The organism is Vibrio sp. IB15 (genome assembly GCF_016406055.1).
Lineage (GTDB): Bacteria > Pseudomonadota > Gammaproteobacteria > Enterobacterales > Vibrionaceae > Vibrio > Vibrio chagasii.
Map to the genome: position 1 here is coordinate 1 of NZ_JAEFCE010000013.1, position 57,671 is coordinate 57,671.

Genomic DNA, 57,671 nt, shown 5'->3' on the forward strand with positions numbered 1-57,671 from the left:
ACCATATCACTTACTACCGTTTTTGTTTTTAGTTCCCGCTAATCCGCGATGAACCTTTTTATTTGGGGGCTTATTCGCTCAGGAGCAATGTAGCGAGGTTAGTATCGCTTTAAGATCTCGATGATCTCTTGCTCTGTTTCTGCAGCGATAATGGCATCAATGTCATCATCATTTTGGAACAGCTCAGATAGCGCCATGATGGTATGGATATGGCTATCTGAATCCATTGCCGCCAGAGTGATGGAAAGGTAAACGTCACCGTTATCTTCCGACTCTAAATCAACACCTTTTTTGAATATTGTCACCTGTAGTGATGCTTCGTTTACGCCGTCTTCAGGGCGAGCATGAGGCATTGCAATCTTTGGAGCTAGAACATAGTACGCGCCAATGTCCTTGTGCTTTTGTTTGATGGCTTCAACGTAGCTTGCTTCAATCTTGTTGCTCGCTAGCAGTGTTGAACATGTCACATCAATCGCAGCATCAACCGTTAGGTTTTCTTCAGAGTTGATGATAACGCCTTGGTTACCGACTAAATCGAATAAACTCATGAAACAATCCACCCTAGAATCAGACCAACCACACCGAAGTCGAAGTCAGCAAATGTTGTTGCTTCTAGGCCAAGTCCGCCAAGAACAGGAAGCAGTAGCATAGGCAAGAAAGAGATACATAGGCCTTGAGTGAATGAACCTAGAATCGCACCACGTAGACCGCCAGTTGCGTTACCGTAAACGCCCGCTGCACCACCTACGAAGAAGTGAGGAACAACGCCCGCTACAATAATTGTCCAGCCAAGTGCGCCTTGTACTGCCATTGCTAGTAGGCCAGCAGCGAAAGAACAAAGGAAGCCAATAAGTACCGCGTTTGGTGCTACAGGGAATACCATAGGGCAGTCTAGAGCCGGTTTTGCACCCGGTACTAGCTTGTCTGAGATACCTTTAAATGCAGGAACGATTTCAGCAATCAACATCTTCACACCTTGCAGTACGATGTAAACACCGCCGGCAAACACAAGAGACTGCATGAATGTGAACACAACCCAGTTTTGACCATTTGAAACGGTTTCTACGAACTCACCGCCAGCGACAATCGAAGCAAACATGAAGAAGATTGCCATGGTTGTTGCTACTGCGACAGGCGTGTCACGTAGGAACATTAGGCTCTTAGGCACATTGATGTCTTCAGTTGTTTTCGACGTGTCACCAAACTTGCTACCAATGAAACCAGATACCAGGTATGAGAATGTTGAGAAGTGACCCATCGCTAGTTGATCGGTACCCATTACTTTCTCTGTGTATTTCTGAGCAAGTGCAGGCATGATGACCATCAGTGAACCCACAATGATCGAACCAATTGCGACTAAAGCCGTGCCCTGAATGTTCGCTGTAGACAGGATAACTGCAACCAGCATAGACATGAACATTGTGTGGTGACCCGTTAAGAAAATATATTTTAGAGGTGTTAAACGAGCCAATAAAATATTCACAACGAATGCGAAGAACATAATTAGAGCCATTTCATAACCGAATGCTTCTTGTGCTAACGCCACAATTGCTTCGTTATTTGGAATAACACCACTTACGCCGAATGCTTCAGTAAATACTACTGAGAAGTTATTTAGAGCACCAACTAAGGCACCAGCACCAAAGCCTAAAATTAGGAAACCCATTACGGTTTTAATTGTGCCTTTAAGAATGGTAGAAATATCTGCTTTCTGTGCAACCAAGCCAATGAAAGCAATTAAACCCACCATGATTGCTGGCTCTTTTAATAAGCCAAGCATAAACTCGAAAAAGTTTTGCATAATTTTGACCTTACATGAAAGTTTTTAGTTGTTCTTCGATTGATGCTTTGTCAAAAATATTTTGTAGACTGATGATGTTTTCTTTACCAGCTTCTTTTAGTTGATTCGCAACGTCAGTTGCAGCAACCCAGATATCCGCAGTGCTTGATGCTGCAGAAGATAGATCTTCGTGATCAACTTCAGCTTCAAAACCAATTTTCTTAGCCACATCTTTCACTGCCATTTCCATCATTAGAGAAGTACCAAGGCCGTTACCGCAAACTACAAGAATCTTTTTCATAATATTTGTCTCGATTGGATTTTAAGGTTTGAGAAACTTCGTTCTCTTATTGTGTGGGAGCATATTAATGGAAATACCGAGATTTCAGTAATACTTGCGTCACAAAGTCAAAATGAGATTGTGACGCAGATCTCATTAAATTGCGCGAGAAATTCAGAGTGGGATCTTGATCAAATTAAGTTCTCACTTGAATATGCAACGTCTTTTATTTAGAGAGGGAGGAGGATCTTTATTTGGATATTAGAATATGAATCTTGAAAGGTTTAGCAAAGATCAAATATTGAATTAATCGTATCTGCCGTAATCAGTAAGCATTTTCTTAAGCATGCTATTAACGTCTTTAGTCTTTTTACTTCTTTTAGTTAACTGGCTTAGAGAAGTTGGTTTTGATGCTTCAAGTTTATCTTCATCAATATCTTCAACTTTGTCTTTCATTTTTTGTACTGCTGGCAATAGCATTCTAATTTCTTCATTGTCAGCATTTTTTAACACAACAATATTTTCAGACTCAACTTGAGTAATGGTTAATATTCCGTGTTTAACCGATTCAACCTGTTCGCCAATCATAATTGAATCAGGAGCAACCGAACGATCAGTTAGTTGACCTGTACGTAATTTAGCCGCACTGATAGCTCGAATATTTCCGGTGTTTTCAAACGCAACGATAACAGTATGAGTATTATAATATTCAACTACTGTCACATAACCGTGTCTATTTGTTTTGAATTTAGCTCCAATGTTCATATCGTGCGGAGCTTCCATTTTCTTCACGTGTTTCCTCTCTTAGTCTCAAAGGCTGTTATATCTGATCAGCTCTATTAGTATTTTATAGATATTATTTGGTGAGATACCTATAAAGTATATACGCATCTAAACTTAAGATGAATCTTGAAGTCACGGTAAATGAGGTAGAGCACAGAAAACTGCTAATAATCACACAGAATTAACTAAGCGCTTACTTGGTGAGCTACATGGGTTGAACATATTTTGTTCACTTCATAACTCTCATTTACAAGGGCTTGTTAGTTAGCGTTTTATTGATTGATGAATCAATAAATTCGACCTGATGTGTGAGCTAATTTATAGAAATAAAGACTGTATAAATTATTGATTTTATGAATGTTTACGGGGCGAGGCAATGTTTGTTAGAACAGCCTATTCAAAACAATAAAATAGGTAAATCTAATGAAAAAACTCGTCAGTTTGCTGCTCGCTGCAGTATCCCTAGGGCTTTCTGGCTGTGCAACAGTATTAACCGCAGAGCAGAGTGCGCCTCAACTCAACGAAGTCCCGCAAGAAAAAGCACTGACTATCGCTGTGATCGACAAGCGCCCTTATGTTCTTGATCACGACAAAGAGCCAAAGTTCGAAGGCATTATTCGTAGCTCATTAGGTATCCCTTATACCTACAACACGGCGACACAGCAGCCCATGTCTCAGTTTTTAACCGACAGATTGGTAGCAGGTTTGAAACAACAGCAAGTAGCTGTTGAGTCGGTAGAAACGACACCGGAAGAGGATATCACCAAGGTCGCTGAGCAGATGAAAGCGTTCAACAATAAATCAATGATGTTCGTCTTGAATGAATGGAAGTATGACTTCCACGCGTTCACGGACAATTCTTGGTACAACGTTAATGTGATTATTTACGATGAAGCGGGCGAAAAGCTACTCAGCAAAAACTTCCAAGGCGAGAATGATGTGCCTGATGGCGGTGCAATCATCAATGAGATGCAACTTATCTATAAACAGCGCTTCGAAGAAATCTTCCAAGACACTGAAGTGAAAAGTGCATTGCTAAACTAATCACTTTTGTTTTCTATCATATTTTGAAAAAGCCACACTCTGTGGCTTTTTGTTTTAGTGTGACTTGTACTTATCCTATTTATTACTAACAAAGTGAATTATCGCGGTAATTAGTTCGTTTTGTATGTTTTATGACCGCGCGATCGTTTGCGTTAAAAAATGTGATGAAAGTCTCAATCATCTGTTTATACTTCTCTTCCGGTTTTAAGCCGGTGCTTAGCCAATACAAGCCGTCACATGGATATGTGAATGACCCCACGGACCGGACCAGCTACGTTCCACTGCTTGTATAAGGTGATTTTTTACATGAACAACTCGTTGTTACAGCCGCTAACTTTGTTAGCCCCTTCATCGCGTAGCGTTTTGCTTGCGGTTCTTTGTCCTGTTCCTTTGATGTCATTCGCTTGGCTCATGTTCACTCTATAAGGATTACTAGGACACATTATGAATATTCTATTTGGTTTTGTCGGTGTTATTGCACTGATTGCTTGCGCGTACCTGCTATCTGAAAGTCGTTCTTCGATTAACTGGAAAACGGTGACTCGTGCACTACTACTTCAAATCGGCTTCGCAGCTTTAGTTTTGTATTTCCCATGGGGACAGTTAGCGTTAACAAGTCTAAGTAATGGTGTTTCTGGCCTACTTGGTTTTGCTGACGCGGGTATTGCTTTCCTTTTCGGTGATCTTGCTACTGAAGGTTTCATTTTCGCGGTTCGCGTACTTCCAATCATTATCTTCTTCAGTGCTTTGATCTCTGCGCTTTATTACTTAGGCATCATGCAGAAAGTGATTCAAATCTTAGGTGGAGCGGTGCAAAAACTGCTTGGCACAAGTAAAGCTGAATCTCTGGTAGCGACTGGTAATATCTTCCTTTCTCAGGGTGAGTCTCCTCTTCTTATTCGTCCTTTTTTAAAGTCTATGACTCGTTCTGAACTGTTTGCTGTAATGGCAGGTGGTATGGCATCGGTAGCTGGTAGTGTGCTTGGTGGTTATGCAGGCTTGGGTGTTGAACTTAAATACCTCATTGCTGCTAGCTTCATGGCGGCTCCGGGTAGCTTGTTAATGGCGAAGATCATCGTTCCTGAACGTAGCACACCGAGTGACTATGACCACATTGAGCTAGATAAAGCTGACCAAAGCAACGTAATTGATGCATTGGCTAGCGGCGCGATGAACGGTATGAAGGTTGCGGTAGCCGTTGGTACGATGTTGATTGCATTTGTGAGTGTGATTGCCATGGTAAACACTGGCTTAGAAAGCCTAGGTGATACGTTCGGCTTTGCGGGTATCACGCTGCAAGCTATCTTCGGTTACCTATTCTCACCACTAGCATGGCTAATCGGTATTCCGAGTGATGAAGTATTAATGGCGGGTTCTTACATTGGTCAGAAGATCGTAATGAACGAGTTTGTTGCTTTCATCGACTTCGTTGAAAACAAAGCGCTACTGTCTGAACACAGCCAAGTGATTGTGACATTTGCATTGTGTGGCTTTGCTAACATCGGCTCTATTGCGATTCAACTGGGTTCTATCGGTGTAATGGCGCCAGAGCGTCGCGCAGAAGTAGCGAACCTAGGTTTGAAAGCAGTCGCTGCTGGTACGCTAGCAAACCTAATGAGTGCATGTTTAGCGGGTATCTTCATCCTGCTTTAATCTAGATTGAGCAAAAGCCTCTAGATTCAGTCAAAGCGGAGACCTTGTTTACGGAGTTTACGTAAGGAAGGTCTCCGCTTTTTTGTGGCTGTTACAAAGTCGAATGATATGAGGACTAGGTTTTTCGTGCTGTTATAGTGAGTGAAGCTTCACTCTGAAGAGTAATAGAGCAAGCCTCTTTTATCCTATATACTTGAATATTATTAGGTTGCGATTAGTGGTATGCGGTTTCGAGTAGCGATATTTGGTACCGATGAACAATAGTGGCAACCAAATTCAATAAATCAAAGGTCTTCCCATGAACATGCGCGTTCTCATTGGTCTTATCACCACCTTCATTGGCTTATTTGCAATGGTTTATCTTATTGCTGGTGGTGAACAATTTCCTATCTCTCAGTGGCCAAAAGAAGCTTATCTCGGTTTGGTATTTAGTGTTGTCTGGGGCGCGGGTGTAGCAGCATCGGCAGCGTACTTCTTTTCTGCACTGGGGTTCGTGACCGTTGCCGCGGTTTGCTATGCAATTGGCTACAAGATCGGTGGCTTACTTACTAACGACTCTGAAGCCTAGCTAGTCTGACTATGTGGTTGAGTTGCATGTAATGCATTGGCGCGATCGTTTTAAGGTGTATTGGTATCACCGAAAGCAAACCCATCGTTGGAAAGGGGACAAAGCAAAGTCTCTAGGTTGGACCAACGAAGAGAGCCAGTTGTGTCGCTTCGAAGTGATCGCGCGCGCTACAGACTTCGAGAAAAAAAGTGTTTTGGATTTAGGGTGTGGTTACGGAGATCTGTTTGAACTACTCGACAGCATTTATCGTCTCCAATCATACACAGGTGTTGACCAGCACTCTGGCTTCCTTAAAACGGCCAAGCAAAAATACACAGAAGATCGATGCCAATTTATTGCAGGTGACATGAGCAAGATGCCTCTTGAAACCCATGACGTGGTTATCGCTAGCGGTTCATTGAATTACATTTTTCGAGATTCTGATTACCTGACGAATATGATTACTCGGATGTTTGACCTAGCAAATCAAACCGTCATATTTAACCTTCTTAACTCTAGCCAGTACCCTTCGAGCAATACCTTGATGAGTTATCACCCCCAGGGCGTTTATCGCTTCTGTAAAACGCAGTGTGACGATGTCTCTTTGATTGAGGGTTACACCGAAGGTGATTTCACTATAGTGATGAACAAGGCTGTCTGAGCGTTTTAGCGTTATGCTTTGTCCGCGCTATTGATATGTGTCAGGTATTAAAAAGCCGCATGCCTTAAAGGTGTGCGGCTTTTTGGTTTTTTGTCGTCTGGCTTAAGTGTTCTATTTATTCTCAACGAGCCCGTAAGGAATCGTTTTAAATACCTTTGGGTTCCCTTTAAAGGTTGGTGCTTCATTCACTTGTTGCCAGTCAAGCAACATGATTGCCAATACGTTGCGGTGCTCTCCATATTCAAGATCAAAATCACCGGTGATTGAAGGGATCATACCGCGCTTCTTATCAATCGAGGATTGGATAGCAAGTCGAGTCTTCTCTACCACTGGATCATCTTCAAGGCCTGCCAATAGGAAGGTTAAGCCAACCTCGGCAATAACATCTTCTTTGGCACGCAGCAGGATAGTATCGATGTTCTCTCTAAAGTAATCGTAGATCCATTGGTGTTCTTGTTCGCTGACCTGATGTTGATAGTACTCAGAGTCACCGAAGATGACGTGTGTCATGCCGTAAATCTTATTGCCAAACTGTTGGCTAGAGAGCTTTTTATCCTTGTCGTCAGGGTAGGCTTTTTTAAAGGTCTCGACGAACTCATCAACCACATCTTGCTCACCCAGTTGGCGCAGCCAATAAACCTGATTAGCGAGCTGAGCTGCCCACGCTTTCACCATGTCTTCATTGGTTACATAACGAGAAAAGTCATAGCGACGAATGATTTCGCGTAGCTTGGCATCGTTCTTGTGTTCCAAACCGTATTCATTGGCACGTGCCATAGAGCCAAGAAGATCAACGCCTAGATATAGATATTCGGGCATATGCTTGGTGATATTGTAACGTCGTACACTGCGCTCATCGTCATCACCGACGTAAGAAGCAACACGTTTCTCTGAATAAATGACGATTTGCTCCATGGTGTGAACATCATTCGACAGGCTGCTGAGCTTACTCGCCACGCGAGCCATATCGCTCCATACCGCTGCTGCGTATTTATCATCTAATGTTTGACGATACATGCGCAGTCCGTAATGCCCCTCTTTAAAGGCCGGAAGCGTGTAAAGCTGGCTTTCATAGGTCTGACGAATCAAGTCGGCTGATTGTTTGAAATATTGTTCTTGAGAGTAGAGCGATTCAGTTTGCGATTGAACAGTTGGTACGCTTGTTGCGGTATAGTTCTCTTGTACTTCAACCGCCCCGTTTGTTTCAGAGGAAGCTTGTGCGTGGAACGCAATGGCAACAGAAGTTGATAATAAGGTGCACAGAGTGAGAGTTTTTAACTTCATATGAGTAAAGTACCAAGCTGATTAATCGTGAGTATAAAATAACACTGATGAATCCTTTAATGTAAGGTTTGGGTCAATACAATGTAAGCTTTATAAGGCTCATTTAGGTTTTTTGATTGAGTAATCAGTGTAGTTAACTGGCTATGAGTGATGAATGACTCAATAATGAGTGTAGACCAGACTTAAAGTGTGGATTTTTAATCGCTTGTCGGCATACTGAAAAAACAAGCCAGAAATGAGCCGATTAAAGGCAGTAAACAGAACAATAGTGTTAGAGGTTCTCGAATGCCAAGTCGTTTTAGCAAGCAGTGGCCTGCCAAAGTATTATCGTTGTTATTCTTCTTTGTAGTCGTGAGTGCAATTGAGCATTTTCACGCCAAGCAATTGACCTTTCTTAAAAATGAATCGTATTCGGTCGCCAAAAAGCAACTATCTATTATCCGATCTCGTATAGAAGCGACGATCGTGTCTGACATGTATATTCTCAATAACTTCTCAACACTTGTGACGATCAATCCTAATGGAGACCAAAAGGTTGGGACCAGATTGCTCAGAACATCATTCGAGATGGCTTCCACATTCGCTTAATCGGTCTCGCTGAGAACGATGTACTTAATTTTGTTTATCCACTGGAAGGCAACGAACAAATCCTAGGTATTGACTATCGAGACCATCCAATTCAATGGGAGTCGGTTGAGATTGCTCGCAACATAGGTAACACCTTTATTGCGGGTCCTTTTGATTTGTTCCAGGGTGGGCAAGCCTTAATAACAAGAACCCCTATCTTTAGAGATCCTCCTTTTAACCAAAACTATTGGGGCGTATCGAGCGCGGTTATCGACCTAGATGCACTGTTAGAAGATGTAGGTGTTGGCAAAATTGAAAACAAATATAACTTAGCCATTCGCGGTACAAACAGTGCTGGTAAAGATGGTGAGGTGTTCTATGGGACGCAAGAGGTGTTTAGTAATGCCTTTACTACCGAACAGGTAAACTTTCCTTACGGAGGTTGGTATTTGGCGTTATCGGGTAACGACCACGTACTGATGGATGTGCCTTGGTATCGAATCCATAGTGTTAGGCTGATTGGGTATGGGGTGATGCTGATTCTTATGGGCGCTTACTTCATGATCTATCGCCTTTATCGTATTGCTGATAGCCGTTCAATGCATGATGAACTGACCATGTTGCCAAATCGACGCTACTTTATGTATAGCCTCAAGCAAGCATTCAAAACGGTTCAGAAGCATCGAACGAAGACTTTCGCCGTGGTGAATATCGACCTTGATGGTTTTAAGGCGATTAACGATACTTATGGTCACGCGGCAGGTGACAAGGTATTGATTGAGTGCGCCAAACGAATCAAGAGTATGCTACGCACCTCAGATATTGTTGCGCGTATTGGTGGTGATGAGTTTTTGGTACTGCTGCCACGCATTATTGATGAGGAACACGTGGCAACCATTACGCAAAAGCTACAGGCGCGATATGCGAAACGCCAGTGGTTTATGAAGCACACTCGTTTTATCTCAGAATCAGTGTGGGGTGGGTCGTTTATGACGACAGCTTTAATGATGTCGATGGCCTGTTGAAAGCCGCTGATGAAAAAATGTACGAGCAGAAGCGTCAGATAACCTAGAAAGAATCTCAGTTGCGATTAGAATTTAGTTGCTGAATGTGGGGAAAAGCCTCAGAATACCGCGCTTTGCTACGTATCAATGATTTGATCAGCAAAAGCTGCAGCGGCACGTTCTTGTACTTTGTCGCTCATACTAAATGTTATTCAACTGAGAAAATAATCTATGAGTTTTACCTCCCTTGGCCTTTCAGAACCGATCCTTAAAGCTATTGAAGCACAAGGTTACGATAAGCCATCACCAATCCAAGAGAAAGCCGTGCCAGCTGTCCTAACAGGCAAAGATGTGATGGCCGCTGCTCAAACAGGGACAGGTAAAACTGCAGGTTTCACACTACCTATTCTTGAGTTGCTATCAAAAGGCCCTCGTGTACGTCAGAACCAAGTTCGTGCACTTGTGTTAACACCGACTCGTGAGCTTGCTGCGCAAGTGAATGGCAGTGTTGTTAAGTACAGTATCAATCTACCTTTGACTTCGAGTGTGGTATTCGGTGGCGTAAAAATTAACCCTCAGATGCAAAAACTGCGTAAAGGCAGTGATGTGCTGGTGGCAACACCGGGTCGCTTGCTTGATCTATACAACCAAAATGCTGTGCGCTTCGATCAACTTGAGATTCTAGTCCTAGATGAAGCGGACCGTATGCTAGACATGGGTTTCATCCGCGATATTCGCAAGATCTTGGCTTTCTTACCTAAGAAACGTCAGAACCTACTGTTCTCTGCAACCTTCTCTGATGACATCCGTAGCCTAGCGAAAGGCTTGGTTAATAACCCGGTTGAAATCTCAGTAAGCCCTGCAAACTCGACGGCGAAAACGGTTGAACAGAGTATCTACCCAGTAGATAAGAAGAAAAAGAGCCCAATGCTTGCGAAGCTTATCAAAGACAATGATTGGCGTCAGGTGCTGGTATTTAGTAAAACTAAGCACGGTGCTAATAAGCTGGCTCGTTTCCTTGATGAGCAAGGCATTACCGCTGCACCTATTCATGGCAACAAGAGCCAAGGTGCTCGTACTAAAGCGCTAGAGAACTTCAAAACGGGTAAGGTACGCGTGTTAGTCGCAACTGATATCGCGGCTCGTGGTATTGATATCCCACAACTGCCTCAAGTGGTTAACTTCGACCTTCCACACGTTTCAGAAGACTATGTACACCGTATTGGTCGTACAGGTCGTGCGGGTGAAGTAGGTAAAGCAATCTCATTGGTTTGTGCGGATGAAGTTGGTGAGCTGTTCGGTATTGAACGTCTAATTCAACAAGTGCTAGAGCGCCGTGAACTTGAAGGTTTCTCGCCAGTAAACAAGCTTCCGGAGTCGCGTTTGGATACACGTCCAATCAAACCTAAGAAGCCGAAGAAAGCAAAACAACCACGTGAACACTCGGATGGTCAACGTTCGGGCGATAATGCTCGCGGTCACAAGCCTGCAGGTAAGAACAAGCGCCATGTACCAGGCACAGGGTCTGCACCAAAACGCAAACCGACACAGGGTAGAAAGCCTGCTGAAAACAACCCAGCCGCTATGGGGGAAGAGAAGTCAGTAAGAAACAATGGCAGCAACTTCAAGCGCGGGAATACAGGTAAGAAGCCAGCTTCGAACCACTCTAATTCACAAAGCCACTCTGGTTCGCAACGCAAGCCTGGCTCGCAAAACAGTCAGGGTAAAGTGGGCGACACGGGTAATGCTAAGAAATCTGGATACGGTGGCAGCTACGGCCCAGGTAAGTCATCGAATAAGCCTTCAGGAAACAGACCTTCGGCGAACAAACCGTCTCGATCTCGTTCGAAGCCTGCGCCTCAGAAGTAAGAATTTCTGCTGCTAGCGCCATAAGCAGAGTGTTGCTTTCTTGAAAGCCTAAATCGCTCTGCAACAGCACTGAGATAAACGCGAATATTGATGATCAATGTTCGCGTTTTTTTATGCGTGTGGTATTGAAAAGTGGTAGGCTGAAAGGGATGTTAAACTTATTGAATCTATTGAAAAAGAGTAATTTAACTCAAGGTTAATCTGTCTTTAATAAGTTTTTAATAACAACATAATCACTAGCGTTTTTGTTGATATTTGCAATTTGCAATTCCAGTTTGCAAAACAAACAAGAATTTACGGCTAATACGTGTCCAGATGCGTAATAAATAGGGGGTTTTAAAGTTGGCACGCATGCTGCATTAGTAACGGTGACCCTTCTTAAGCCGAGGGTCACCTAGCCAACTGACGTTGTTAGTGAATCTTTATTGTTCACACAAAATATATGACCAATCACCTTTTTGTGATTGGTTTTTTTTTGCCTGAATTTGAGGTTCTATTTTTGATTTGCTTTTTACTCTCTTCCAAAACTAAGCAAACCGAATTATCCATTAACCCTAATTAGCTCAGCTTTGCTAAGCAAAACAAGCAGAGCATGAATGCTAAGACACATGCCCACTGGTTTCGCTATTAACTCTCACCGCACTTTGAATAACAGCTTGGTTGGCGTGGGCACTCTCCGCCTCTTGAGCAGATAAGCCTCGCCTCTGTTTCTATCCCACGTTCAATCCAATTTATATTTAGAATCTTGGCTATGGTCGTGAGATCTTTCTTGATGTTACGTGGGATCGCTACAGAGCCGCCATTGTCAACGCATGAAGCTTTTAGCTGCTCTGCTATTTCTCTTGAATTACCGCCTTGGGCATCAATCGCAGGGTTGAGGTCTATGCCGGCACACAATACGCGATTGTTACCCGCCGGATCCGTCATGTTGATGGATTCGCAACAGTAGATTCTTGGCTCGTCACCCACGTTTAAAATGGAGATTTGAGCTGAGCTACCCGCACGAGGCTCTGATAATCGACGGAACACAGCCCAATGCTGACATGGGTCGGCCACCGTTCTCATATTCCCCCAAGGCAGTGGAATCCCGTTCCCGCGGTATACCGCCTTGAGTTTCCCCGGTCCATAAGCATCAAAGTAGTGCCAATGAGGGTAGGGGGAGACTACCGTCATTCGTCGCATCGCAACAGAGGGGGAAACCCCTGCTCTTTGGTGGACATCGATTTCATAACCGGTACGGTCAAGCAATTGTCTGAAAGGAACCTTCGGGCACAGCAGAGCACCAGCAAAGAAGCTGGATTCAAAATCTCGCCACGCTTGCAAAATATCTTGAGAGTTGAGTTGAGAAGACCCTGATACTTGGTTGTCGTCCCATGTGTTGTTATTTCCCACCGACAACACACTCTTTAACCCTTCTTTGCTATGCAAAATGCAATGGCCGATGTAAACCGACAAGTCGTATTTTAAACGCGTTGGATATTCTTTGAGGATTTCATTTAAGAAGATGGTACCAGGCGGTTCAAAAAAGGACGTTACCAACTGTTTGGCGTTGATACCGAGCTCATCGACTACGTCTTGCGGTGTGCGTGTTACCCAGCGGATGTTGATTCCGAGGCTTCTAGCGATGTCTATTAGGTCTTCTATGCTGAGGTTGAGTCGTTTTAGGCCCACCTCTTCAGCAGCCCGCTCAAGGTCAGGGAAGTGGTTCTGGTGGCTCTCTTGGTGGGCTCTAATTAATAGATGTGCGAATTGGCGCCCAGAGATACCTGTTTGCGACAACATCTCAGGTATCGCAATTTGCAGGATGTCGTTAGAGAAAAGGAAGCTGGGCTCCAGAGCCATACCGCTAATCCCGCCTCGATTACCTTTGTCGGGAGCAATGGCCTGCTGTTCTGATTCATCGTCAAGAAACCATGTTGGGCTCTTTTGGAAGACCTGAGCAATCACTTCGAGCATATCGATGCTTGGGACTCGCTTTCCACGTTCAATCATAGAGAGGTAAGAAACGGAAGGTGCATACTCTGGGTTGATTCTAATACAACGCGCAGACAGATCTTCCATCGTTAAATGGTTACGCTTCCTAAGGTTACGTATCTTCGTACCTAGGAAATGTGACTGACGAACTAAACTTTTTGACAAGGCCATATTTGTAAAATTCACATTGTAAAATTTTTGTTGTGAAATTGTATGTAAAAAAGCGCTAATCTACAAACTAAGCAATTCACAAAACGATAAATAAATTAAACGTTCGTTTGGAATAATTGCTCTAGGACACATTTTTGCGTTAAAAATCGGTGGTTTTCACCGGACTAGTCAAGAGGGAAAGACTATGAATATGCTTACATTCGATAAAACAGAAATCCAAAAACAATCAAAGCCATTTATCGCTGAAGCTGTCTTTGCCGTGGAGACAATCAGTGCAAACCAGCAAAATGAGAAGCAAGTGAAAGCAAAGCAACTGCTTGACCGTCTATTTCCTCTTGAGCATGGCTCTCACCAAGACGTAACGAGCTACGTAGTCGATTACCGTCATATCATGGCTTACTTCAAAGACGGACAGCATAGCGGCCTAAAACACCCTAAGCACTTTGTAGCCTACATGGGGGAGAAGAGCGACCCTGATTCAATCTTGTTCCGTGATGGTAGCGGAAGCCACTTAGAAGTGATGTTTGGTTGTCACAAAGGTACTGGCTGCATTGAACTGGTAGAGATTGATGATATCCAACTGGAATCGTGCACGACATTCGGTCAAGCTCCAACTGAATCAACGAATACCACTTTACACCAAGAAACTATTGCTGCGATGCGACACTGGATCAGCCTAGTTAAAGGTGATGAAAAGGGTAAACCAAAGGCGTGTAGTGAAAATAAAGAATTTAGAGCAAAAAGTGGTGAGGACTACTGCCTAAATTACTGTTTCCAAATTTAAAGCCGAGCCTTCAGCGCTCTGAATCAAGGGCATAATAAACTAAAAGCCCCAAAGGTAATGCCTTTGGGGCTTTCTAATTTCAATAAAGGCGAACCACGCGTAATTCGGTTAAATAGCCTGGACCAATGATGGTCCTTATAGAGGCATAACTCGATTACGGCCAAGTGTTTTGGCTTCGTAAAGCAGCCTATCGGCGCGTTCGATCAGCGATTGAGGGGATTCCCCTGGTTCAAGCTCGGCCACACCAAAAGAGGCGGTAATATTACCGACTTGTTCACCACTGCGACGATCTTTAATCGACAGCTTTTCTAACGAACGACGGTTAGTATCAGCAAGTTGACGTGCGATACGCATGGATTTATTTGGCACAATAAGTGCGAACTCTTCACCGCCAAATCGATATGCTGAAATACCCTCACGACAACTTAGCTTAAGTTTGCGAGCAATACCTTTTAGAACCATATCACCAAACAAGTGACCGTAGGTGTCGTTGAAATTCTTAAAGTGGTCGATGTCGAGCAAGATCAAACATAGAGATTGGTTGGCTTCACAGAGTGTCTCTAAATCTCGGTCGAAAGAGCGACGGTTATACAGTGTGGTGGTGCTGTCAAAAAGCGCGTCTTTTTGAACTTCAACAAGCTGGCTCTTCAGCTTAGAGATTTCAGAAGTGGCCGAGTTCAGTTGAGAATTTAAGAATTGGGTCGAGTGGCGAATGTTTCGAGACTCAGAAACAAGCTGACGTACCAGTGACATCACTTCGTCGATAGATAGGCTTTCATTTTCAACGCGAGACAGGTCTTCAAAACTTTTGTCGATCATATCCGAGAAAGCCGAAGTATCCGTTAGCGTATCATTCATAGAGTTTGATACTTCAGATACCAACAGCTCTAAGTTAGCGCGCAGATCATTGATATTGGTTTCAGATTTGCTGGCAACGTAGTTGTTGTAAAGTTGATCACCGACTGCTGGGGGGCAGATACCATAATGTTCCAGTACCCCATCCATATCTTTAGTCAGTTGCGGGATCGCATTATCGACATAGGTGTACCAAAGTGCGTAATTTGCAGGTGTGGTCGACACCCTATTCTTCATCATAAGAGGCACCGCTTTCTTTAGATTAGCGGTGGATTTCTGAAATTCGTCTTTGTTCATTATTTTTACTGCAGATATCAAACCAACTAAAGCCACTTGTGGACAAGGTTAGCGGATTTCGAGGAGCTTTGCTTTAAAAATTATATAATTAATGGATGAGGGTTGGATAAATTACTCATTTTTATTATGAATATCGATTGCGTACTTATAACGGCGATCTAATGGATTGTTCTTTAACCAAATTTTGAGTTATTCACTTTGCAACAGCGATGTAGATGTCAGTACTGAAGCTAGGCAAGGATTTGGAGAAATTACGCTTTAAGTGGGTGAGCCAAAGTTAGTGCGTTTGTTAGAGCAGCGAGTGATTTAAGCGTGGTGTAGAGGAAGTGCTCAGTAGTAGGAGGGGGCAGAAATTTTTCGACAGATAGAAAAAAGCGCCGATAAAAATCAGCGCTTTAAAATTCTTTTTAGCTAAATGCTAATTATTGAGCAACAACGTTTGCTGCTTGTAGGCCTTTTTGACCGTTTTCAACTTCGAAAGAAACCTTTTGGCCTTCTTTCAGAGTTTTGAAGCCTTCAGAAACGATAGCACGGAAGTGTACGAATACGTCAGCGCCGCCGTTGTCTTGAGAAATGAAGCCGAAACCTTTCTCTTCGTTAAACCATTTTACAGTGCCAGTATTTGTGTTAGACATAATTTGTCCCTTATTCATAAATTTTCTAAATTGTTGATTGCATTCAATGCAATGCGCTGATAATTGAATTATTTAATATTGCTAAGAAATAAGGAAAAACTACTTACAAAAACGGGTAACGATTTTACATGTCAATTTTTTACTATTCATCTAACTTAAATAACTCCGGCTAACAGAGCGAGTGCATGTTAACACAGTCTTTCGAGATGTACACACATTGATTGCGAAATCAGTGTTTTTTTTGTCATACCGTGCGAATTAACAAGAAACACACTGAATTAGTGATAGTTTTGTCTCTTCGCCAACATAACAAAAGGAAGCATCTCAGCTTCCTTTTATTCGATAGTAATTATAGACGATATTAGCGTTTAAAGCTTACATCTTCCGTCTTATCTAGATTAATTTTTGTTTTCGCCGGCTGAGTCTCCGCGATCACTTTGCCGTGACGCACTGAGTACTGCACAGGAACTTGGCGGCGCACTGCATCAAAGCCATTCTCTGCAGGAAGAATCAGTAGGCTACCAGGCTTACCTTCTTCGATACCATAGTTGTTTTGAATGTTCAGCGTGCGAGCCGAGTTTTTGCTAATTAAATCAAGCGAGTTGTTGATTTGGTCATAGCCCATCACTTGCGTCACATGTAGCCCCATATGGAGTACTTGAAGCATGTTTGCAGTGCCTAATGGGTACCATGGGTCGAACACATCATCGTGACCAAAACAGACGTTGATGTTCGCTGCTAGCATCTCTTTAACGCGAGTCACGCCACGACGTTTAGGGTAGTCATCGAAGCGGCCTTGTAAGTGAATGTTCACTAACGGGTTTGCAACGAAGTTGATGCCAGACATTTTCAATAGGCGGAATAGGCGAGATGCGTAAGCACCATTGTAAGAGCCCATCGCTGTCGTATGGCTTGCTGTTACCTTTTCGCCCATTTCGAACTTATGAGCTAGGGCTGCCAGTGTCTCAACAAAACGAGATTGTTCGTCGTCGATTTCGTCACAGTGAACGTCGATGAGACAGTCGTATTTACGTGCAAGTTCAAATACATAGTGCAGCGATTCAACACCGTATTCACGAGTGAACTCAAAGTGTGGGATAGCACCGATAACGTCAGCACCGATCTTCACAGCTTCTTCAAGAAGTTCTTTGCCGTTAGGGTATGAAAGAATGCCTTCTTGAGGGAATGCGACGATTTGGATATCGACCCACTCTTTCATCTCTTCACGCACTTCAACCATCGCTTTTAGCGCGACTAACGTTGGATCAGACACGTCTACGTGAGTACGAACGTGTTGAACACCGTTAGCAATTTGCCATTTCAATGTTTGCTTAGCACGAGATTTAACGTCTTCAATCGACAGCAGCTCTTTACGCTCAGCCCAACGCTCAATGCCTTCAAACAAAGTGCCAGAGATGTTCCAGTTTGGCTCACCAGCAGTTTGAGTCGTATCAAGGTGAATGTGCGGTTCACAGAAAGGAGAAACCGCAATACCGCCTTCTGCATCAAGGATATCGCCTTGATGATTGATTTGCGCGTCATTATCGAGAATGCGAGAAAATTGACCATTTTCAATCAGAATCTGTTTCAAGCCTTCTTGGTCTTGAAGTTTCGCGTTCTTGATTAATAAGGTTGTCATAGTGTGTCCTTAAGCGGCCTGAGATTTCAGAGCTTTTTTATTCAATAGAGGGTTTAGCACTAGGTAACTGATTGCACCTCCTAACACGGCGTTCAAAGGAACAACGCCAGGGAGGAAGTGACCTGCTGCTACGCCTGTTGCAATCGCGATAATGCCAGCCCAGTTAACGGTTTGGAACTCCGCATTTGCAAAATCTTTGTAACGTTTACGGTTCGCGAAGAAGTCGGCGATGATAACGCCACCAATTGGTGGAATCGCTAGCGAAAGGAAGGTTAACCAGCCAACAAAGTTGTTGTATAACCACAGCGCGAAAATCGTACCGATAATGCCGTTAATGATAGACATTGTAGTACTTGAGCGGCCTGTGATGTTAGAGAAGCCTAGGCCTGATGCGTAAAGCGCGTTTTCGTTGGTCGTCCAGATATTTAAACCTAGTACGATAATCGCAGGCAGTAGTAGACCTTGAGCGATCATCACATCTGAAATGTCCGCTTGACCTGTTGCTGCTGCACCAGCCGCACCGAAGATGAACATCAGCGAGTTACCGATGAAAAACGCGACCATGGTAATCAGTACTGCGCTCGCTGGTTTCTTACCGAAGCGCACGAAGTCAGCCGTTAATGTACCTGCACTAACAAATGAACCGACAACCATAGCTAAGGCCATTGAGAAGTCCATTGGCGTTTCTGGCTTGATAAGTTGTAGCTGCTCTAAACCACCAACACTGTCTACGGCTGTCAGTACTGAGTAACCACCCAGAATAGCAATAGCGGGAACGGCGACCGCTGACAGCACCATGAGCGCTTTAATACCGAAGTACACAGTACCTGTCATTAGCAAACCAGATACGATGATTAAGGTGTTGGTATCAATGCCTGTCGCTTTTTGTACTGGAATCGCGAACATCGCTACACCTACGCCAAACCAACCGACTTGTGTGCCACCAAGTAGAGCAGAAGGAAGCCATGAGCCTTTAGTACCGAAAGAGAAACGAGCAAGGAGGTGAGTAGAGAGGCCAGTAGATGAGCCGATGTAGCCAAGAAAAGAAGTGTAAATACCGAGAATTAGGTTACCGATGAGAACGGCGAGGAAGAAATCGTTGAATGAAAGGCCTGTCCCGAGTGAACCACCTGTCCACATACTTGCAGAGAAGAAAGTGAGTCCAAGCATTACCATGGTGAGTGAAGCAACTCCTTTCCTAGCCGATGTTGGAACCGGCCCTAGACTGTAGTTATTATCAGCAGCCATTTTTTAACCTCCGCAAATGATCAAAATTAAAATTAACGGTCGCCGTATTGCAGGCAAACGTGCGCATTATGGTGATATAAATCACATAGTCAATGCTAATTTTGTCAATAGAGCCGGCTTAAAATCAGTTTTCTTGTCAATTTCTATATAAAACATACGGTAATTTTTATGATTTGTTTCGTAGAAATTAATAGAAAACGTTTTCTATAGCGTATTGGGTGTCTACTAGTGATGGTTGACTATGAATGTTGATTGTTATGCGATTGAATGGGTGTCTGTATCGAGGGGGGATTGGTTAGCCAAACGACAGGTAAAAAAATAGCCAACCGCAATAATCGCGATTGGCTTATATATTTTGTGAACAAGAATAGGTTCACTAACAACGTCAGTTGGCTAGGTGACCCTCGGCTTAAGAAGGGTCACTAGATTACATTGCAGTTAGTGTGCCAACTCTAATAACCTTGATTATCGGCTGTTTGATAGCAATTTGGTGCGTATTTAAGCGCTTTCTTAGCATTTTGAAATTGAGTTTTTGCGTAATGCGAATGCATTTTGCGAATTGGTATTAGTTTGACGATAAATGGTAGGGGGGCAAGCTGTTGGCTCTTCTTTCTGAGTTAAGCTTATTGGTTTGTATTCAAGAAACGAAAAGCCCGAGTGATCAGTGATCACTCGGGCTTGGTGTTTCTAATCCATGAAGGTGGTTAGATAGAGTAGAAGAAGTATAGCTGAGACTTCATTCTGATGATGATGCCACGGATAACATCCAGGAAGGCCATAAAGCTAATTGGCTTCTCACCACTAACCCAAGCAAGCCCTACTGAGCCGACAGGGATGTCGTAACCTTCTGTTTCATCAATCTTCAAACGAACGAAGTGGTGCTTGTTCTGAAGGTTTCGACCTGTGGTTACTCGAACCTGTTCATCGATACCTAATAAGCTGGCTTGTGCCTCACCCGTTGCTTCCACAATTCCTTCTACTGTCGCAGAGAAGATTTTCCCTGGGTATACCGCTGTTGCGAACTCCGCAGGCTGACCGACTTTGATGTTGCGAATCGCTTGGTGGTTTACTCGCATTAACACGTATTTCTCTTCGGTATACATTTGTATACGAGGCATCATCGAAACACGTTGCCCTTCACGAAGAATAAAGTTGGTAACAAAGCCATCTGATGGCGCCGTTACTTTGGTACTATTTAAGTCCCATTGCGCTTGTGCCAGTGTCGCTTTTGCAGATTCGACTTCCGTTTTTTGCTTACTAACGTTGGTCTCTGCTTTATGGATGTTTAACTTGGCGTTTTCCGCATCTACTTCTTTTTTACTCAACTGAGATTCAAGCGTAGTGACGTTGTGTGTTGCTAAGTCCACCTTTGCGGTTTGTTGGTCGATGTCAGACTCTGTAATGGTGTGTTCAGCCACACTGTTTTGCTTTTGATAACGATCCAGTGTCTTAGACTGCAAAACTAAGTCGGTCTTTGCTGACTCAATTTGTGCTATCGAAGCTTTGATGTCTTCAAGCGCTGATTGGTAGCTGACTTTTGCGATACTGACTTCTTGACGAGCGGTATCTAGAGCGACCTCTGCTGACTCTAACTGAACCTGTGCCTTGTCTCGAGCGATCACATATTTGGTGTCGTCGATCTCGTAGATCAATTGCCCTTCAGCCACGTCTTGGTTCGGGTGAATATGTACCTTCGTGGTTTTCCCAGACACATTGGTTGAATCTGGACGCAATTGAATGTGTGGCGATTGAACCACAGAGCCCCCAGACAAATCCATTGGCGTTAAGTTAATCAGTCCGACCCATACAAACATCAGCCATGATGTACCTCCAAGGTAAGCAAACGCTTTTGTGCCTTTGTTCCAAGGCATACCAATCAGTCTCAATAAATAGATGAACAGCGCCCAAATTGCTAAACCTTCTAACATGTTTGGTTCTCCTCACCTTTAGTTTTAGTCGTGGTTGAATCTTTTGGTGTTGGTGGTGCTTTCCATGTATCTCTCAGGTTGATAATGGCTTTCTCCATATCAACGAATGCTAAGATCACGGCGAGTACCCATACCCAGTGCCATAAAAATCCAATCCATGTGAGTGCTGTGATCAAACCGAGTTGTTGATGCTCTTTACTGTGAGCTTTATTGATTGGTAATTCATGAACACGCCAGAACCCGTAACATGCGGCGGCAATGGTTGCGACCAATACAACCCCCGCAACTACGTGTAGCGCTGTATCAGCGCCAGTTCCGACAAATGGGACACTTACTAAACTCATTGATAAACCCTAAGCTAAATTGAGCGCTGAGTGTGATAGATATCCGATTTATAGGTTGCAAATTTACCAATTACTTCAATAATGGCAGGTAAATGATTTGATCTGTAATTACATTTCAGGGTTTTATCACGAATGAACAATTGTAACTTCTTAAGAGCATTAGGAATTTTAGGTATTTATCAGTATGCGGCGGCTAACCGCGACATAGATATGGATTCTTTAGGCATTCCCAAGTCAGTCTTCGCTAACGCTTTGAACCTGATTCCTGTCAATGAAGTGGATAAATGGTACGGCTTACTCGAGCAGCAAACGAACGATCCCGACATTATTTTGAAGCTTGCCGATAGGGTGGACATTGAGAGGTTAGGGCCACTTGCTAACTGGTTCTTCTCCGGGCACGACTTAGCTTCAACTATTCGTAGAGTCAATATTGGACTGCACTGTTTACAGTCGGGGGCTTTTCTCTATGGAACTCAGGCTGGGAGCTTAATTAAGTGGTGTTACGATAATCCTGAGTATTCTGAAGTTGGTAAGGTTCATGACTCAGTGCGTATCGCAATTTTCATGATGAAGATTATTAGGCGATATTTAGGGCCTGATTTCAAACCAGCGTTCGTTTCTATCGCAGGGTATCGTGAGAACGTTGACCTTTATGAAAAGTACTTCGGTTGCAATATTCAATGGGGCCAACCCCGCACCGAGGTTTGGATTCCAAGTAAGTCGAGACTATCGATTAATCAGTCACCGAGTGTTGGGAAAATGGGTTTGGCGATGAATTTTCATGATCTAGACAATTACCTCAATATGCCAGATGCCGGTGATGAACATAAAGTGACGTATGAGATGATCAACTACAGCCGCCACTTTGGGTTGCCGACCTTGTACAAGGTCTCGAGTTTACTGGGGTTATCTGAGCAACAGTTTCAACGGCGCTTGCATAAATTGGGTGTCAACTTTTCTACCATTATGGGTTATGCATTAAGCAATGTTGCTGTGGAGTTGTTGAGTTATAAATTGTCCATTGAAGAGGTTGCGAAACGCTTAGGCTATACCAATGTCGCGAGTTTTAATAGAATGTTTAAGAAACATCGAGGTTTAACACCGAAGCAATACATAGAAAGGTTCAGGAGCGATTTATAATGGCATTACTATGCGACATTGGTTTTTTGTAATCTGCTAGATAAATAAACCATTAGCCAGGTGCTGAGAACGAAAGGTGCCGTTAACGGGATGAGTTCTAGTCGATGAAAAATAAGGGTGATTAGGCAACTGCAGAGCATAACCGCGATAACCAACTGCCATGTAACTCTTGTTGGATAGAGAACGAGTGCCAATGTCGCTAAAATGGCGTTGTAGCCATACAACCCTTGAGAAATCAGTGTGTCATCAACACCAATCATGTAGCTAAACAGAGTGCTGATGACTGCAGCCAACACGATCCAAACTGCGTATTTGACGCTGTGGAGCGTGATAGCAATTAAAATAATCAGCCCTGTCCATTCGTTGTTGATAAAGCTGACTTGGCTGATCCCTTTAAGTATGGTCAGAATAAAAGTGGGCAGCAGAGTTCCAAAATCGACATCAATATTCATCAGCGGTATCCGATTAGAATCTGATGGAGAAAAGACCGAAAGGTCCAAGCTCGATTGAAGTGCATAAATCAGCCAAGCAATAATGATAAACGCGCTGGTATAACCTCGATATTTATCAAATCTGAATACGATATTAGCGATAGGTACGGTGAGTAGTGCACCGAATATTGTTACTACCACCAATAGTGGCGTCACACCAAAAAAGTTTCCGATGAACAGAGCAATCAGCGCTCCGTTTAGCGCATACATTCCACTGTTTATGTGATGATTTGGTTTGCTGTTGGTATGACTAAAGGTATAGACACCACGAGCCAATGTGTAGCTGCAACTCGCGCCAAGCAAGGTGAGTAAAGCCAGCGGAAGTGACTCCATTGAGATCGCAAACAATAGTAGAACCGACGTCACGAGAGAAGGGGTGAAATAGACTTGCCCAATACCATTGAGCAAGCCCTGATGTTGTTGAAAGTCCTTATTCGTCTTCATCGTCTGGCTACGTTATTTACTAATGTTAAAATTTTGATAAACCAGATTGTATACAACTATCCTCTACTGACCACCCTATCGTGCTAATTCTGATACCAACGTTCACCATAAGCTTGTTGGTAGTCAGGCTTTTCAATGAACCCCTCTTGCTCGGGTACCGTTTCTAGTGGGCCCACAACGGTTCGATAGGGAAGTACCCCAGCCCATACAGGGATATCCATATCAGCCAGATCGTCATTCACACCATGCTTACCAATTTTCACCGATGCTTCAGTTAATGGTATCGCCAATAACTCAGTCGCAGTGAGCTCTTTTTCATTGCTCAGCCTAACCTCATCGGTTCTACCAGGGGCTATCTGCTCAATGAAGATATTCAGCAAGCGATCCTTTTCTTGATTGTCGTCGATGACTGAAAATGAACCCAGTATAACCGCTGAACGGTAGTGTGCGCTGTGATGAAAGGTTGAACGAGCCAACACCCAGCCATCAAATAGCGTGAATGTTAAACAGGTTGGTTCACCCTTTTTAAGCCCTCTAAGCAAGCGACTGTTTTTTGCACCATGAATGTAGACCATGTCACCCACTCGCCATGCCAACATTGGTATCACCATCGGCCCTTGTTCGCCCTGCAAAGCAATATGTGCGATTAAGCTTTCATCAATGATTTGATGCAGTTTCTCTTGTTCAAATACCGCTTTATGAGCCCCTTTCTTAATAGTGGTTCTTTTCGTGTTAGATAACATAATCGCTCCTTAATCATTGCCTTTTGATTAATGTAGCGATTAACTGGTCTATTAAATAGAGCCACTTTTAAACACTATTTGGATCCAGTTATGCAGCCTATCGATGTCGGTGACCTACAACTTAGTGAGCAACATGACACGCGTCAAACCGCTTTATTCCATGCGATCAGAGAGAAGATCGTTCAAGATTTATGGAGTAAAGGCAGCAAGTTACCTTCAACGCGCAAGTTGGCTGTTGAGTTATCGGTGAGCCGAAATACGGTGATCTACGCGTATGAGCAGTTAGTCACGGAGGGCTATATCGAAAGTCGTAAGGGATCTGGCTTTTATGTGTCGGTCGAACAGCCCGAACATTTCTTGAACTCGTCTCAACCTAACCTTGTTCAAAAGACGAGTCAGGTGGCTGCACAGGCTTCGGTAGTACCTAGAGCCATAGCGACAACGCATGATATCAATAGTGGCTTTGCCCCCGGAGTGCCTGATCTCAACGCTTTCCCTTTTGCGAAATGGCAAAGGCTACTGCAGCGACATTCAACGCGTCAAAACATTGCAGGCAACCAAGACGTCCAAGGGAGTGTGGCTTTACGAGATGCGCTCAGTGGCTATCTCGCGAGCAGTCGCTCAGTTCGCTGTCACGTTGATCGAGTTATTATCACGGCGGGGGCGCAACAAGCGATTTCCATTGGTTTGATGGCAACGTTGATGATGGGGGATGAACTATTGATGGAAGAACCTGGGTATCGACAAGTCCATAAAATCGTTGATCTGTTAAAGCTCAAATTAGACGGTGTGGCGGTGCGAGAAAAGGTTGGGCTTGATATCGATAAAGTCCTCTCCAGTAAAGCCAAGGCTTTGTACGTCACTCCAAGTAACCAATACCCGATGGGGACTACGCTTAATACTGAGCAGCGCCTTAAGCTGATTGATTGGGCGAACCAAAACCAATCTTGGATCATAGAGGATGACTATGACAGCGAGTTTCAGTTCGCTCACCGTCCATATACCAGTATGCAAGGGCTAGCGGGCAAGCTTGGCTTGGATGATCGTATTATCTATGTCGGCTCACTAAGTAAGGTGATGTTCAATGGCCTTCGCTTGGGTTATTTGGTGGTTCCAGAACACTTGGTTGCTAAGTGTCTCGAGATTAAAGATGCGCTCAGTGGAGACACCGCAAGCCATACTCAAGAAGCATTGGCTGATTTTGTTCGTGAAGGTGATTTATTACGACATATCAGGAAGATGCGTCGTTCGTACAAACTCAAATACGAAGCGATGATCGATGCCATTGAAAGTGAGTTTAATGGCGACCTTGAGGTGATAAGCCAAGCGGCGGGACTGCATGTAACCGTCAAATGGGATGGTGGTATTTCTGAACATGAATGGAGCCGAAGAGCTGAACTCGACAATATTATTATTCGCCCATTTTCTTTTTACGAATATGGCTCGAGTGTTGAGCGTGTTTGGAATGGGGCGTTATTGGGTTTTGGGAATATTCGTTTGGCAGAAATAAAGCCGAAGATCAAAGCGATCGCTCGGCTTTTTTATCAGTAAAGGTATCTGTAGTTCTTATAACTTATCGATAGAAACGGTGGCTTTACCGAACCATTTTTGCCAAGGGAGTGACAATGTCACAAAAATCGTCACAGCATACAGCATTGACCAACTTAGACAGATAAACACGATAGTGCAGATAACCAATGAAAGCATCGCAGTGTATTTAGAAGTACCTTTCAGAAGTCGGCAAGCGGCTAGCATTGCGAGTAGATAAACCAGCACAAAAATACCGTTAGCGAGCTTTAGAAAGAACTCAAGGTCTAGATTGGACAGATCGCCAATCACACATGAAATCAGTGCGATAACGCCGATTGCTAACGTTGGGTAGAGCGGCACTCCGCGGCTATTGAGCTGTGCCATTTTGCCATCCGGTCGATGCTGACGAGCCTGAGCCCAGACCATTCGTGACAAGCTTTGTGTGTATAGGTTCAGGCTAGCGAAACAGGCAAAGAAACCAAGCACACTGATAACAGCTTTAAACCCATTACCAAATAGTTGTTCAGTTACCCATGGGATTGATGCGGCATCAAACTCCGTTGAGCCATACGCGCCTAGCTTTAGGATTGCCACTGAACAGGCCCAATACACTAAGCCAGCAACGAAACAACCAACAACGATAGCAATAGGGAAATCACGTTGAGGGTTCTTGAATTCTTCCCCCATATGAGCAAAAGCTTCGATCCCGACAAAGCACCAAAACATCACGGCCAGTGCGGCGCCAATAGACCACATAGAGTCAGAGGATAGGCTCGGTATCGCTATATCGGTTACAGTGATCTCAGCCTTCCAAACGAAAGCACTAACTAAGGCAAAGATTGACAAGGCAATCACGGTTTGTAGGCGGCCGGAAGATTTGCTGCCCATAAGATTGACCGCAATCAGTAGCGCTACGGTAAAGAACTGAGCTCCGAGTGGTGTGTCGAGCGGTGCTGGTAATAACTGTTGGGCAAAGCCGCCAGCCAATGCGATAGCCGCTGGAATACCCACGGGTACTACACTCACAAATAACCAAGCAACACTCGTTTCCAATCGTTCACTAAACGCTTGGCGAACAAAATAGGCAGTGCCTCCCGCGTTCGGGTAGCGTTTACCTAGTGCGGCGAAAGTGAGAGCAATAGGGCAAATAGCGATAAACAGGATTAACCAGGCTAACAGTGATAATTGACCTGCAATACCTGCAGCGATAGCGGGAATCATAAATAGCCCAGTACCAAGCAAGGTCGTTGAAAGTTGCCCGATGCCGGACATTAGCGTGATTTCTTGTTTTAGCTGGGTCATTCGCTCTCCTAGCCTGTGACGATTTTGATCTGGAAATGGAAAAGAGTGTGAATGAAAGCATACATTGTCGTCATCAATAATACAGCTAGCGAAACGTCGTAAGCCGCCGCCATTTTAACGGTATTTCGTGGATTAAGTGTCAAAGTGTCGGCTGTCGCAAACAGCGACTGTTATAAGTGCAAGAGTTGTGTCAAATTAGGCGTGATAAATAGAACAATAAATGGGAAGAATCAAAAGCATGGATAAATTTGATCGCCAAATTTTGGATATCCTAAAAACCAATGCTCGTTGCTCAGTGAGCGATATTGCGAGAGAAGTGAGCCTCTCTCGTTCGGCGGTGAATGCGAGAATTAAGAAGTTGGAAAGTGACAAAGTCATCAAAGGTTACTGCGCTTTGGTTGATGAGCCCAACCAAACTAAGAATGTATGCGCTTATATTTCGTTGAAGTTCGACCTGTCGAGCAGTGACCATAGTTGCGAGTCTTACGCGAACCAAATTCATGGTATTGATGGTGTGCAATGGTGCCACTCAATTAGTGGAGAGACCGATATGATGCTGTACGTCGAGGTCGAGAGTATGGAACGTCTAAATCAAGTTCGCGATCAGTTGCAAAGCTATCCAGAGCTTCGCCATTTAATGACTCATACCGTGTTGACCGAGTTTTTTAATAAGCTGAGTCCGACGGTACATTCATGTTAAGCAATATCAACTTAAACCTACTGCGTTCACTGCATGTCCTTCTTGAAGAGTGTCATGTGAGCCGCGCCGCCCAACGTCTGCATATCACGCAATCCGCGGTGAGCCGCCAAATTAGCCAGCTACGAGATTTATGTGGTGATCCTTTGTTAGTGCGTGATGGCAATAAGCTGGTGCCAACCAATCGAGCTATTTTGCTTAAAGAGAAACTCGATGACCTACTCGGTGAATTTGACCACTTGCTAGGTGACAAACCATTTGAACCTCAAGAGTGGCAGGGTGAGTTTGTATTGTCTTCGAGTGACTATGTTGCTCAGTATATTTTGCCAGTGATTGTTGCCGAGGTATCAGCAGACGCGCCGAACATCAATTTGGCCTACCGTTTGTGGCAGCCAAACTACCTTGAATCACTCAATGAATCAGGAATCCACTTGGCTTCCAGCATGTTTCCTAAAAAGCCGGAGCATGTCTCGAGCACCAAGCTTGGAGAGGACAAATCGGTGTGTTTAATGCGCAAATCACACCCATTGGCTCAGCAAGAGGCGTTAAGTTCCGAAGATATTGTCCAGTACTCTCATATCAAGGTGACTGGAGGAGGGGACAAAGACAGCTACGCCGATATTGCATTGAAAAAGCAAGGGCTGAAACGCAGAGTGGCATTTAAGGTTCCTTTCTTTTCATCGGCAAGTAACGTGTTAATGCAAGACGATTATTTGATGATCGTACCGGAACACATCGCCTATAACCTAGGTAGGCACCTCGAGGTTAAGTACTTCCCATTGCCATTCGAAACCGAAATGCACACCTATTGGTTAATGTGGCACCCGAAGTACGACAACGACTCTGCACATAAATGGGCTCGAGAAAAGGCGTTCGAGGCAATGCAAAAGTCGAGTTACAATATCAGTATGACTTAAAATCATAACCATGATGATTATCTTTGATTTCAAATAATACCCAGTGATAATTATGCTAACTATCAATGGTAGAGCGTTCAACTAGAACGCATGGTTTGACTAGGAATGGAATGATGACGGTAACAATTTGGTTTTCTTTATTGGCGATTTGCCTATTGGGAGCAATGTCTCCGGGGCCAAGTTTAGCAATGATCGCTAAACACAGCTTAGCTGGTGGTCGTATCAACGGGCTTATCGCTGCTTGGTCACACGCTGCGGGTATTGGTATTTATGCGTTTGCAACCATCGTAGGCTTAGCAGTGGTATTGGAGCAATCTCCAACGTTATTTAAAGGTATTAGCTTGGCGGGTGCAGCTTATCTGTTGTACTTGGGGGTCAATGCTCTGCGTTCGAAAGGTGGTGTAGCTGCCAAATTAGAAGCTGGTGAACAGATGAGCTACATGCAGTCTGCCCGTGAAGCTTTCTTAATCTCTATCTTGAGCCCAAAGATCGCACTGTTTTTTATCGCTCTGTTTAGCCAGTTTGTTGCACTTGGCAATGAGCTGACCAACCAAGTGATTATTGTCTCGACTCCGCTGATTGTTGATGGCTTATGGTACACCTTTATCACATTGGTGCTATCTAGCCCTCTCATTGTTGAACGAATCCGTTCAAAAGCGCAGTTGATTGATCGTCTTTCAGGTATCGTTTTGATTTTGCTTGCTGTGCGTGTGGTGTGGACCATATAGCGTTAGACAACCGACTCGCAATAAAAAGAGATGTATTAAAAAAGCTCACAGCGAATCGCTAGTGAGCTTTTTAGTTTTTATGAGTTTGTCTGGCTAACCTGCCGAGTTTAGCACTGAATCTAGTTTGGCCATTGAGTCGGAAAAGTAAGGGTTATACGTTAGGCGAGCGTGATTTTTACCTTCTTCACGGTATCCCCATGCTGAATACCACACTTCGCTGTTCGCATTACACTTTTCCTCAAAGCCCTCTTCTTGCCCGTTAGAGCAGATTTTCTCACTACCATTGATACCGTAATACGGATTGTTTGGTGAGAACAACAAGCCCATGTGAGAACCGTTTGAGATACGTTGCTCTGGGATTTTCATGCTGTATTGTACAGCGCGAGGGTCATCGAGCTTAGTTTCCCCTTGCCATACCAATACGTTATTCGGGTTCGGCATAGATTCAGTAAACGCCTGTTGAACGAAATTAGTGTCAATCACACTGTCGCCTTCGCTCATCATAATGAACACTGGCTTGTCGAATTGTTTCTCTTTTAAGTCGTCACGAACGATTTCTGAGGTCTCGTAGTATACCGATGCTCCGTTCATTGGCAGTGAGTTATAACGCAGTATGTTGTCTTCAGGATCTTGGTCCGCCCAAGTCACAAAATAGCTCGCTAGCCCCGCGTATTGCACGGCCGATGAATTCGGTTGAAATGCAGGTGAAAACAACAGTAATCCTGCGATCTTTGAATCCTTCATCGCTTGTGAAGTCACAAGGTTTGCACCGGTAGAGTAACCGCCTAGCCATACTGAATCGTACTCTTGCTCAAGTAACTTAGTATGATGAGCCACCACGCCTTGCCAATCTTCGAGATGCGGTCGCATTAAGTCACCTGCTCGGCTGCCGTGACCTGGAAGCAGCACGGTTCTCACCAAGTAACCTTGGTCGGCTAAATGTTCTGCAATGTCTTTGAACGAATACGGCGAGTCACCTAATCCATGGACCAACAGAACTGCTTTACCATTAGGTGAGGTGGGTTTGTACTCAGTAGGTGAATTAAGTTGAACCTCTAGCTGCTTGTCTTCGGTGATGAATACACGGTTTTTTAATAGCCAGTCTTGAGTTTCGGTCACATAGGCATCGAAGCTGTCTTGCTGATATTCAGGTAGGCTTGGCGAAGCTTCGTAAGCTGGAGTGATGGTCTCGTTAGAGCATCCAACGAGACCTAAAGTCGTAATAGCGAGCAGAGTTAGAATGGTCTTTCTGTGCATTGTTTGGTGTAGTCTCTATCGTTGCTGTCTTGAAGCAAAAGCTTAGACTATTTTCTATTTGAAAGGTCTTCGTATTCGCCTTCAATAACACCAGCATCAGATGTTGATGAGTGATGAGTGTTCATATGAGCTGCGAAGCCTTGTTTCTTCATTTGATTTTGAATGCGCTTGCCTGTGATTAATGCTGCAATAGCCAAAGGAATAGCAAGGAGCAAGCTTGTGAATAGCGCCAAAAGGCCAGTAAACAGCGCAACAATCGTAACTAATATATTTTTCATATTCATTCCTCTTTTTCTATGTTGTTACTTTATCGCTCCTTTTCTGAACGAAACATGAACGCCGTAAAATAATTGTCGAGAGTCACTATGACACGTGTGTGTTTGCTTTGGCTCGTAAAATGTAGTCATAATCACGCACTAAAACTACGGGTTATGATTAACTCCTTAAAAATCAGATGATTAAGAGTTGACACGCTTGATGCTCTATAGGGTTTGGAATAAGTCACTGTAAGCGAAGTACTTACAGCTAATAAAAATTACTGGAGCCCCTATATGTTCTGTATTCAATGTGAACAAACTATTCAAATACCCACTGTAAAAGGCTGTTCTTTCGCACAAGGTATGTGTGGAAAAACATCGGAAGTATCCGACCTTCAAGATGTGTTGGTGTATTCTCTTAAAGGTGTTTCTTTTTGGGCAAACTTAGGTCGCACTTGCGATGTTATTGATACTGAAATCGATGAGTGGGCGCCAAAAGCGTTCTTCGCGACACTCACTAACGTGAACTTCGACCCTGCTCGTATCATTGAATTTGCTCAGCAATCTCAAGAATTTAAACAGCGTCTAGAGCAAAAAGTTCGTGCAGCTGCTACGTTAATCGGTTTCGAAATCCCAGCGCTTTCTCCTGCCGCGCAATTCGATCTTCCAACGGACTCTTCAGAGCTTTTAGCGCTTGCACCACAAGCTGCGGTTAACCGTGGTCATGAATCTCAACATGAAGATGTGATTGGTCTTCGTCTTCTTTGTCTATACGGCTTAAAAGGTGCAGCTGCGTATATGGAGCACGCTCGTGTTCTTGGGCAAACAGACAATGCTATCTTTGCTGAATACCATGAGATTATGGCTTTCCTAGGTACCGATCCAACTGACCTAAAACAGTTACTGGATACATCAATGCAGATCGGCTTGATGAACTACAAAGTAATGGAAATGCTAGACAAGGGTGAGACAGACACCTTTGGTCACCCTCAACCAACAATCGTGAATGTGAAGACTAAGGCAGGCCACTGTATTCTTGTTTCTGGCCATGACCTGCATGATCTCGAGAAGATCCTTCAACAAACGGAAGGCAAGGGCATCAACGTTTACACCAACGGCGAGATGCTACCTGCACACGGTTACCCTGAACTGCACAAATACCCACACCTTGCGGGTAACTACGGTAGCGCTTGGCAGAACCAGCAGAAAGAGTTCGCGAACTTCCCTGGTGCGATTGTGATGACGTCTAACTGTCTGCTTAACCCAGATGTGGGGGCGTATGCTGACCGTCTGTTTACACGTAGCATTGTTGGCTGGCCGGGTGTTGCTCACCTTGAAGGCGACGATTTCAGTGCAGTAATCGATTGTGCACTTGCACAAGAAGGCTTCAAGCATGACGAGATCGAGCAAGTGATCACTGTCGGCTTTGGTCGTAATGCACTGATGGAAGCAGCACCTGCGGTTGTTGAACAAGTGAAAGAAGGCAACATCAAACACTTCTTCCTTGTGGGCGGTTGTGACGGTGACAAATCTGAGCGCAGCTACTTCACAGACTTCACTGCTCAAGCCCCAGAAGACTCAGTTATCCTAACTTTGGCGTGTGGTAAGTTCCGTTTCAACAAAAACCAGTTTGGTGACATCAATGGCATTCCTCGTCTGTTAGATGTGGGTCAATGTAACGATGCGTACTCAGCGATTCAGCTTGCGCTTGCACTGTCTCAAGAGTTTGACTGTGGCATTAACGAACTACCACTAACGCTGGTTCTATCTTGGTTTGAGCAAAAAGCGATTGTTATTCTGCTTACTTTGTTTGCGCTAGGTGTGAAAGGCATTTACACAGGCCCAACAGCGCCAGCATTCCTAAAAGAAAACCTACTTAAGATTATTCAAGATGAGTTCGACATGCGTGCTATCTCAACGCCAGAGCAAGATCTTAAAACAATCCTAGCGGCTTAATGTAAGCCAACTCCTAAGCCCCGTTGTTGTAACGTTTTATAAAAGCGACAACGGCGGGGCTTTTTCGATTTTAATCTTTAGAGCAAGGTAAACCTACGATGTATGCATGGTCGGATAGCGATTCAATCAATTTAGTGTGCTTAAAGAAATGGCACGAAACACCAGATACGGTCAGCTTTGAGTTGGGGAGTATCCCACAAGACTTGCACTTCAATTTCAAGCCGGGGCAATTCATCACTTTGGGCTTAGATATGCCAACAAAAACCGATTATCGAGCTTACTCTGTTGCTTCTTGCCCAGAGGATAATCGCCTAAAGCTGACGGTTAAACGTGTTGAAGGTGGCTTGGTGTCGAACTTTATTGTCGATGAGCTTGATGAAGGCGATGAGGTTGCTGTTTTAAAGCCTGCTGGTGGTTTTAACTGTATTGATTGCACGCCAACGGCGAGTAACAAAGTGACGCTAGTGAGTGCTGGTTGCGGCATCACACCTGTTATGGCGATGGTGAAGTATTGGCTGTCTCAAGATAGCGGCGTTGAAATTGACTTCATCCATATGGCGCGTAATAAGCGAGCGACGATTTATTTTGAAGAGCTACACCAACTTGATGAAACTTACTCTAATTTTAATCTGAAGCTATTACTTAAAGACAACCAAGGCACCACGGCCCCTCAAGGTCGATTGGATAAGAATTGGCTGATCAATCTAAGCCCTGACATTTTAGAGCGCACCGTTTATCTTTGTGGCCCAGTTGGTTTCATGCAAGACATAGAAAGCTATCTAAAAGAACTTGAGTTCAACATGGATAACTTCTATCAGGAAAGCTTTACACCGGCTACTCAGAACGCTCATTCAGAAGAGCCTGAAACTGAAGTTGCTGACAATGTGAACAGTGCAGTCAAAGTATTTATCCCAACGTTTGGCAAAGAAGTGGAAGCAGAAGCGGGTACGCCACTTGCTGATTCACTAGAGCAAGCGGGTGTGCCAATTATTATCGCGTGTCGCAGCGGTATTTGTGGCTCTTGCAAATGCAAAGTGACCAAAGGTTCGGTGGAATCAAGCAGCCAAGAAACTCTGACAACAGAGGAGGTAGAGCTTTAGAAGAGATGGTGTATCAGAACTTCTGATATAAAAAGGCCACTCAGATCCGTTAGAGAGAGCAGATCTAAGTGGCAACCCTTCTGTTTATACGGGGGAGTAAAACAAAAGGGGTTACGAAGCCTGAAACAGGCTTCGCAGATATAGTTATTATGTTGTGGAGCTTGTTTTACTCAGAGATATTAAACCGCTGGGTAAGTTTTGTAGCGAACACCCATCATCTGTTCCATACAGTGAACAACTTGGCAACTGTAGCCAAACTCGTTGTCGTACCAGATGTAAAGAACAGCGCGGTTGTCTTGCGCGATAGTTGCAACACCGTCAACGACGCCAGGATGGCGAGAGCCAACCAAGTCAGTAGATACAATCTCAGTTGAATCGGTGTAATCAATTTGAGCGGATAGGGCAGAAGACAGCGCCATTTCACGTAGGTACGCGTTTAGCTCGTCTTTGTTGGTACCTTTCTCAAGATTTAGGTTTGCTACTGCCATTGAAACATTCGGCGTAGGGACACGAATCGCATTACCTGTTAGCTTACCTTCCATCTCTGGCATTGCTTTTGATACTGCTTTTGCAGCACCAGTTGATGTCAGTACCATGTTCAATGAAGCAGCACGACCACGACGATCACCTGAGTGGAAGTTATCAATCAGGTTTTGGTCATTGGTGAATGAGTGAACTGTTTCGATGTGCCCAGATAGAACACCAAACTTGTCGTGAACTGCTTTCAACACTGGTGTAATCGCGTTCGTTGTACAGCTTGCCGCAGAAATGATGGTGTCTTCAGGTTGAATCACATCTTCATTTACACCAAACACAACGTTTTTGATGTCACCTTTGCCAGGTGCAGTAAGCAGCACTTTGCTTGCACCGTTACACGCTACGTGTTGGCTTAGGCCTTCTGCGTCGCGCCACACACCTGTGTTATCAACAACCAGTGCGTTGTCGATGCCGTAAGCCGTGTAATCCACGTCTTCTGGTTTATTTGCGTAGATAACTTGGATGAAATTACCGTTAACGATGATCGCTTTGCGCTCTTGATCTACAACGATGCTGCCGTTGAATTGGCCATGAACTGAGTCACGACGTAGTAGGCTTGCACGTTTTTCTAAATCACCGTCTTTACCACCACGAACAACAATTGCACGTAAACGAAGTGGGTAACCTGGACCGCTTTTCTCTACAAGAATACGAGTTAGTAGACGACCGATACGACCAAAACCGTATAACACAACATCGCGAGGTGTGGTCATCGCTTCGCCTTCTAATGAACCCATTAGAGCCGTTTGAAGGAAATCATCCATCGCGCTGAGATCTTCGTGGTTTTCCCAGTACTGAGCTGCTAGACGACCAACATCCACGCGGCAAGGAGACAAGCGCATTGATAGTAGGTGTTGGATAATTGGTTGAGTTTGTTCTGCGGTTAGCGGTGAGCCTGTGTAGCGTTTTGCGATGCGGTGAGCTTTGATGATGTCGATCGTTGTTGCGTTGACTAAGGTCTTACCGAAGAGGATAACTTCTACGCCTTTTTGGCGGTATAACTGACCTAAAGTTGGAGCGATGGATTCAGCAATAGTTTGACTAGTTTGCCAGTCTAGGAGGTGCTTTTCGGGACTCATCTTTACTCGGGACCTTTCACGTTAAGTTCTGCAGTCATGGCGGTTGTAGGGAAGCCAATCAGCATAGGGGGTTGAGCTATCAAGCGGTGGTCTTTTGTGCCACTTAAATGTGCTTGATATGCGTTGTATGTAACTTGTAATTTTTATGTGGCAGGATTGTAAGGTACGACTGGTTATTCTGCTAGGAAAAATAAATGCAGATAAATTATCTGTAAGTTGGTGTGATATTAGCCATTAATCAAGTTTTATGCGTAGGTAAAGGCTATTGACTTTAACAATCTGTAGCACTTAATTTCCGACAAAAAATACTCAAATCAAAATATGATATGTAATGAAAGTCATAGTGATCAGTAAAACTGTGATCATCAATACAAGTTACACGTAAATGGTAAACAACAAACAAGCTAATCAGTCTGTTTTGTTGTTTAACCTTCAAATAAGCCATCGTTGCGTGAAAAAAATGCAGGGCGCAAACGTTTGGATCTCACAAATTTAACCTTAATTTGGGAATTTGTTCGTACCTAGCACCGTGACTTGCTGCCTTTCTGCCTTATCAATGTGACTTCTTTACTTGTTATGTGAGCGATAATAACTCTCTCTCGGAAATGAAACGTTTCATTGATTTGCTATCCTGATACCAACGTTTGCTTTGTACACTGCACATTATTTGCCTTTCTGGACTCAGAGTATCGTTTGTTCATATCCAATTTGATCAATAACCGCTGTTAATGTCCTATTCTTTACTTGGGCTAGGTTAAATTACTTTCGGGAAGGGAGTAGTTATAAAAATGATAAACATGTCAATTAGATGGCGTCTAATTCTTCTTACCACTGTGTCTGTAATCATCATGTTTGGGTTTACAGTAAACCAAGTGTTCAAGAACGACACGAAGATGAATAATCTTGAAACTACACGAGTTAAGGTTGAAGCTCTTCAATCTTTTAACACGGTTTCAAGTAATGCCCATCGATGGTTAGTTCTGTCTAATGACTCCTCTGAGAAAGGCCAGTTGCTTTTAACCCTGCAATCAGAATTGGATAGGCTTTCTCAGTACGGGGCTCGACTAAAGCAGTCTGATGAAAACCTGAATATTGAGCCTCTGCTGACCGAACTGAAGAATGTGATAATGAGCCTGACTAATGTGACGCCAGGTTCTGGCAATCAGGCGTTAATAGATAAGGCTTTCGGACTATTAAAAGGCGTGTTGCTTCAGTTATCCGAATATCGGGTGGCTTTATTGGATGAAGATATTAGTCAAGCTGATGCGATGTTCGTCCACCTCACTAACTACGTGTTTTGGAGCCAGCGAGAAGCATGGTTGAGCTACAGCTTGTACCGCTCGCCTGAACAAAAAAATCAATATCTTCTGAGTTACATTAGTGCGTTAGATCGACAGCAGCAGTTATTAGAGACCTTTTTCCAATCGGATACGAGCTCTCCAAGTATTAGGCAACTTCTTAATACAGTTTCTCAAGATGAGTTTCAGGACAAGTTTGCAACACGAATTCTCGAAGGAGAACTTTCATTGCCCGAAGTATATGAGCACCTAAAAAGTCTAGAGGTCAAAAAGCGAGCCATTTCTCAAGCGATCAGTGCTTACACCAAGCAATTGCAGTTTGATTTAACAAACAATATTGCATTGCAGAAAAGACAAACTTTAGTGATCTCGTTCTTGATCCTTGCTGTTTCGGGAGTGTTGTTGTGGTTGGGAGCCATGATCTCTATACGCTTGAACAGAAATCTATCAATGATCTTGAAGGGCGTTTCGGAGTGCGCTGATAACGATGGTAAGCCGAACACCATAAAAATTGAGGGCAATGATGAGCTAGCAGAGTTTACTGAAACCTTAAATAGGGTGATGGAACGTAACTACCTACGTAATCAAGAGCTTATTGAAGCCAAAGAAGATGCCGTATCAGCTAATAAAGCGAAAAGTGCATTCCTCGCCAATATGTCTCATGAGATCCGAACTCCCTTAAATGGGATCATTGGTATGGCGGAGATTTTATCGCAGAGTAAGCTAAGCCCTAACCAACAAGAGGTGCTTGGGGATATTGAGTCATCGTCGCACTCATTACTGGTGCTACTGAATGACATTCTCGACTTGTCTAAGATTGAGTTGGGTAACCTTATGCTCTCTCCACACAATGCTGACTTACGTGAAGCCGTCTATGACTCTGTGAGCGTGATTTTATCTAAGGCGATCAGTAAAGACATTGAGCTCGATGTGAACATTGATTCTCAAACACCACCGCAACTATTCTTCGATGAGTATCGTGTTAGGCAGGTGCTGACGAACTTATTGTCGAATGCCATCAAGTTCACCTCTAACGGTACCATCACAACGGACATCGCCTATACGCCAATGTCGATGGGTAGAGGTAAACTCGAGTGCAATGTTTCGGATACAGGCATTGGTATTGAACCAGAGAAACTAGAGTCCATATTTGAGCCCTTTACTCAAGAGGATGGCAATATCACGCGTCAGTTTGGTGGCACAGGGCTTGGGTTAGCAATCTGTCGGCAGCTTGTTGATTTAATGGGTGGATACATCACTGCCCGTTCAGTAAAAGGTGAAGGCTCTACCTTTACGTTTTGTCTGTATGTCGATGTGGTAGAGACGCAAGTTCAAAGCTTCGAAAATTTAAATCGTGCAACGATCATTTCCAACTCTTTTAACTATCTCGACCAATTAGCCAAAGAGTGTGAGCGCCTCAATATAAAACCTAAGGTGGTGGGGTCGATATCGTCGCTAGACGAAGAGATCAAAGAGAGCGACTTTGTTCTGTATTGCCATACCTTACATCACTCACTGCAGAGTGATTTAGCTGCGTTGAAAGAACAGTACCCGTTAGACCGCGTGATTGTTTGTCAGCACCACTTATTCAAAACTAATCTGATTACAGAGTCTGTTCATTCAACTCATACACTACCATTCTTGGGACGGCGTTTCTTGAATAGTCTATTGTCACTTGATGCGAATGAAGAGCCAGTACCTGAAGCCAAATCAGAAAAAGAAGAAGTGCGTCCTCTGAATCGACGTATCTTGATTGTCGAAGATAACTTGATGAATCAGAAGATAGCGAGCTTCTTTCTTGAACAAGCTGGTTATGAATATCTAATTACTAGTAATGGGCAAGAGGCGGTTGATGTTATCACTCAGGGCGCGCAATTTGATGCCGTGTTGATGGATTGCATGATGCCAGTCATGGATGGGATAACAGCGACCAGAGCAATCCGGCAGTGGGAGCTTGAACAACAAGCGACACCACTACCCATTATTGCTTTAACTGCAAGTGTGTTAGAAGAAGACATCAAAGATTGTTTTGATGCGGGCATGAATGCTTATTTACCTAAACCTTATAAATCTCACCAACTCTATGATCTGTTTAGCAGTCTTGATATTGTTTAATGGATATCTCACTCGAGGCTCAACAAGTCGTTGAGCTTTTTTGCTTTGAGTTTTAGAACGAATCTACCGATATTTAACGCACTTCCATTCCAAGGTTGTATTGCGCAAGGCATCGACCGACATAACTGATTTTGACGAAAGCCGCCACAATGATAGTGCTGATATGCGCAACGATCTGAATCGGTAATGAGAAATGGTCCGCCATTGGGTAAGCGATAATTATGCTGAGTAGCATAAGCAACGTGGTGATTGCTAGGCTGAAGTTAGATACAGAAAGTAGAGTTTGAAAGCGTTGAGTCATCGTCTTCATATTGAATTCCTAGTTACTAATAGTTGTTTTGATATTTAACTAGTAGCAATTAGTGTTCCAAGATTTAAAACTCTTGATTATCAGTGTTTTAACTTTAGGTGTTGCTCTTTTGTAGTCAAAAAGACACTTGCAATTTATATGTCTTTTTGACTTTTAAGTGTGTTTTTACCATTGTCTAAAGCCACAAGTATCAATATGGAAACGAACACCAGAATACAAACCCAGACCAACGTTATTTTTCTGCCCAAACTCAGCATGAATTTTTTTGAGTTTTACGTGCAGTTGTTCTCGAGTAAGGTCATTCGCTGGGACTAGGTCCAAGGCGCAGAATTCTAAGTGTTTACTTCGTAGTGCACCGCCAGCTTGTTGGTTATAAAGCTGAGTTCTTTCACCAGATACAGGAATCACCACACCGATTTCAGGCTCAATGTATTGTTGAATGTATTTCAAGGTGTTGATCATATTCGGCACGTTCTTCTTATCAGGAAGAGTAAACAAGGTGGTGTTGCTCATCGCCCAGTCTGTTCCTTGTAATAGCACCAGATGCAAAGGCATGCTTTGGGTGATTCCAGCATCTTTGAGCTGCTGTCCAATCTCTCTTACTTTGTCTTCAGCGTGATTAAGTAGCATCCAGCCTCGAAATGCCGAACGAGTCGGAACCTTGTAGCCATGAACGTCGACCACGAGATCGTCATAAGTGATTTCGGTATTTTCGGTATAAAGCCTTTCAAACTCTTGTGGATAGGGTTGAGTTGATGACAGCGCTAAGGTAATCAGAATGGTTGAGTACATAAGTTGACTCCATTTCTTACGTTGACCTTGATAATGATATTTGAATCATTAAATACGTAGGCTTAAGTATAGACACTGGAATTTAGGTACAAAAAAACCCACTACAAAGAGTGGGTTACTAAACAAGTCATCCAACTTTGTAAGATTACTTCTTACCTTGGATTTGCTTGTCTTCTTCTGTCAGCTCACGGATACGACGGCTGATGTCGCGACGAGCTTTAGAAATCTCTGCGCTCTTGATGATGTGGTCATCAACACGATCTTCGTAGTCAGCTTTCATGTTTTTGATGATGCCTAGAATCTCATCGTGAGTCATCTCTGGCTTGATGTAATCAAGTAGGTTATCAAGAAGGTCGACACGCTTACGGTTGTCACGAACTTTCTTTTCGTTGTCTAGCAGTTCACGCTTAAGTTTGTTCTTACGTCGTGCTTGGTTAACAATTTCAAATACGCTGCTCATAGATTCCTTTTCCTATTCGTCAAATACGTTATCTGGTTCTGATTAAAGCACATCAATTGATGATGTAACAGTCTTTAGATCAAAGCAAAAGTAAGGTTGTTTAATTATTCGTCACTCTCACCGATGTGTGATTGTTTTTATCTCGCCGTTCAAGTTAGTATCCCATGTAGATACTGCATTGATACGAAATGTGAAATGAATCAACAACAATTGGAAACCGAAGATTCAGGTGATAAAGCGACTGAACCTTCAGCAGAGCAAAACAAGCTTCGTGATGCGTATGTAAAAGAGCGTACTTATTTGGAAGTCGTGGAAATAGAGCTAAACCGTTCTAAGATCATAATGATTGATGAACAGGGTAGAAAGAAACGAGTACCAATTTTGTCTGAGCACTAGTCCTAGGTGAATGCATTGTTTAGTGCTGAGACGGAATCACCAAAATAATAAAAAGGAATAACGATGAACACAGTACTTTCCCCAATTGAAGCGAGAATCATTGGTTGCTTGATCGAAAAAGAAGTGACGACTCCCGATCATTACCCACTTACGTTGAACAGTCTGACCACTGCTTGTAATCAGAAAAGCAATCGTGAGCCTGTTCTGTCGTTGTCTGAGTCAGAAGTATTAGATGCCGTTGATGGCTTGATTGCTCGCCGCATGGTGAGTGACGAAAGTAGTTTTAATAGTCGTGTTAATAAGTACCAGCATCGCTTCTGCAATACTGAATTTGGTGATCTGCAATTTACAGAACAAGAGCGCGCGATCATCTGTTGTATGTTACTGCGTGGTCCACAAACGCCGGGCGAATTACGTACGAGGACAGGGCGCTTGGCGAATTTCACTGATGTAAAAGAGGTGGAAGCAACGCTCGAAAAGCTAGCGACCCGTGAAGCTGGCGCCTTGGTTGTTAAACTGCCGCGTGAAGCAGGTAAGCGTGAGTCACGTTATCAGCATTTACTCAGCGGTGAAGTCGATGTTGAAGCGTTTGCGACGGCATCTGCAGGTGTTGCAGCACCGTCAGCATCGAGTGAGAAGCTGCAAGAGCTAGAGTCTGAAGTTGCAAGCCTAAGGGCTGAAGTAGCCGAGTTGAAAGCTCTGGTTGAATCTCTGCTTTAAATGTCTGAATCTGAGAACAAGGCGGATTGGGTCGTGTACCTGATCCGCAATCGTCATAACGCTTTGTATTGTGGTGTCACCAATAATCTACAACGCCGCTTTGAGCAGCACCAAACTGGTAAAGGTGCCAAAGCCCTAAAAGGCAAGGGGCCGCTGAAGTTAGTTTGGAGTATGGAGACCCAGTCGAAAAGTGAGGCTCTGAAAACCGAATACGCGATCAAACAATTACCTAAGTTACGTAAAGAAAAGTTAGTATCACTAAAACTTATCATTGAGTGGCAAGACGACAACATTCAATATATCGAAGTCTCATAATTCATACCTAAAATAGTGACTACTGATAAAATCGTAATAATTAAAAATTCCGAGAGGGTTTTATTAAATGGTTGATTTTTATTTGAAAAATATAAAATTAGGAATGCGTGTTTAGCCACGTGACACTAAAGTTTTTCTGTTACCGCTCTCATTTGATATATCACTCATTTGGAATGTCGTTCTAATTAGCTCTAGCCGCTATCATTTATCCTCGTTGTCCTACATAATATCTTTCAGCCATTCAAAGAGATGGTGTCATGCTAGGTTAAAAAATGAGCCAAAGTAGCTCATATAAAACGAGAAAAATATGAAACGTTTATTGATGTTGTTTGGACTAGCCGTATTTTCTGCGTCCGCTCTCTCCCACGGAACCCATGTCCTTAACGGATATTGGGAGTACCAAGATTACCTTTCTAACTTTCCTGAACAAAAAGCCTTAACCGATAAAATGGTTCAGGCTGTGCAAAACCACCCCGTTCCACTGAAACGAGTCCAGGATGAGCCGATCACGATTTCTGTCGTGTATCCGGGCCAACAAATCTCTGATTATTGGGTTCGTAACATCCAAGCTTTTGAAAAGCGACTTGATAAACTGAGAATTAATTATCAAATTAACCAAGTGTTTACGAGAGTGAACGCGGATCTCGCACAGCAAAGTATCTCGTTACAAGAAGCGATAGAAAATAAAACCGATTATTTGATCTTTACGCTGGACACGACGCGCCATCGTAAATTTATTGAGCACGTATTGAGCTCTACTGATACCAAACTTATTCTGCAGAACATCACTACGCCAGTCCGAGCATGGGCTGATAGACAACCCTTCATGTATGTTGGTTTTGACCATGCAACGGGCAGTTTAAAATTAGCGAATTACTTCAAAGAAGTCAGCAAACCCAACAGCAAATACTCGGTTCTGTACCGCTCAGAAGGTTATATTAGTGATGCCCGTGGTGATACCTTCATTCACGATGTAAACAGTGATACGAACTTTGATTTAAAATCCTCTTTTTACACAAGATCGGACAAAGAGAGTGGTTACCGAGCGGCTAAAATCAGCATAGAGAACGATAAAGACCTAGACTTTATTTATGCATGTGCAACCGATGTCGCTTTAGGTGCGGTGGATGCGATTCGAGAATCGGGTCGAGATATCTTAGTTAATGGCTGGGGCGGTGGCTCTGCTGAACTTGAAGCGATTGAAAGAGGTGAACTTGATGTCACTGTGATGCGTATGAACGATGATACGGGTATCGCAATGGCAGAGGCTATTAAGTGGGACCTTGCCGGGGAAGCCGTTCCTACTGTTTACTCTGGTGATTTTGAAATCGTGACTAAAGAAGACTCCCCAGAACGCATTTCTCAACTGAAACAGCGAGCATTTAGATACTCAGGTCAATAATGAAGAAAAGCTACGCCAATACTCCAAGGAACACCCTAGCCAAATTAATTACACGTATCATTATTTTAGTGATCGGGGTGATGGCGCTTGGCGTGCTTATTCATAACTACGAGACCAGTAGTAGTATTGTAAAACAAGAGACCAATAGAACGGTTAAGCAAACCTCTAGCTTGATCCAGAATATGTTTGATTACCGTTTGTCTGTGTTGCAAATTCACCAAGATAGTAGCTCGCACAGTGATACGCTACGTGAGTATTTTAAGACCAATGACGAAGAGGTACTTAGCTACTTTTTCTTTGGTGTCGACCAGCGTGAACCGGATCATGCGCCAGATCTTCGCTTTGTCTCTACTCATGACGGTTTAGCGTGGGAGGACGGTAACGGTCAGTTTTATGGCTTGGATGACAAAAGCCTGAAGCATATTTCTGAAGAGGTTTCGTTCAGTAGCAATTGGCACTTTATTCAACTGATGACGGACATAGGTAAGCGTCACTTGTTAGCTCGTCGTACTCCGATTGTTGACAGTAAAACGGGCGAAGTACTCGGACAGCTGTATATAGCCATTGTCCTTGATAATAATTTTTCTCTCGCAGAGTCTATCCAGCAGGGCAGTAACTGCGAAAATATCGTGATTGAAGCGCACGGTACGCCTGTCACTTCAACCTTCAGTGGTGATGAAAGTTACTCGATAACAGACATCCTCAATTACAGAATCTACGAGCAATTACCTCGTCATTTTGTCACTATCACCACGATTAAAATCAACGCGGTAGAAACGCCTCTTATCATTCGTGCCGTTCAAAAGAACAGTAACGTCATCGCCTTAGAAGAGAACTATGAGCGTGCGATCATCGTTGTCATTGTTGTGATCGTTTTCATGTCTTTCTTTGCCCGTTCTTGGATTCAGAGAAGAGTTTCTGCTGAACTTGATAAGCTCATGGACTTCACTCGCTCAGCTAGTGATAGCGAAGAGTACAACAAATTTGATGGCTCTAATATTTTCGAGTTTCATCACATAGGCTGTACTCTTGAGGATACCTTTGAACGTCTATCTGAACAAAATCAAAAATTCCAAGACCTGTTTAACTTTGCTCATTCTCCTATTTTGGTTTGGTCTGAAAAAGGCGACTTGATTCAAATGAATCCAGCAGCGCGTATGACGCTGTTTGATGAAGATGATAATTATGGTGCCGTTGCACATGAGTTCGAACATCGTATGCTGCCAAACATACAAATGGTGGTTCAAGGGGCCAAGTTGACGGGCATTAACGTACCAATTGGCGAAAAGGTGTTTCGTTGGAATATGTCGGCGATTCGGGTTGAACATGGCATCACAGGCGTCGTAGTACAAGGACAAGACATAACCAAGTTGGTTGAAGCGGAGAGACAAGCCGATCGTGCCAGAGAAGAGGCCGAGCATCTTGCGAACGTTCGTGCTGATTTCTTGGCGAAGATGAGCCACGAAATTCGTACACCACTCAATGGCATCTTGGGTGTATCTCAGCTTCTTAAACGCTCTATGCACAATGAAGATAATAAAGAGCAGGTCGATGTACTCTGTAACAGTGCAGAACACTTGCTAGCGGTATTGAACGACATTTTGGATTTTTCAAAGATCGAGCAAGGGCAATTCAATATTCAAAAGAAAGACTTCCGCTTGGCGGAGTTGATTAACACTCTAGACAGCATCTACCGTCCACTTTGTGAGGATAAATCGATCACATTCACGATCGTGAATCATCTGGCTGACGACATTGAAATCAATACCGACCAAGTGCGTTTGAACCAAATTATGTTTAATTTGTTGAGTAACGCCCTAAAATTTACGCATCAAGGTGGTATCTCTGTTAGCTTTGAACTTGAAAGTATCTTCAATGCGAATAAAGCCAGCTTGATCGTTCGCGTTAAAGACACCGGTATTGGTATTGATGGGAGTAAAATTGATGCCGTTTTTGAACCCTTTGTCCAAGCCGAAGAAACGACAACACGTGAGTACGGCGGGACTGGGTTAGGGTTAACCATTGTTAAAAACTTGGTCGACATGCTGGAAGGCGATATTCAGGTTCGCAGTGCTAAAGATCAAGGCTCGGAATTCATTATCGAAATCCCAGTTGAACTGAACTCTAAGACGCTAATTGATGTTAAGCAGCAAACAGGTATAGAACCTGAGGCGCTATTCGATCGCTCTTTGAAGGTGTTGCTGGTGGAAGATAACCACACCAATGCTTTCATCGCACAGGCTTTTTGTAAAAAATATGGCATGGTGGTGACCTGGGCGAAAGATGGTCTGGAGGCCATAGAGCTCGCAAAAGCAACCACTTATGACCTCATTCTAATGGATAATCAACTTCCTAATCTTGGCGGCGTTGAAACGACACAACAGTTGCGAGAGGAAATCGGTGTATTAGCCCCGATTTATGCGTGTACTGCAGATGCTCAAGAATCGACAAGGGATAGTTTTATGGCTGCAGGTGCCAACTATGTGATTGTTAAACCGATTAAAGAAGAGTCATTGCATCAAGCTTTTGTCCATTTCAAAAAATCATACTGGGATCAAAACAGACTCTAGTTTTTCTTTAACTCTTTGAATGCAAGGCTGTGCCACACCGAGTGGTTTCGAGAGCTGCATCCTGAATATCCGAGAACAACTATACAAAGCCAGCAACGAAAGCTTGTTCTAACAGTAATGTTTTAAGCTCATCACTCATGTCTAGGTGTTCAGGGAATTGAATTCCTAGCACCCAGCCTTGGCCTTGTCTTTTCTTACTCACGACTTTGTAAACCAATTCACTATCTAAGTGCTCACTCAATATTGAATCCACCTTTACCTTCCATCCCACATCAATATCGGATAGTTGTGTAATGTAGATACCACAGCCGGAAACAGAGAAATCGACTAACACAGCGTTTAGCGTCAAGGTGTCAAAGGTAACTTCGCAGTTGAGGCGCACTTTGTATCTTTCGTGTTCGCGGATTGGTTTTGTTGCAAAGCTCGTTGGCGGACGAAGAAATAGAAGATGCGCAGGGGAGGTGATATGAGCAAGTACATTGGTTTTGAATGCGACGATGTGCCCAAGTTCTGTGTCTGTAATCGCTCGAACGATGATATCGACGTTGATGAGTTTTCTTAACGTCAGTGCCTCGGTCGCTTTTTGTGACAGCTCTAAGATAAGGTACTGCTCTTCTTTGTGCCCAATATATAGAGTACTGATCTGAATTGAGTCGTCGGGGCCAAACTCTAATACACCTGGTGCTTTTGTACCGGGTTTCAGGTATCTAAACAGTTCTACGTTTTATCTTTATGCATGTTCTTCAATGAAAATGTTAACCATATATTGAAAATAATATAACGTCCCAATAGAACTATATCATTACTTTCACTAAGGAAATGAAGATATCTGAATGAAAAAAGTGGAAATGGTTTGTCACTCAAACAGCGGCTTACTCTGAGCAAAAAACGCGTTACACTGCTACCCATAATCTAATCAAAGGAGAAAGAGTAAATGGAACTAGAAACCTTGTTAAACACCCTGTCTGAATCACCTGAAAGTGTTCAATTTGAAGATACAATGCAGGTAATTGAAGCTCATTATGATTTTTCTGAGTGCGAATTTCGCAATGGAGATGTGGTGAATGAGGCAGGGAAGAACAACGGTTCATGCAAAACTTTTGCGTTCGGCCAAGATCAAGGGCTTTCAGCAGAGCAAACACTAGCGTGCTTTGGCCAATACTACCGTAATGATGTACTAGGTTTTCCAGAGAACACTGATCACCAGAACATCCGAAACTTTATGGTTCATGGCTGGAGTGGGGTTGAATTCTCCCAGCCGGCGTTGGTCTTAAAGTCCAAGTAAATAGGGTTCAATGGTGAAGTAAATACTTACTTAAACATTAAGACCATGAAGCGAGATGAGCTTATCTCGCTTATTTCTTAGATCTTTCAATACCGACAGGCTACTGAATTGGGAATTCAGACAAGCATTTACGACACATACATACTCCAACTTTGGGTATAGAGCTCGTGTCTCTTTTCTCTAGCTCAAAGCACCAGCACGTCTCTTTACCTACGCTAATATCGCACTGAGCAGGCTCGTTACATTGCGGGCATTGGTGGGTCGAGCTAATACCGCTAAGGTTATTCATCACAGATTCTCTTTCATTCTCAGATAAGCCTTTCCAACCTATAATTTCGTCCATGGTTCTGAAGCAGCCGCTACACATGCCACCATTATTTTTACAAGCCGCTCGGCAAGGTGTTTTCATCTATCTGACCCTTGATTTGTTTGGGCTGAAATGTAACACACTTGTATCTGTTTTAAGAGAAAACTCACTAAAAATTGACTCTGAAAAATAGTAAATGACCTCGTAATTGAAAGGCTTTTCATGTAGCATCTCGCCCCTTTTGTTGAGTGGGGGATATTATGTTTATTGGATTTGATTATGGAACAGCAAACTGTTCTGTGGCTGCAATAGTCAATGGAGAACCAAGCTTGTTACCGTTAGAAGGTAGCAACCACTATATTCCCTCAACCGTATTTGCTCCTACTCGTGAGAGTGTATCTGAACATTTATTTCGCCACCTGAACATCAAACCGAGCGATGCTGTCGGTGAGCAAGTGCTACGACGTGCCATTGCCCTCAACCGCGAAGAGAGTATCGACCTTGTGCCAGAAGACATGGCATTTGGTCAGGCAGCGTTAGATCTCTACTTAGAAGATCCGCGTGATGTCTATTATGTAAAGTCTCCTAAGTCTTTCCTAGGCGCAAGTGGGCTACATGACGTTCAGGTTAGCTTCTTTGAAGATCTAGTATGTGCCATGATGGCCAACATCAAGCAGCAAGCTGAGCTCACTACTCAAGAAAAAATCAAACAAGCGGTTATTGGTCGACCAATTAACTTCCACGGTCGCGGTGGTGAAGAAGCAAACAGACAAGCTGAAGCTATCTTATCTCGCGCGGCGAAGCGTGCGGGCTTCCTAGATATTGCATTTCAATTTGAACCTGTAGCTGCTGGCTTAGATTATGAAAGCACTCTGACTGAAAACCAAACGGTATTGGTTGTTGATATTGGTGGTGGTACGACCGACTGTTCTCTACTAGAAATGGGCCCGAGTTGGTCTGGGAAAGCCGATCGTAGCCAGAGCTTATTAGCGCACAGTGGTCAAAGGGTAGGGGGTAATGACTTAGATATTTACCTGGCTTTCAAACAACTGATGTCACCTTTCGGTATGAGCAGTAAAGCGATTTCCGGTATTGATATGCCATTGACCCAATTCTGGAACCCAATAGCCATCAACAATGTAGAAGCTCAAAAGAATTTTTACTCGCGAGAAAACCTTGTAGCACTGAAGTTACTTCGTAAAGAAGCTGCTGAACCACAGAAGCTAGACCGCTTACTCAAGGTTTATCACGATACTTTGGGTTACGGCATCGTACGTAGAGCTGAAGAAGCTAAGATCGCGTTGGCGGAATCTTCAGAGTATCGCGCAGCGATGAATGTTGCTTCCGAGTTGATCGAAGTCGATATCTCAGTTGGACAGATGGTGGATGCTATCGATACGCCAAAGTCTAAGATGATTGAGTTGGTTAAAGAGGCTATTCAACAAGGCGAAAAGAAACCAGATGTTATCTATATGACGGGTGGTTCAGCACGTTCACCTATCCTTAGAGAAGCGGTTCAACAAGCCGTACCGAATGTGCCTATTGTGAGTGGCAACTATTTCGGTTCAGTAACGGCGGGCTTAGCTCGTTGGGCTGAGGTTTGCTTCAGTAAAAATGGATCTTAGAGAATTCTACGGATATTTGTATTATTTCAATACTCACTTTGCTTTTAGAGAATCAAAATAAAAACAAGAGGAGGAAATGTTGGCAATACTATCAATTTTAAAAATGATTGCAGTGTTTTGTACCATCGTAAAAATGATTCTCGCTACATCCAGTAATGAGTTCTGAGTTACAAATAGATTTAAGTATATGAACTCTTAAAGGTTGCGTAGGGTTGGAGGCGATGAGTTAACGTCAACAATGATTGATGTGAAAAATAAGTAACATAGGGTATAAAATATGCTTATGTGTTGTTTGTTGAACAAAGTTTATTCCGATATGGAGGTTCTATGTTTTTACGTACAACATTTGTCATTGTTACATGTACTTTAATAGCCGCTTGCAATGACGATAATGACACTAGTGCGGAAGTCGAGGGTAGTTCGGAAGTCGAGACTGTTATTTCTGACTCTTCTTGTGATTTAGAGTCAGTAAACTTGCTTGATTTTGAAGCTTGGCAAAGAGAAGAGGGGTGGTGGGTTGGTGAGTATACTTTTTTAGGAAGCGATGGTAACCCCAATGTATCCTCCAGTTGGCCCTACCGCTACGATCACTACAAAGGTTTCATTCATCTAGAAGTTGTTGGGAACAGCATTAAGCAGCGAAATGTGTTCCTCTACCCTCCGAAGGACCTAACAGAATGTACAAGCGGTGAAGATGTTGTTGGTTCGGGAATTTGTGGAACGAATGGTAATGAAAAGATCTTTAGTGCCGATCAAAGTGCATCGGATTGTAATGGGGGGTTAGCTGGCTCTTACGAAGCTTATGGAATGATGGTGGACACCTCAACCACTTTGATGGGGGAAAACAGTGTTCTATACCAAGTGTATTTGCCTGACGGAAGTATCATGCAAAACCAGTTAACGACCCTCCCACCAAATGATACGAGAGTGCGTACAGCTCAAGGCTTTTTTATGGACCAGCCAACTTATGCAAGTTTCTACCGAGAAAAGAAAGTTACCAAAGAAGAATTTATGCAGCAATTGGCAGATACGCGTGCCGATTACGCTATTCTTGAGGAAGACTTTTGTGGCTATGACTCAGGCGGTCAGCCTAGCCAAGTGACTTGTACCGAGCATTTTGGTGTTGAGATCACTGAATGATTAATTAGTTATTGAGTAATACAGTTGGCCTGGCTTCAAATTATGATTCCGGGCTTTCAATGTAGTTATCTTGCTTATTTATTCTTTTATATTTAGAAGGGGGGAGATATATTTACATTGAATATTGTTAATGTGTTAATTGTTAATTGTTAATTGTTAATTGCCCTGCTCGTTCTTACAGGCTGAAATACTATGGATGCTCAGAAATACCGTGATGCCACCCAAGCCGTTGCGCGTTTAGAAAAGCGAGTACATAACCTTGAGCTCACTCGCCTTGCTGCTATCCAAACCGCACCTCAGATTCGATTGTCTCAAGAAGGCAATAAAATGCTGATGGAAGACATTCAAGATATCGTGCACAACACTTTCCCATTGTGGAAGCGCCAATTCTTGATTGCGATTTCCAATTACGAAAAAGAGAAAGCGTTAAAGGTAACGCGCGCGGTGAAGGATTATACCAATAAGCAATATGTGCAAAACGCAGAGAAACTGAAGGCGTTAGAAGAGCAAATAGCAGAAAATGACCAGCGTGGCATTCTCGACCTTGATTCTCTAGAGACCGTGAATCAACTGACGATAGAAACGTTGAACAATACGCTATTACGAGTCAAGGAAGGCAGAGCGCAACGCGAGCAGGCTCAACAAGTGATTGAGCGAGCAGAAGCAGAACTTAAACAAGCGCTTGAGCAAACCTTGTAAGGAGAGCCATCGAGAAATCACCCCCTATACTCATTTCTCATGTACTTTTAACTGGTACTGAAAGTAGGGGGTATTTTACTTCCAGCTTTGAATCTCTTCTTTGTAATTGATTTTTGTCCATCTCAATAGAATATTGTTACAACTTTTCTTATACGCCAAACTCATTCATGAACGTTGTCATCTACGAGGAGTTCGCTAACTAGGTACTGACTAATATGGAAGAAACGGTGAACTACTGAGATACTTTTGATTTCGGTAACGCAGACTACTGGTGGCTACTGATGCCCGCTATTACCTATAAGTCTCAGACTGATTTAGCATAGTGTTTACTCCTTAGGTTTACCTTTTAGGATACTGTCCTAGACACCATGCTAAGCCCTCTCAAACCTTTTGGTTGGAGAGGGCTTTTTTCGTTTTGAATGACCACCTCAGAATGCCCCGATTTCCTTATGAAAATTTCCCAATGAGCGAATTGAGCTAAAGATCAGAATTTAGAGATCAGTCGCCAGCTTGTCGAAGATTCTATCTTTGGGATGAGGTAAACTCCGCATTCCAAAATAGTTCAGGGATAAACTATGAGCAGTGTTGTAGATCAGGAAAAGTTAATGAATTCGAAACAAACAGCGACACCGACGAAAGTACTGTGTGTTGGGCGTAACTATGTCGATCATATTGAAGAACTTAACAACGCGATTCCAGACGTTATGGTGGTGTTCAATAAACCCTGTACTAGCGTAACTTCTTCCCTCTCTTCTTTTCATCAGGAAGCCCTGCACTATGAAGCAGAAATTTGTTTCATCGTTGAAAACGGTCAATATTCAGCAGTAGGTTTAGGGTTAGATCTGACTAAGCGCGAGCTGCAAAGCAGCTTGAAAGCGAAAGGCTTGCCTTGGGAGCGTGCTAAAGCATTTGATGGTTCTGCCGTTCTTAGCCGCTTTGTTCCAATAACAAACTTGGATCTCGCAGACTTAAATCTAGAGCTGTTTATTAACTGTGTTCGTGTTCAGAAAGGACACGTTGAGCAAATGCTATATTCCCCACAAACAATCCTCGAAGAGCTCTCTTCTTACACGACTTTGCTAGATGGCGATGTAGTGATGACGGGCACCCCTAAAGGTGTCGGAGAAGTACATCAAGGTGATATTTTCCTAGGTCGCCTTAAGTGTGGTGAGACAACATTGATAGAGATAGAGTGGGTTGCGAGTTAACTAAAGTTGTCTATTTAGTTAATAATTTTGGCTAATTTTATGATGTTAGTTTTTAATTCGAAATTTTAGCTATGGTACAACTAATTGCATCTGGAAGGGTGTTGGTAATTGATATAAAATCCGTCTCCATTTTTATCAATGCTAAACCCTATGATCGATTTAACCATTCTGCCTGTTTACTTGACTGCCGTCGTCGCTCTTCTCCTTTTACCTGGTCCTGATATGTTGCTGATTGCTAGCTCAAGCATGAGTTATGGTCGCAAGGTTGGTGTCTTTGCGAGCTTAGGTAACGCGACTTCAGGCATCATTCTTACTGTTTTAGCGGCGATGGGCGTATCTGCATTAATTGCAATGAGCCCTGTTGCTTTGAATGCTCTCCACCTATTAGGTGGTACATACTTGCTAAAAATGGGGTGGGACTGCCTGCGAACAGAGCAGGGCAATGCGCCTGAACTGACTGATAATTTCGCTGCAAAGGCTTACTACCAAAGAGCGCTGATCAGTAACCTGCTGAATCCTAAAGCCTTGGTATTCTTTGTGATGTTTTTACCTCAGTTCGTGTCGACAAATATTGAGGCGACATCGGGCGAACAGATGTTGGTGCTAGGCTTATTACTCAATGTGTTAGGCTTAACGTTCAACTTCTTGCTTGTAGCTCTGGTAGGTACCATCGGTAAGTCACTGGTAGAAAATGCTAAGTTTCGTACCTATCAACAGAAAGTGATGGGTGGCGTATTTGTTGTATTAGCGGTTTGGATGCTGTCTTCTTTCTTCACTTCATAAGTAACAACCAAACGCGATTATCCGCAACCAGATGTTTAAAGAAAAATGGACGCTTAGAGCGTCCATTTTTAATTTAACTGATGCATTCTTAATGCGTTAATCCGTTAAGAGTTCAGCTCTTTCTGGTGTTGTTCGATGAGCTTATCCATATATTCTTCACCTCGCTGACGAGTGTCGTCATAGGTTTCTGTCCCCTCAAATTTTGTCACGGTTTCGTAATAAACCTTAACCTTTGGCTCTGTGCCCGATGGGCGGACGATAATGCGAGAACCATCTTCGAGATGATAGATGAGTACGTCACTCGCAGGGAGGTTTATCGCCTCTGTTGCACCACCAGTAATGAAGCGTAGCGAAGAGTGAAGATCTTCAATCACAGATATCGCAATGCCATTGATTGTTTTTGGTTGTGCTGCGCGAAGCTTAGAGCCAATTGAAGGTGAATCTGGGTCCAGCGCGATACTACGCTGCGCATTGGTATGAACACCATGTTCAAAGGAAATCTGAGCCAGAAGATCCCATACTGTTCGACCTTGAGATTTTAGCTCCTCGACCAGTTGTGCGAAAACGACAATGGCTGACAAACCATCTTTATCGCGGACTTGAGTTCCAATCGTGTAGCCTAGCGCCTCTTCATAGGCGAATAGGAATTCGTCTTGTTCATCTTCCAACTGCATGCCAATGTTAGCTAGCCACTTAAACCCTGTTAGCGTTTGGAAGTAGGTAGCACCGTGAGAATTAGCGACTTTCTCAAGGAGGGTAGACGATACGATACTGTTACCCACCAATTGATTTTTGGTGTGAGGTTTTGATAACAAGTAATGCGCGAATAGCACACCGACCTGATCGCCAGTCAGCATTTTGTATGAGCCGTCATCTGTTCTTACTGCAACCGCAAATCGGTCCGCATCAGGGTCATTAGCACAAGCAATATCTGCATCGACGCTTTTTGCTAGATTAACCACAAGATCCATTGCCCCTTTTTCTTCTGGGTTAGGGAAATTCACCGTTGGGAAGTGGCCATCAGGTTCTCTTTGCTCTGCAACGCTGAATACCTTATGGAAACCCGAGTCGTGCAGAAGATCTTCTGCCATCTGTGCGCCCACCCCATGCATTGCTGTATAAGCGATGGTGGTATTAGCAGACTCTATATCGTTCTTTACAAATGGGCTTTTGTTGATCGCAGCGCGGTAGGTTTGATAGTAACCCTCGGTGAGCCACACTAACTTGCCTTGCGTTTCCGCATCACTGAGGCTCATCAAAGGGATAGGCTTAGTCGCTGCGGAGTCAATTTCAGCGGCAATACCTGCATCATGAGGCGGTATAATTTGTGCGCCATTTTCCCAGTATACCTTGAAGCCGTTATATTCAGGTGGGTTGTGGCTAGCTGTCACCACAACGGCCGCTGCTGCGTTGAAATGCTCGATACCAAAAGCAACGATAGGGGTCGCAGCTACATTCGATGTTAGATAAACCTTGATGCCTAAAGCCGTCAGTACTGAAGCGGTATCAATCGCGAATTGCTTTGAATCTAATCGGCCATCATAGCCCACAACGACACCTCTCATGGTCGCGTTTGCTACATGTTCAATTAGATAGTGACCAAGCCCAGTCGCGGTTTCTTGAATGACTAAGCGGTTCATTCTGTTTGGGCCACATCCTACTTTACCTCGAAGACCCGCTGTTCCGAATTCTAATCGCTGCGTAAAGCGGTCTTTCAATTCGTCGTGCATTCCCTCATCAATGAGGTGTTGTAGCTCTTCACGAGTTCTTGGATCTGGGTCTCTCGCTAACCAATTCATAGCATCTTGCATAATCACTGAACCTTTTTATGTCGGTATGACTTACTGTTGGGATTAATTTAAGTGATATTGATTATCATTTCCATGAAAGCAATCGTAAAACTCGATTAAAAATAAATTCCAACGACAAAGACAAGTGGGCTAAGCCATTCTAAATAATTGACTATTTTGTAAGTAAACTTACCTTGAACAATTGGATATCACTAACTAGCCTTTTACATAAATATAACAAAATTGAACAATTTCGCCGTTTTTGAATCTTTCGTTGAAACCTCCAGACTTTGATAGACGTATAAGTCGGTAAGTTAAGAGGATCTAGCAGCCCGTTATAGGCTGTGCTCACGAGAGTAGTAGATTGAGATTCAGCCTTTTCATGCGAAGCCGGTACAGCAATGAGTGCTGTTGTGTTCGCAACGACATTTAGGTCGCATGTATCCAATTAGGAAGGATAAGGAGAGATCTTTTGAAAAGATTACTGGTTAGGCTAGCGTGGCTTTTGAACAGTTTTGTTGTGCTGTCGATTTCGCCGTGGGTGAATGCGAGTAGCGAATATAACATGACACAAGGTGTAACAGAGATCAGTGGTCAAGTGTATGAACTTCACATGTTGATCTTCTACATCTGCTGTGCAATCGCCTTCGTTGTGTTCGGGGTGATGTTTTATTCGATTCTAAGGCACCGAAAGTCGAAGGGCGCGGTGGCCGCTCACTTTCATGAAAGTACCAAAGTCGAAATTCTCTGGACCATTATCCCCATCATTATTCTTATCGCAATGGCGATTCCCGCTACTAAAACCTTGATAGCGATGGAAGACACCTCCCAATCTGAACTCACAGTTAAAATTACTGGCTCACAATGGAAATGGCATTACAGTTATTTTGGCGAAGATGTTGAATTCTTCAGCTTGCTGGCAACCAGTGATAAAGAAATCGAAGGCATTGAAGTGAAAGGCGCTCATTACTTGCTAGAGGTTGATAAACCACTCGTCCTTCCTGTCGATCGAAAAGTTCGCTTCTTGATGACTTCAGATGATGTGATTCACTCTTGGTGGGTTCCGGCCTTTGCCGTTAAAAAAGATACCATTCCGGGTTTCATTAACGAAGCTTGGACAAAAATTGATGAACCAGGCGTTTACCGAGGACAGTGTGCAGAGCTTTGTGGTCGTGCTCACGGCTTCATGCCGATAGTAGTGCATGCCATGGCAGAAGATGAGTTTGACGCATGGTTAGCAGAACAGAAAGAGCTAACGATTGCCGCACAACAAGCGGCTCAAGATGCGTTAGACGCGTCACTTTCTTTGGAAGAGTTGAACACCATAGGTGAAGAGGTATACAAAACTCGATGTGCCGTATGTCATCAAGCAAACGGTGAAGGTATACCCGGAGCGTTTCCTGCTATCAAAGGTAGCCCAGTTGCTCTTGGAGATGTAGATGTTCATATCGACACTATTGTTTACGGTCGAGGAGGCACGGCAATGCAAGCCTTCGACAATCAGTTGACTGAGAAAGAGATTGCAGCAGTCGTGACCTACCAACGAAATGCTTGGGGGAATGACACTGGCGATGTGGTTCAAGCTTCAGATGTTTATGCCTATAAGGTTAAACAGTCGGGTGGAGCGGAAGGCTCTGCGGATGAAGCACAAAGTGATGCTAAGGAGCAGCTATGAGTTCACCAATCGAAAAGCCGGTGAAATCGGCGCCTGCAGAAGACCAGGCTCTAAGTCATACTTTAGATGGTACCTTAGACAGCCATGACTTACCTTCGGACGATCACGATTCCCATGCCGCTCCTAAAGGATGGGCGCGTTGGCTGTATTCAACCAATCATAAAGACATAGGTACGCTATATCTGTGGTTCAGTTTCGCCATGTTCCTAACTGGCGGTGCGATGGCGATGGTGATCCGTGCGGAGCTATTCCAACCGGGTCTGCAGCTTGTTGAGCCTGATTTCTTCAACCAGATGACCACAGTCCATGGCTTGATCATGGTATTTGGCGCGGTAATGCCTGCATTCACAGGGCTCGCCAACTGGATGATCCCTATGATGATCGGCGCTCCAGATATGGCGTTACCTCGAATGAACAACCTCAGTTTCTGGATTCTACCTTTCGCCTTCCTAATCTTGATTGGATCTTTGTTTACTGAAGGGGGCGGTCCTAGCTTTGGTTGGACATTCTACGCACCGCTCTCAACGACGTATGGCCCAGATAGCACAGCTTTGTTTGTATTCTCTGTTCACATCATGGGTATTAGCTCAATCATGGGCGCGATCAACGTTATCGTGACTATCGTGAACATGAGAGCTCCGGGTATGACTTGGTTTAAATTGCCAATGTTTGTTTGGACTTGGTTAATTACCGCTTTCTTGCTGATAGCCGTAATGCCAGTTCTCGCAGGGGCCGTGACCATGGTGTTGACCGACAAATACTTTGGGACGAGCTTCTTCGATGCGGCCGGTGGCGGTGACCCCGTCATGTTCCAGCACATATTTTGGTTCTTTGGGCACCCTGAAGTTTACATCATGATTTTGCCATCCTTTGGTATTGTTTCAGCAATTATCCCTGCATTTAGTGGCAAGCGTTTGTTCGGTTATCACTCAATGGTGTACGCGACCTGTAGTATCGCAATCTTGTCCTTCTTAGTTTGGGCACACCATATGTTCACCACGGGGATGCCCGTCTTTGCAGAGCTGTTCTTCATGTATTGCACCATGTTGATTGCTGTGCCGACAGGCGTGAAAGTCTTTAACTGGGTCGCAACCATGTGGCGAGGCGCATTGACTTTCGAAACCCCAATGCTGTTCACCATTGCCTTTATCGTTCTGTTCACGATAGGTGGCTTGTCTGGATTGATGCTCGCCATTGTTCCTGCAGATTTCCAATACCACGACACCTATTTTGTAGTGGCTCACTTCCACTACGTT

Annotated in this window: 49 protein-coding genes and 3 pseudogenes (1 of these 52 running past the window's edge); 28 read left to right on the plus strand and 24 right to left on the minus strand. The window is 43.6% G+C overall.

Annotation, left to right across the window (positions count from 1 at the left end):
* Positions 1 to 98: 98 nt before the first annotated feature.
* The 4 genes from JC606_RS06760 to JC606_RS06775 form a co-directional block, all read right to left on the minus strand.
* Entirely contained in the window at positions 99 to 548 is a 450-nt protein-coding gene (locus JC606_RS06760; RefSeq protein ID WP_170222428.1) for a PTS sugar transporter subunit IIA, read from the minus strand.
* A complete protein-coding gene (locus JC606_RS06765) occupies positions 545 to 1,801 on the minus strand; it encodes a PTS ascorbate transporter subunit IIC (RefSeq protein ID WP_004740069.1) in 1,257 nt (418 codons plus the stop codon). Before JC606_RS06765 ends, JC606_RS06760 begins: the two co-directional genes overlap by 4 nt.
* A 10-nt stretch (positions 1,802 to 1,811) precedes the next feature.
* Complete coding sequence (locus tag JC606_RS06770; RefSeq protein WP_004740070.1) at positions 1,812 to 2,081, minus strand: PTS sugar transporter subunit IIB; 270 nt, start codon at positions 2,079 to 2,081, stop codon at positions 1,812 to 1,814.
* 285 nt (positions 2,082 to 2,366) lie between these two features.
* Complete coding sequence (locus tag JC606_RS06775; RefSeq protein WP_137407099.1) at positions 2,367 to 2,843, minus strand: hypothetical protein; 477 nt, start codon at positions 2,841 to 2,843, stop codon at positions 2,367 to 2,369.
* Positions 2,844 to 3,266: 423 nt separating this feature from the next.
* Between JC606_RS06775 and JC606_RS06780 the strand changes: the two genes are divergently transcribed.
* The 4 genes from JC606_RS06780 (at position 3,267) to JC606_RS06795 (ending at position 6,748) form a co-directional block, all read left to right on the plus strand.
* On the plus strand, positions 3,267 to 3,887 hold the full coding sequence (locus JC606_RS06780; protein ID WP_198778268.1) for a hypothetical protein: 621 nt from the start codon (positions 3,267 to 3,269) through the stop codon (positions 3,885 to 3,887).
* Positions 3,888 to 4,331: 444 nt separating this feature from the next.
* Positions 4,332 to 5,540 (plus strand): NupC/NupG family nucleoside CNT transporter, encoded by a 1,209-nt coding sequence (locus JC606_RS06785; RefSeq protein ID WP_198778269.1) that lies wholly within the window; start codon positions 4,332 to 4,334, stop codon positions 5,538 to 5,540.
* Positions 5,541 to 5,838: 298 nt separating this feature from the next.
* Positions 5,839 to 6,108, plus strand: a complete 270-nt coding sequence (locus JC606_RS06790; RefSeq protein ID WP_137407048.1) for a hypothetical protein — start codon at positions 5,839 to 5,841, stop codon at positions 6,106 to 6,108.
* A 31-nt stretch (positions 6,109 to 6,139) separates the two neighbouring features.
* The gene (locus JC606_RS06795) at positions 6,140 to 6,748 is read left to right on the plus strand and encodes a class I SAM-dependent methyltransferase (RefSeq protein ID WP_198778270.1); all 609 of its coding nucleotides are present in this window, start codon (positions 6,140 to 6,142) and stop codon (positions 6,746 to 6,748) included.
* Positions 6,749 to 6,859: 111 nt separating this feature from the next.
* Here the strand turns inward: JC606_RS06795 and JC606_RS06800 are convergent, their stop codons facing one another.
* The gene (locus JC606_RS06800) at positions 6,860 to 8,032 is read right to left on the minus strand and encodes a DUF3541 domain-containing protein (RefSeq protein WP_198778271.1); all 1,173 of its coding nucleotides are present in this window, start codon (positions 8,030 to 8,032) and stop codon (positions 6,860 to 6,862) included.
* Between the two features lie 285 nt (positions 8,033 to 8,317).
* Here JC606_RS06800 and JC606_RS06805 point away from each other — a divergent pair.
* Positions 8,318 to 9,671: pseudogene (locus JC606_RS06805) on the plus strand (diguanylate cyclase domain-containing protein).
* Positions 9,672 to 9,834: 163 nt separating this feature from the next.
* Positions 9,835 to 11,472 (plus strand): DEAD/DEAH box helicase, encoded by a 1,638-nt coding sequence (locus JC606_RS06810; protein WP_198778272.1) that lies wholly within the window; start codon positions 9,835 to 9,837, stop codon positions 11,470 to 11,472.
* A gap of 627 nt (positions 11,473 to 12,099) precedes the next feature.
* On the opposite strand, the gene JC606_RS06815 is transcribed toward JC606_RS06810, so the two are convergent.
* Positions 12,100 to 13,632, minus strand: coding sequence for a DUF3612 domain-containing protein (locus JC606_RS06815; RefSeq protein WP_137407052.1), 1,533 nt, complete (start codon positions 13,630 to 13,632; stop codon positions 12,100 to 12,102).
* A gap of 169 nt (positions 13,633 to 13,801) precedes the next feature.
* On the opposite strand from JC606_RS06815, the gene JC606_RS06820 reads away from it, so the two are divergent.
* Entirely contained in the window at positions 13,802 to 14,401 is a 600-nt protein-coding gene (locus JC606_RS06820) for a hypothetical protein (protein ID WP_137407053.1), read from the plus strand.
* A gap of 135 nt (positions 14,402 to 14,536) precedes the next feature.
* On the opposite strand, the gene JC606_RS06825 is transcribed toward JC606_RS06820, so the two are convergent.
* From JC606_RS06825 to JC606_RS06850, 6 genes are all read right to left on the minus strand, one after another.
* Positions 14,537 to 15,553, minus strand: a complete 1,017-nt coding sequence (locus tag JC606_RS06825) for a GGDEF domain-containing protein (RefSeq protein ID WP_137407054.1) — start codon at positions 15,551 to 15,553, stop codon at positions 14,537 to 14,539.
* A 422-nt stretch (positions 15,554 to 15,975) separates the two neighbouring features.
* The gene (cspE, locus tag JC606_RS06830; protein ID WP_004740083.1) at positions 15,976 to 16,188 is read right to left on the minus strand and encodes a transcription antiterminator/RNA stability regulator CspE; all 213 of its coding nucleotides are present in this window, start codon (positions 16,186 to 16,188) and stop codon (positions 15,976 to 15,978) included.
* A gap of 361 nt (positions 16,189 to 16,549) precedes the next feature.
* Positions 16,550 to 17,827, minus strand: a complete 1,278-nt coding sequence (locus JC606_RS06835; protein WP_008217300.1) for a cytosine deaminase — start codon at positions 17,825 to 17,827, stop codon at positions 16,550 to 16,552.
* A gap of 9 nt (positions 17,828 to 17,836) precedes the next feature.
* Positions 17,837 to 19,075, minus strand: coding sequence for a cytosine permease (codB, locus tag JC606_RS06840; protein ID WP_198778273.1), 1,239 nt, complete (start codon positions 19,073 to 19,075; stop codon positions 17,837 to 17,839).
* Positions 19,076 to 19,779: 704 nt separating this feature from the next.
* Positions 19,780 to 21,003, minus strand: a complete 1,224-nt coding sequence (locus tag JC606_RS06845; protein WP_137407055.1) for an HlyD family secretion protein — start codon at positions 21,001 to 21,003, stop codon at positions 19,780 to 19,782.
* Complete coding sequence (locus JC606_RS06850) at positions 20,997 to 21,347, minus strand: MFS transporter (RefSeq protein WP_102424698.1); 351 nt, start codon at positions 21,345 to 21,347, stop codon at positions 20,997 to 20,999. The genes JC606_RS06845 and JC606_RS06850 overlap by 7 nt, the downstream gene beginning before the upstream one ends.
* A 132-nt stretch (positions 21,348 to 21,479) precedes the next feature.
* On the opposite strand from JC606_RS06850, the gene JC606_RS06855 reads away from it, so the two are divergent.
* Positions 21,480 to 22,487 (plus strand): AraC family transcriptional regulator, encoded by a 1,008-nt coding sequence (locus JC606_RS06855; protein ID WP_171731336.1) that lies wholly within the window; start codon positions 21,480 to 21,482, stop codon positions 22,485 to 22,487.
* An 8-nt stretch (positions 22,488 to 22,495) separates the two neighbouring features.
* Here JC606_RS06855 and JC606_RS06860 read toward each other — a convergent pair whose 3' ends face one another.
* Together JC606_RS06860 and JC606_RS06865 are read right to left on the minus strand one after the other, a co-directional pair.
* Entirely contained in the window at positions 22,496 to 23,422 is a 927-nt protein-coding gene (locus JC606_RS06860; RefSeq protein ID WP_198778274.1) for an urea transporter, read from the minus strand.
* Positions 23,423 to 23,505: 83 nt separating this feature from the next.
* The gene (locus tag JC606_RS06865; RefSeq protein ID WP_198778275.1) at positions 23,506 to 24,165 is read right to left on the minus strand and encodes a pyridoxamine 5'-phosphate oxidase family protein; all 660 of its coding nucleotides are present in this window, start codon (positions 24,163 to 24,165) and stop codon (positions 23,506 to 23,508) included.
* A 90-nt stretch (positions 24,166 to 24,255) separates the two neighbouring features.
* On the opposite strand from JC606_RS06865, the gene pdxR reads away from it, so the two are divergent.
* Complete coding sequence (pdxR, locus tag JC606_RS06870; protein ID WP_137407059.1) at positions 24,256 to 25,716, plus strand: MocR-like pyridoxine biosynthesis transcription factor PdxR; 1,461 nt, start codon at positions 24,256 to 24,258, stop codon at positions 25,714 to 25,716.
* Positions 25,717 to 25,731: 15 nt separating this feature from the next.
* On the opposite strand, the gene yjeH is transcribed toward pdxR, so the two are convergent.
* Positions 25,732 to 26,997: an L-methionine/branched-chain amino acid transporter gene (gene yjeH / locus JC606_RS06875; protein ID WP_137407060.1), complete on the minus strand. Its 1,266-nt coding sequence runs from the start codon at positions 26,995 to 26,997 to the stop codon at positions 25,732 to 25,734.
* Positions 26,998 to 27,235: 238 nt separating this feature from the next.
* Here yjeH and JC606_RS06880 point away from each other — a divergent pair, with 238 nt between their 5' ends.
* The 3 genes from JC606_RS06880 (at position 27,236) to JC606_RS06890 (ending at position 29,339) form a co-directional block, all read left to right on the plus strand.
* Entirely contained in the window at positions 27,236 to 27,697 is a 462-nt protein-coding gene (locus JC606_RS06880; protein ID WP_061031344.1) for an Lrp/AsnC family transcriptional regulator, read from the plus strand.
* The gene (locus JC606_RS06885; RefSeq protein ID WP_198778276.1) at positions 27,691 to 28,611 is read left to right on the plus strand and encodes a LysR family transcriptional regulator; all 921 of its coding nucleotides are present in this window, start codon (positions 27,691 to 27,693) and stop codon (positions 28,609 to 28,611) included. The genes JC606_RS06880 and JC606_RS06885 overlap by 7 nt, the downstream gene beginning before the upstream one ends.
* 113 nt (positions 28,612 to 28,724) lie before the next feature.
* Complete coding sequence (locus JC606_RS06890) at positions 28,725 to 29,339, plus strand: LysE family translocator (protein WP_102424705.1); 615 nt, start codon at positions 28,725 to 28,727, stop codon at positions 29,337 to 29,339.
* Between the two features lie 93 nt (positions 29,340 to 29,432).
* Here JC606_RS06890 and JC606_RS06895 read toward each other — a convergent pair whose 3' ends face one another.
* Together JC606_RS06895 and JC606_RS06900 are read right to left on the minus strand one after the other, a co-directional pair.
* Positions 29,433 to 30,596, minus strand: coding sequence for an alpha/beta hydrolase (locus JC606_RS06895; protein WP_198778277.1), 1,164 nt, complete (start codon positions 30,594 to 30,596; stop codon positions 29,433 to 29,435).
* 47 nt (positions 30,597 to 30,643) lie between these two features.
* On the minus strand, positions 30,644 to 30,874 hold the full coding sequence (locus tag JC606_RS06900; RefSeq protein WP_137407063.1) for a hypothetical protein: 231 nt from the start codon (positions 30,872 to 30,874) through the stop codon (positions 30,644 to 30,646).
* Between the two features lie 273 nt (positions 30,875 to 31,147).
* On the opposite strand from JC606_RS06900, the gene hcp reads away from it, so the two are divergent.
* Entirely contained in the window at positions 31,148 to 32,809 is a 1,662-nt protein-coding gene (gene hcp, locus JC606_RS06905; RefSeq protein ID WP_198778278.1) for a hydroxylamine reductase, read from the plus strand.
* Between the two features lie 98 nt (positions 32,810 to 32,907).
* Complete coding sequence (locus tag JC606_RS06910) at positions 32,908 to 33,909, plus strand: hybrid-cluster NAD(P)-dependent oxidoreductase (RefSeq protein ID WP_198778279.1); 1,002 nt, start codon at positions 32,908 to 32,910, stop codon at positions 33,907 to 33,909.
* Positions 33,910 to 34,088: 179 nt separating this feature from the next.
* Here JC606_RS06910 and JC606_RS06915 read toward each other — a convergent pair whose 3' ends face one another.
* On the minus strand, positions 34,089 to 35,525 hold the full coding sequence (locus JC606_RS06915; protein WP_102424709.1) for a glyceraldehyde-3-phosphate dehydrogenase: 1,437 nt from the start codon (positions 35,523 to 35,525) through the stop codon (positions 34,089 to 34,091).
* Positions 35,526 to 36,373: 848 nt separating this feature from the next.
* Here JC606_RS06915 and JC606_RS06920 point away from each other — a divergent pair.
* Positions 36,374 to 38,938 (plus strand): ATP-binding protein, encoded by a 2,565-nt coding sequence (locus JC606_RS06920; RefSeq protein WP_198778299.1) that lies wholly within the window; start codon positions 36,374 to 36,376, stop codon positions 38,936 to 38,938.
* Between the two features lie 73 nt (positions 38,939 to 39,011).
* Here JC606_RS06920 and JC606_RS06925 read toward each other — a convergent pair whose 3' ends face one another.
* The 3 genes from JC606_RS06925 to JC606_RS06935 all read right to left on the minus strand — a co-directional run bounded on the left by JC606_RS06925 (position 39,012) and on the right by JC606_RS06935 (position 40,500).
* The gene (locus tag JC606_RS06925; RefSeq protein ID WP_061031252.1) at positions 39,012 to 39,248 is read right to left on the minus strand and encodes a hypothetical protein; all 237 of its coding nucleotides are present in this window, start codon (positions 39,246 to 39,248) and stop codon (positions 39,012 to 39,014) included.
* Between the two features lie 165 nt (positions 39,249 to 39,413).
* Positions 39,414 to 40,040 carry a D-Ala-D-Ala carboxypeptidase family metallohydrolase gene (locus tag JC606_RS06930; RefSeq protein ID WP_137407067.1) on the minus strand — a complete coding sequence of 209 codons (627 nt, stop codon included), beginning with the start codon at positions 40,038 to 40,040 and terminating at the stop codon, positions 39,414 to 39,416.
* A gap of 145 nt (positions 40,041 to 40,185) precedes the next feature.
* Positions 40,186 to 40,500 carry a DUF496 family protein gene (locus JC606_RS06935; RefSeq protein ID WP_004742367.1) on the minus strand — a complete coding sequence of 105 codons (315 nt, stop codon included), beginning with the start codon at positions 40,498 to 40,500 and terminating at the stop codon, positions 40,186 to 40,188.
* Between the two features lie 195 nt (positions 40,501 to 40,695).
* On the opposite strand from JC606_RS06935, the gene JC606_RS06940 reads away from it, so the two are divergent.
* The 5 genes from JC606_RS06940 to luxQ all read left to right on the plus strand — a co-directional run bounded on the left by JC606_RS06940 (position 40,696) and on the right by luxQ (position 45,903).
* Positions 40,696 to 40,896 carry a hypothetical protein gene (locus JC606_RS06940; protein WP_063523833.1) on the plus strand — a complete coding sequence of 67 codons (201 nt, stop codon included), beginning with the start codon at positions 40,696 to 40,698 and terminating at the stop codon, positions 40,894 to 40,896.
* A gap of 63 nt (positions 40,897 to 40,959) precedes the next feature.
* Positions 40,960 to 41,616 (plus strand): YceH family protein, encoded by a 657-nt coding sequence (locus tag JC606_RS06945; protein WP_137407068.1) that lies wholly within the window; start codon positions 40,960 to 40,962, stop codon positions 41,614 to 41,616.
* Positions 41,617 to 41,931, plus strand: a complete 315-nt coding sequence (locus tag JC606_RS06950) for a GIY-YIG nuclease family protein (RefSeq protein WP_102425585.1) — start codon at positions 41,617 to 41,619, stop codon at positions 41,929 to 41,931.
* A 307-nt stretch (positions 41,932 to 42,238) separates the two neighbouring features.
* Entirely contained in the window at positions 42,239 to 43,333 is a 1,095-nt protein-coding gene (locus JC606_RS06955) for an autoinducer 2-binding periplasmic protein LuxP (protein ID WP_198778280.1), read from the plus strand.
* Positions 43,333 to 45,903: a quorum-sensing autoinducer 2 sensor kinase/phosphatase LuxQ gene (gene luxQ, locus JC606_RS06960; RefSeq protein WP_102426275.1), complete on the plus strand. Its 2,571-nt coding sequence runs from the start codon at positions 43,333 to 43,335 to the stop codon at positions 45,901 to 45,903. Before JC606_RS06955 ends, luxQ begins: the two co-directional genes overlap by 1 nt.
* 79 nt (positions 45,904 to 45,982) lie before the next feature.
* Here luxQ and JC606_RS06965 read toward each other — a convergent pair.
* Positions 45,983 to 46,641: pseudogene (locus JC606_RS06965) on the minus strand (PilZ domain-containing protein).
* 196 nt (positions 46,642 to 46,837) lie between these two features.
* Here JC606_RS06965 and JC606_RS06970 point away from each other — a divergent pair.
* A complete protein-coding gene (locus JC606_RS06970; protein ID WP_198778281.1) occupies positions 46,838 to 47,188 on the plus strand; it encodes a HopJ type III effector protein in 351 nt (116 codons plus the stop codon).
* 100 nt (positions 47,189 to 47,288) lie between these two features.
* On the opposite strand, the gene JC606_RS06975 is transcribed toward JC606_RS06970, so the two are convergent.
* Entirely contained in the window at positions 47,289 to 47,597 is a 309-nt protein-coding gene (locus tag JC606_RS06975) for a DUF1289 domain-containing protein (RefSeq protein ID WP_137407071.1), read from the minus strand.
* 158 nt (positions 47,598 to 47,755) lie between these two features.
* Here JC606_RS06975 and yegD point away from each other — a divergent pair, with 158 nt between their 5' ends.
* The 5 genes and pseudogenes from yegD to JC606_RS07000 all read left to right on the plus strand — a co-directional run bounded on the left by yegD (position 47,756) and on the right by JC606_RS07000 (position 52,950).
* Entirely contained in the window at positions 47,756 to 49,120 is a 1,365-nt protein-coding gene (yegD, locus tag JC606_RS06980; protein ID WP_198778282.1) for a molecular chaperone, read from the plus strand.
* Between the two features lie 327 nt (positions 49,121 to 49,447).
* Positions 49,448 to 50,260, plus strand: a complete 813-nt coding sequence (locus JC606_RS06985; protein ID WP_063523826.1) for a hypothetical protein — start codon at positions 49,448 to 49,450, stop codon at positions 50,258 to 50,260.
* A gap of 186 nt (positions 50,261 to 50,446) precedes the next feature.
* Positions 50,447 to 50,959: pseudogene (locus JC606_RS06990) on the plus strand (toxic anion resistance protein); the annotation flags it as partial.
* 575 nt (positions 50,960 to 51,534) lie between these two features.
* On the plus strand, positions 51,535 to 52,167 hold the full coding sequence (locus JC606_RS06995; protein ID WP_137407073.1) for a fumarylacetoacetate hydrolase family protein: 633 nt from the start codon (positions 51,535 to 51,537) through the stop codon (positions 52,165 to 52,167).
* A gap of 150 nt (positions 52,168 to 52,317) precedes the next feature.
* Positions 52,318 to 52,950: a LysE family translocator gene (locus JC606_RS07000; RefSeq protein ID WP_061031342.1), complete on the plus strand. Its 633-nt coding sequence runs from the start codon at positions 52,318 to 52,320 to the stop codon at positions 52,948 to 52,950.
* Between the two features lie 104 nt (positions 52,951 to 53,054).
* On the opposite strand, the gene JC606_RS07005 is transcribed toward JC606_RS07000, so the two are convergent.
* Entirely contained in the window at positions 53,055 to 54,761 is a 1,707-nt protein-coding gene (locus JC606_RS07005; protein WP_137407074.1) for a phospho-sugar mutase, read from the minus strand.
* 451 nt (positions 54,762 to 55,212) lie between these two features.
* Between JC606_RS07005 and coxB the strand changes: the two genes are divergently transcribed.
* The gene (gene coxB / locus JC606_RS07010; protein WP_198778283.1) at positions 55,213 to 56,415 is read left to right on the plus strand and encodes a cytochrome c oxidase subunit II; all 1,203 of its coding nucleotides are present in this window, start codon (positions 55,213 to 55,215) and stop codon (positions 56,413 to 56,415) included.
* A protein-coding gene (gene ctaD / locus JC606_RS07015; protein ID WP_061031239.1) for a cytochrome c oxidase subunit I crosses the window boundary here: on the plus strand, positions 56,412 to 57,671 show its 5' portion. It continues 402 nt past the right edge of the window; the window shows 1,260 of its 1,662 coding nt (coding positions 1-1,260); its start codon is at positions 56,412 to 56,414; its stop codon lies beyond the right edge, outside the window. The genes coxB and ctaD overlap by 4 nt, the downstream gene beginning before the upstream one ends.

What these genes read in the sequence shown, in the direction of transcription:
- JC606_RS06935 (WP_004742367.1), bottom strand. Translation starts at nt 40,500, where the DNA reads ATGAGCAGCGTATTTGAAATTGTTAACCAAGCACGACGTAAGAACAAA.
- JC606_RS06920 (WP_198778299.1), top strand. Translation starts at nt 36,374, where the DNA reads ATGTTTGGGTTTACAGTAAACCAAGTGTTCAAGAACGACACGAAGATG.
- JC606_RS06800 (WP_198778271.1), bottom strand. Translation starts at nt 8,032, where the DNA reads ATGAAGTTAAAAACTCTCACTCTGTGCACCTTATTATCAACTTCTGTT.
- JC606_RS06765 (WP_004740069.1), bottom strand. Translation starts at nt 1,801, where the DNA reads ATGCAAAACTTTTTCGAGTTTATGCTTGGCTTATTAAAAGAGCCAGCA.
- JC606_RS06925 (WP_061031252.1), bottom strand. Translation starts at nt 39,248, where the DNA reads ATGAAGACGATGACTCAACGCTTTCAAACTCTACTTTCTGTATCTAAC.
- JC606_RS06770 (WP_004740070.1), bottom strand. Translation starts at nt 2,081, where the DNA reads ATGAAAAAGATTCTTGTAGTTTGCGGTAACGGCCTTGGTACTTCTCTA.
- hcp (WP_198778278.1), top strand. Translation starts at nt 31,148, where the DNA reads ATGTTCTGTATTCAATGTGAACAAACTATTCAAATACCCACTGTAAAA.
- JC606_RS06910 (WP_198778279.1), top strand. Translation starts at nt 32,908, where the DNA reads ATGTATGCATGGTCGGATAGCGATTCAATCAATTTAGTGTGCTTAAAG.
- cspE (WP_004740083.1), bottom strand. Translation starts at nt 16,188, where the DNA reads ATGTCTAACACAAATACTGGCACTGTAAAATGGTTTAACGAAGAGAAA.
- JC606_RS06880 (WP_061031344.1), top strand. Translation starts at nt 27,236, where the DNA reads ATGGATAAATTTGATCGCCAAATTTTGGATATCCTAAAAACCAATGCT.
- JC606_RS06790 (WP_137407048.1), top strand. Translation starts at nt 5,839, where the DNA reads ATGAACATGCGCGTTCTCATTGGTCTTATCACCACCTTCATTGGCTTA.
- JC606_RS06775 (WP_137407099.1), bottom strand. Translation starts at nt 2,843, where the DNA reads ATGGAAGCTCCGCACGATATGAACATTGGAGCTAAATTCAAAACAAAT.
- JC606_RS06940 (WP_063523833.1), top strand. Translation starts at nt 40,696, where the DNA reads ATGAATCAACAACAATTGGAAACCGAAGATTCAGGTGATAAAGCGACT.
- JC606_RS06955 (WP_198778280.1), top strand. Translation starts at nt 42,239, where the DNA reads ATGAAACGTTTATTGATGTTGTTTGGACTAGCCGTATTTTCTGCGTCC.
- JC606_RS06845 (WP_137407055.1), bottom strand. Translation starts at nt 21,003, where the DNA reads ATGTTAGAAGGTTTAGCAATTTGGGCGCTGTTCATCTATTTATTGAGA.
- JC606_RS06995 (WP_137407073.1), top strand. Translation starts at nt 51,535, where the DNA reads ATGAGCAGTGTTGTAGATCAGGAAAAGTTAATGAATTCGAAACAAACA.
- JC606_RS06900 (WP_137407063.1), bottom strand. Translation starts at nt 30,874, where the DNA reads ATGAAAAATATATTAGTTACGATTGTTGCGCTGTTTACTGGCCTTTTG.
- JC606_RS06780 (WP_198778268.1), top strand. Translation starts at nt 3,267, where the DNA reads ATGAAAAAACTCGTCAGTTTGCTGCTCGCTGCAGTATCCCTAGGGCTT.
- JC606_RS06945 (WP_137407068.1), top strand. Translation starts at nt 40,960, where the DNA reads ATGAACACAGTACTTTCCCCAATTGAAGCGAGAATCATTGGTTGCTTG.
- JC606_RS06760 (WP_170222428.1), bottom strand. Translation starts at nt 548, where the DNA reads ATGAGTTTATTCGATTTAGTCGGTAACCAAGGCGTTATCATCAACTCT.
- JC606_RS06795 (WP_198778270.1), top strand. Translation starts at nt 6,140, where the DNA reads ATGCATTGGCGCGATCGTTTTAAGGTGTATTGGTATCACCGAAAGCAA.
- JC606_RS06850 (WP_102424698.1), bottom strand. Translation starts at nt 21,347, where the DNA reads ATGAGTTTAGTAAGTGTCCCATTTGTCGGAACTGGCGCTGATACAGCG.
- JC606_RS06820 (WP_137407053.1), top strand. Translation starts at nt 13,802, where the DNA reads ATGAATATGCTTACATTCGATAAAACAGAAATCCAAAAACAATCAAAG.
- JC606_RS06895 (WP_198778277.1), bottom strand. Translation starts at nt 30,596, where the DNA reads ATGCACAGAAAGACCATTCTAACTCTGCTCGCTATTACGACTTTAGGT.
- JC606_RS06855 (WP_171731336.1), top strand. Translation starts at nt 21,480, where the DNA reads ATGAACAATTGTAACTTCTTAAGAGCATTAGGAATTTTAGGTATTTAT.
- JC606_RS07000 (WP_061031342.1), top strand. Translation starts at nt 52,318, where the DNA reads ATGATCGATTTAACCATTCTGCCTGTTTACTTGACTGCCGTCGTCGCT.
- luxQ (WP_102426275.1), top strand. Translation starts at nt 43,333, where the DNA reads ATGAAGAAAAGCTACGCCAATACTCCAAGGAACACCCTAGCCAAATTA.
- JC606_RS07005 (WP_137407074.1), bottom strand. Translation starts at nt 54,761, where the DNA reads ATGCAAGATGCTATGAATTGGTTAGCGAGAGACCCAGATCCAAGAACT.
- JC606_RS06950 (WP_102425585.1), top strand. Translation starts at nt 41,617, where the DNA reads ATGTCTGAATCTGAGAACAAGGCGGATTGGGTCGTGTACCTGATCCGC.
- JC606_RS06835 (WP_008217300.1), bottom strand. Translation starts at nt 17,827, where the DNA reads ATGACAACCTTATTAATCAAGAACGCGAAACTTCAAGACCAAGAAGGC.
- JC606_RS06885 (WP_198778276.1), top strand. Translation starts at nt 27,691, where the DNA reads ATGTTAAGCAATATCAACTTAAACCTACTGCGTTCACTGCATGTCCTT.
- yegD (WP_198778282.1), top strand. Translation starts at nt 47,756, where the DNA reads ATGTTTATTGGATTTGATTATGGAACAGCAAACTGTTCTGTGGCTGCA.
- JC606_RS06985 (WP_063523826.1), top strand. Translation starts at nt 49,448, where the DNA reads ATGTTTTTACGTACAACATTTGTCATTGTTACATGTACTTTAATAGCC.
- JC606_RS06915 (WP_102424709.1), bottom strand. Translation starts at nt 35,525, where the DNA reads ATGAGTCCCGAAAAGCACCTCCTAGACTGGCAAACTAGTCAAACTATT.
- JC606_RS06825 (WP_137407054.1), bottom strand. Translation starts at nt 15,553, where the DNA reads ATGAACAAAGACGAATTTCAGAAATCCACCGCTAATCTAAAGAAAGCG.
- JC606_RS06975 (WP_137407071.1), bottom strand. Translation starts at nt 47,597, where the DNA reads ATGAAAACACCTTGCCGAGCGGCTTGTAAAAATAATGGTGGCATGTGT.
- yjeH (WP_137407060.1), bottom strand. Translation starts at nt 26,997, where the DNA reads ATGACCCAGCTAAAACAAGAAATCACGCTAATGTCCGGCATCGGGCAA.
- pdxR (WP_137407059.1), top strand. Translation starts at nt 24,256, where the DNA reads ATGCAGCCTATCGATGTCGGTGACCTACAACTTAGTGAGCAACATGAC.
- JC606_RS06865 (WP_198778275.1), bottom strand. Translation starts at nt 24,165, where the DNA reads ATGTTATCTAACACGAAAAGAACCACTATTAAGAAAGGGGCTCATAAA.
- codB (WP_198778273.1), bottom strand. Translation starts at nt 19,075, where the DNA reads ATGGCTGCTGATAATAACTACAGTCTAGGGCCGGTTCCAACATCGGCT.
- JC606_RS06785 (WP_198778269.1), top strand. Translation starts at nt 4,332, where the DNA reads ATGAATATTCTATTTGGTTTTGTCGGTGTTATTGCACTGATTGCTTGC.
- JC606_RS06860 (WP_198778274.1), bottom strand. Translation starts at nt 23,422, where the DNA reads ATGAAGACGAATAAGGACTTTCAACAACATCAGGGCTTGCTCAATGGT.
- JC606_RS06890 (WP_102424705.1), top strand. Translation starts at nt 28,725, where the DNA reads ATGACGGTAACAATTTGGTTTTCTTTATTGGCGATTTGCCTATTGGGA.
- JC606_RS06810 (WP_198778272.1), top strand. Translation starts at nt 9,835, where the DNA reads ATGAGTTTTACCTCCCTTGGCCTTTCAGAACCGATCCTTAAAGCTATT.
- JC606_RS06930 (WP_137407067.1), bottom strand. Translation starts at nt 40,040, where the DNA reads ATGTACTCAACCATTCTGATTACCTTAGCGCTGTCATCAACTCAACCC.
- JC606_RS06970 (WP_198778281.1), top strand. Translation starts at nt 46,838, where the DNA reads ATGGAACTAGAAACCTTGTTAAACACCCTGTCTGAATCACCTGAAAGT.